The sequence below is a fragment of the Streptomyces amakusaensis genome (assembly GCF_039532665.1).
GTDB classification, from domain to species: Bacteria; Actinomycetota; Actinomycetes; order Streptomycetales; family Streptomycetaceae; genus Streptomyces; species Streptomyces amakusaensis.
Window position 1 is genome coordinate 168486 of the sequence record NZ_BAAASB010000013.1, and the last position, 54430, is coordinate 222915.

Sequence of the window (54430 nt, forward strand, 5' to 3'; positions counted from 1 at the left end):
CGCGAAGGGGGTGCCGGTGAACCGGTCGGTGTCGTACAGCGAGCCCTCGACCCGCAGAACGCCGTTCTCGCCGATCCAGGCGTCCAGCTCCATGAAGCGCTCGCCGGGCGGCTGTCTCAGGACGGCGGCCGTCTGCCGTATGGCGAGAACGGCGGCCACGAGCCACAGGGCGATCCTTGCCGCACCCATCCTCGAATCCGTCGTCGCACTCCCGCGCACGCTGTGCTCCGCGTTCGCCACGTCGCGCCGCGCCTCCCCTACGTTCCGTTGTGTCCGGTTCTGCTCTGTGTCCCGAAGCCTTGCCCCAGAGCCTTGCACTGCCCGGTCGAGGAGACTCGGGCAACCCCCTCTTTGCCTGACAGCCATCGGATCCCGATGACCGCGCGGCGGACGGCGTGACGCGGCACGACCTGCCTGAACATGCCTGAAGGAGCCGTGGGGGAACCTGGGAAAGCCGTGGCGCGCACTCGCCCGTCACGGCTGCCGGGCCCGGGCCCGGAACCCCTCACTGACATAAGTTTGACGTATGAATCAGAAGCCTCAGCAGCCCCCGGCGCGGAACCCTGATGTGTGGAGCGCGGTCGACGGCTATGTCACCGATCTGCTGGCCCCCGACGACGAGGCGCTGACCTCGGCTCTCTCGGCGAGCGACCAGGCGGGTCTGCCGCAGATCGCGGTGGCGGGCAATCAGGGCAAATTGCTGTATCTGCTGGCGAAGACGCAGGGCGCGCGCACCGTGCTGGAGATCGGCACCTTGGGTGGTTACAGCACGATCTGGCTGGCCAGGGCGCTGCCGGAGGGCGGCAGGCTGATCTCTCTGGAGTACAGCGAGGCGCATGCGGAGGTGGCGCGCGCCAATCTCTCCCAGGCGGGTCTGGACGGGATCGCGGAGGTGCGGACGGGGGCGGCGCTGGAGACGCTGCCGAAGCTGGCGGCGGAGCCGGGGGCGGGTCCGTTCGATCTGTTCTTCATCGACGCGGACAAGAAGAACAATCCTCATTACGTGGAGTGGGCGCTCAGGCTCTCCCGGCCCGGCAGCCTGATCATTGTCGACAATGTGATCCGCGGCGGCGCGGTGCTCTCCGGGGAGGGCGCGGACGAGGCGGTCACCGGCACCCGGGAGATGTTCGAGGTGGTGGCCCGGGAGCCGCGGCTGGAGGCGACGGCGGTCCAGACCGTGGGGACGAAGGGGCACGACGGGTTCCTGATCGCGCGGGTCCTGTCCTGACCCGGCCGTCTTCTGAAGGGGTGGTCCCGGCGACCGTCCGCGGCGGCGCGGCGGGTACCGTCGGGACCACCTCTATGCGAAGGATGTCCCTGTGGCCAGCGTGGTGAAGATCAATGTTCTGACCGTCCCCGCCGAGCAGCGCGAAGTGCTGGAGAAGCGCTTCGCCTCCCGTGCCGGATCCGTGGAGAGCGCCGACGGCTTCGAATGGTTCGAGCTGCTGCGCCCGCTGGAGGGCACCGACGATTACCTCGTGTACACCAGGTGGCGCAGCGAGGCTGATTTTGAGGCGTGGATGGCCGGTTCCATGCGCGGATCGCACGGCCAGGCGGCCGGCTCCGGGCAGGGCGGTCCCGGGCAGGGCGGCGAGGGCGGCGGCGAGAAGCCCAAGCCCGCCGCGACCGGTTCGACGGTGTGGTCGTTCGAGGTGGTCCAGTCGGCCGCCCCCAAGGCCTGACGACCTGCCCGACCTGCCCGACCCGTCTGACCTGTCGACCCGTAAAATCGCTGGTCAGCGGCTTGGCGGCTGAGGTAGAGAGGGTCATGTGAACCACTGGACCTTCGCCCCCGAGGCCGTCGGCACCCCCGACGCGAGCCTGCTGCGCCATGACTACTACGACGAGGTCGCGAGCCGCTACTGGAAGCGGCCCGCGACCGCCGAGGAGATAGCCGGCGGGCTCGCCGGGGACGGCGTCGAGCTGCTCACCCCGCCCACCGGCGAGTTCCTCGTCGGCCGGTACGGCGGCGAGGCGGCGGCCTGCGGCGGAGTCCTGCTGCTGGACGCCGACCGCGCCGAGCTGACCCGGGTCTATGTGCGGCCCGCGTTCCGCGGCAAGGGGGGCGCGGGGCTGCTCCTCGGCGCGCTGGAGGAGCGGGCGCGCGGGCTGGGGGCCCGGCGCATGGTGCTCAACACCCGGCTCGACCTGGTCGAGGCCCGTGCGCTGTACACCCGCCACGGCTACGCCGAGACCCCCGCGTACTGCACCGGCCCGTACATGGACGTCTGGTACGCCAAGGAGCTGTGAGCGCCGTGGGCGTCTCGGGGGCTCTCACGGCGCGCGGTGGTCCCGGGGCGGCCCCGGGCCGCCCGGCCGCTCGCCGTCCGATCCGCACAGCTCCGCGTTGAGCTCCTCCACCAGCTGTACGAGGTCGGTGGGCCGGTCCGGCCCCCACCAGTCGCCGAGCAGTTCGGCGAGTGAGTCCTCCCGGGCCTGGGCCAGCCGGACGGCGGCCTGGAGTCCGGTCTCGGAGAGCAGCAGCTGCACCCCCTCGCGCTGGACGAGCCCGCGTTCCTCCAGCTGCCGCGAGGCGTTGGTGATGGCCTCCAGCGGTACGGGGGTGGTGTCGGCGAGCAGTCCGGGCTCGACGGTCCCGTGGCGGCGGATCCGCAGCAGCACCCAGCTGGCGGCCGGGAGCAGGTCGTACCCCGCCTTGGCGGTGATCCGCTCGTACACCTCGCGGCGGCCGTCGCGCGAGCCGAGCACCGACAGCGCGCGGGCGCACTCCTCCCGGGAGGAGCGCTCGACCGGGTTGGAGGCGAGGGTCTGGCTGGGGTCGGGCGCGGTGACCGAGCCGCGCAGCGGGTCCTCCCTGAGGAACCAGGCGACGACGAAGGCGAGCACCACCACGGGCACCGCGTACAGAAAGACGTCGGTGATCGCGGAGGAGAAGGCGTGGATCACCGGCTGGCGCAGTCCCGGCGGGAGTTTGGAGATCGCCTGCGGGTCGGCGGCCAGCTCCCCGGCGTTCGCCCCCGGGGGAACGGGCCGGCCCCGGAGGGCGTCGGCGAGCTTGGTCCGCAGCCCGTTGGAGAAGATCGTGCCGAAGATGGCGACGCCGAAGGACGCCCCGATCGAGCGGAAGAAGGTCGCCCCGGAGGTGGCGACGCCCAGATCCTCGTAGCGGACCGCGTTCTGCACCACCAGCACCAGCACCTGCATGACCAGGCCCAGACCGGTGCCGAAAATGAAGAAGTAGGCGCTGATCTGCCAGTTGGAGCTGGTCTCGGTGAGCCGGTGGAGCAGCGCCAGCCCGATCGCGGTGATCCCGGTTCCGAGGATGGGGAAGATCTTCCACCGGCCGGTGCGGCTGACGAGCTGCCCGGAGACGGTGGACGCGAGCAGCAGCCCGATCACCATCGGCAGCATGTGCACGCCCGAGAGGGTGGGGCTGATGCCGTGGACGACCTGGAGGAAGGTCGGCAGGAACGTCATCGCGCCGAACATGGCGAACCCGATGATGAAGCTGATGACCGCGACCAGGGTGAAGGTGCGGATGCGGAAGAGCCGCAGCGGCAGCACCGGCTCGGCGGCCCGCCGCTCGACCCGGATGAAGACCGCCAGCAGCACCGCGCCGAGCACGGCGAGTCCGATGATCTGCGGCGAGCCCCAGGCCCAGGTGGTGCCGCCGAGCGAGGCGACGAGGACCAGACAGGTGGCGACGGAGGCGATCAGGAAGGTGCCGAGGTAGTCGATGGTGTGCGGGGTGGAGCGGACCGGGATGTGCAGCACGGCGGCGATGACGAGCAGCGCGACGACGCCGATGGGGAGGTTGATGTAGAAGACCCAGCGCCAGCTGAGATTGTCGGTGAAGAAGCCGCCGAGCAGCGGGCCCAGCACACTGCTCGCGCCGAAGACCGCGCCGAAGAGCCCCTGGTACTTGCCGCGCTCGCGCGGCGAGACGATGTCGCCGACGATCGCCATCGACAGCACCATCAGCCCGCCGCCGCCCAGGCCCTGGAGCGCGCGGAAGCCGATGAGCTGGGGCATGTTCTGGGCGATGCCGCAGAGCGCGGAGCCGATCAGGAAGATGACGATCGCGGCCTGGAAGAGCTTCTTGCGGCCGTACTGGTCGCCGAGTTTCCCCCACAGCGGGGTGGCGGCGGTGGAGGCCAGCAGATAGGCGGTGACCACCCAGGAGAGATGTTCCAGGCCGCCCAGCTCGCTGACGATGGTCGGCAGGGCGGTGGAGACGATCGTCTGGTCGAGGGCGGCGAGCAGCATCCCGAGCAGCAGGGCCCCGATCGCGACCATGACGGAGCGGGGGCTCTGGCCCTCGCCCGGGGCCGGGCCGCCGGCCGGGCTCGGGGGGCTGCCGCTCGCTTCCAGCGCCATGGGCGATCTCCTCGGGTCCGCGTCCTCTCCATCGTGTGGGGTGCGGGCGGTTATGGCCTGCGGAGAGGGGCCGGGGGTGGGGGCGGCGGGCGCGGGGGTGGCGTTGTGACGCTTTGGTTTGTATCCTGTTGAAACAAAGTGGCTTCGTCCGTACTCCCTGACCGGCGGGCGAGGCCGCTTGATTCTTTCCCTCTCTTCTCTTTCTTTCCTTCCGCGCGGTTTTCGAGGAGTGTCCGCGGTCGCCACGGAGTACGGAGCACCTCGATGCCGAAAGCCAGCCTGACCGCCCGCGCCCTCCTCCTCGACATGGACGGCACCCTCGTCAACTCGGACGCGGCGGTGGAGCGCATCTGGCGGCAGTGGGCCGAGGGGCACGGGCTGGACCCGGACGCGGCCCTCAAGGTCGTCCACGGGCGGCAGGGGTACGCCTCGATGGCCGAGCTGCTCCCGGACCGCCCGATGGAGCTGAACCACGCGGAGAACGCGGAGATGCTGGCCCGCGAGACCGCCGACGTCGAGGGCGTGGTCCCCATACCCGGCGCGGCCGTCTTCCTGGCCTCCGTCGCGGATCTCCCGCACGCCCTGGTGACCTCGGCCGACGCCGCCCTCGCCCGGGCCCGGATGACGGCCGCCGGCCTCCCGATGCCCGGCATCCGCATCACCGCCGAGTCCGTCGGCGCGAGCAAGCCCGACCCCGAGGGCTTCCTCAAGGGCGCGGCCGAGCTGGGCTTCGCCCCCGCCGACTGCGTCGCCTTCGAAGACTCCGCCGCCGGCATCACCGCCGCCCGCGCCGCCGGCACCCTCATCATCGGCGTCGGCCCCCGCGCCCTCCCCCACGCCCCCGACCTCCACGTACCGGACCTGACCCACCTGGAGATCACCACCGCCCCGGACGGCCTGATCACCTTCCGCCGGAGGGCTTCCTAGCCGATTCAGCCCCTCTGGGGGTCACCCCGGCGAAGCCAGGGGAAGTTTGAGGAGCGGGGTTCGGGGCGGCGCCCCGAGAACAGACCCGCACCCCGCCCCCGGAGCCCCCGGCCTCACCCCGTGATCGCCTCGTACAGGCTGAACCCGGCCAGCGCCAGCATCAACCCCGCCGCCACCTTCGTGATCAGCTTCAGCGGCACGTACTTCATCAGCGTCCGCCCCCCGAGGATCCCGATCCCCGCCACCGTCCACAGCGCCAGCACCGCTCCCAGCCCCACCGAGACGGGGTTGTCGTAGCGGGCCGCCAGGTTCGCCGTCATGATCTGGGTCAGATCGCCGAACTCGGCGACCAGGATGAGCATGAACCCGGCCCCGGAGACCTTCCAGAAGGACTGGTCGGCCGGGGGCTTGATGTTCTCGCCGTCGTCGTCGTGCTTCCTCAGCAGCAGCACCAGCGCCCCCGCCAGGAAGAGCGCGCCCACCACCGCCTGGACCAGCCGGTGCGGCAGCAGGGTCAGCACGCTGCCGGCCGCGATCGCCAGCGCCACATGGACCGTGAACGCGGCGGCCACACCGGCGAAGACATAGGACGCGCGATAGCGGGTGCCCAGCATCAGACCGGCGAGGGCGGTCTTGTCCGGGAGTTCGGCGAGGAAGACGACGCCGAAGGTGATCGCCATGACAGTGAAGCTGATCACGGTTGGGATTCCTCAATCGATCGGGGCTGCCGCACCGAGAGACCAAACGTGAAAGAGGGGTCGCTTCGGCACGGCAGCGTCAATAGGACACTGCGGCCGAAGGTCTCGCTGGCGGATCAGTACGATCCGCCTCCGGGCGCCGGCCGGACCCGAGGGTCCAGCAGTATGTCGACGGTCCGGCGAAGAGCTACTCCCCTTCTGCTCCGTTCAGGGTACGCCACCCCCGCGCGGCCCGCCCTCCCCGCGCCCGGCCTCATCCGTCGCGGCGGAGCTTCCCGCGCGCCACCAGCTCCAGCACCACCGCGACCGCCACCGCCTGCACCGCCATCAGTCCGACCAGCACAAACAGCTGCACGGCCCCGGCGAGCAGCGGGGACGCGCCGCCCAGCAGCATCCCGACGAACGCCCCCGGCAGAGTGACAAGCCCCACGGTCCTGGTCTGGTCGAGCCCCGGCAGCAGGGCGTCGGCCGCCGAGCCGCGCGCCACCTCCAGCCGGGCGTCGCGGTCGAGCAGGCCGAGCGCCATACCGGCCTCCACCTCCCCGTGCCGGATCTTCAGCTCGTCCAGCGCGCGCCGCCCCGCGAGCACGGTGACGGTGAGCGCGCCGCCGATGAGGATCCCGGCGACGGGGACCAGCGCGATGCCCTTGAGCGGTACGAGACCGGTGAGCAGCAGCGCCGCCAGTACCGGGAAGACGCCCGCCGCGATGGGCGCGGCGGCCCACCACCAGCTCGCGCCGCGGGTGATCCGGCGGCCCGCGGTGCGCACGGCGACGGCGTACATCAGCAGGACGAAGCCGAGCAGCAGCGGCAGGGAGCCGATCACCCAGCCGATGACGAGGGAGACGGCGGCGAGCTGGACGGCGGCCCGCGCCCCCGCGATCACGATCTCCCGGGCCCGTCCGAGGTGGGCGAGCGCGACCACCGTCGCGGCCAGGGCGAGGAGCACGGCCAGGACCGCGCCGAAGGTGGCATCGACCGTCAGCAGCACCCGGCAACCCTACGCCCACGTCCGGCCGCCGATCGGCCGGCGGATGGGTCCACCCCGTACCCGAACACGTGTCAGAACCACGCGCCTCCGAAATCCGTACACACCCCATCAGCAACCCCGGGCACTTCACCGGAATGTGTTGATCCGTCAGAACACTTGATCTGTCGTGTCCATGTCGTCACCCTGTTGTCGAGGGCCTGCCAACACCGCCGGCCCGATGGTCCAGCCCCGCCGCCCGGACGTCCGGCGGCGGTCCGGCTCCCGCCACCGACCAGGAGTTGAAGATGTTCAGCCGCTACGCGCGTCACCCCCGCAGCAGCGCCACCGTCCGCCGTGGCACCGCCCTGGCCGCCACCGCCGCGCTCGCCCTCACGGGACTGCTCGCCACCGCCCCGGCCGCCCAGGCCGCCCCGCCCACCCCGGTGGACGGGGCCACCGCGCGCTCGTACCTGGCGGAGCTGACCGTACGGACCGACGGATCCTCCAGCGGCTACAGCCGCGACAAGTTCCCCCACTGGTCGACCCAGTCCGGCACCTGCAACACCCGCGAGGTCGTCCTGAAGCGCGACGGCGTCGGCGTGGTGCAGAACTCCAGCTGCGCGGCGGTCAGCGGCAGCTGGTACTCGGAGTTCGACGGCGCGACCTGGACCGCGGCCTCCGACGTGGACATCGACCACGTCGTGCCGCTCGCCGAGGCCTGGCGCTCGGGCGCGAACAGCTGGACCACGGCGAAGCGCCAGACCTTCGCCAACGACCTCGCCCAGCCGCAGCTGATCGCCGTCACCGACAACGTCAACCAGGCCAAGGGCGACAAGGACCCGGCCAAGTGGCTGCCCCCGCGCACCTCGTACATCTGCACCTACGTCCGGATGTGGGTGCAGGTGAAGCACGCCTACGGCCTGAGCGTCGACACGGCGGAGAAGAGCGCCCTCCAGTCCGCGCTGGCCGGCTGCTGACCGGCCGACCGGCGGCCGACCGGTCAGTGGCCGACAGATGACCCTCCACTGACCGGCGGCTTACCGGCCGGCCGACGGGACGGCCGCAGAGGGACGGGCCGGAATAGGGCAGGGCCGCGTTTAATCGGATATTCGACATGAGATTCCCATGAGAAACACCCTCCGATTGAATGTTGAACTTGCAAGCAATAATCGCGTCTCCCTAGCTTTGGCTCATTGGTTCCCTGTCCCCCACACAGCAGGAGTCCCCCATGGCCAACACCTCTCTGCCCGCGAAGCTCGACCAGTCCCAGCCGTATGTCATAGGAGCGTTCCGCATCGTCATCGGCCTGCTCTTCGCATGCCACGGCGCGGCCTCGCTCTTCGGCGTCCTGGGCGGCGCGCACGGCGGCGGCACCGTCGAGACCGGCGCCTGGCCGGGCTGGTACGCGGCGGTGATCCAGCTGGTCGGAGGCGGTCTGGTGATGCTCGGCGTCGGCACCCGCAGCGCCGCCTTCATCTGCTCCGGCTCGATGGCGTACGCGTACTTCGTGGAGCACCAGTCGGCGGGCCTCTTCCCGCTGGAGAACAGCGGCGAGGCCTCGGCGCTGTTCTGCTGGGCCTTCCTGCTGCTGGTCTTCACCGGCCCGGGAGCGCTGGCGCTGGACAAGCTCTTCGGCTCTCGCGGTGCCGACCGCACCCGGGAGAAGGGGCGCGATTCGGCCACCGTCGCCGCCTGATCACCCCGGCCGAGCGCCCGGATCCTCCTCCCGGAGGGCCGGGCGCTCCGCTCTCTCCCCGGGCACTTGTTCAGGAGCCGGCCGGTGCCGCGCAGGAATTCAGGACAGAAGTGATGATCACAACATTGTTGACCCCTGGGTGATCTCTCGGCAAAGCTCCGGCGTACGCTGTACAGCTGATACTGCCGCCAAAATCGACCGCCTCCCGCGTCGCGGCACGTCCACGAAACGGAGCGAGTCAAGGTGCTAGAGAGTCTGGGGTCGCTGACCAGCAGCCCCTGGATCTACGCAGTGGTGGCCCTCTCCGTACTCCTCGACGTTTTCCTGCCGGTGCTGCCGAGCGGTGTGCTGGTGATCGCCGTGGCGACCGCCGCCGCGGCCGGCTCGGCCACCGCCACCACGGTCGCCGGCGCGGCCGAGCAGGTGCCGCGCGAGGTGCCCTCGCTGCTGATCCTGGTGTTGTGCGCGGCCACCGCCTCCGTGCTCGGCGACTTGATCGCCTATCGGCTGGCCCGGCGCGGCGGACACCGCTTCGACCGGGCGATCGCCAAGTCGCGCAGGCTGACCAGCGCACAGGCCCGGCTCGGCGCGACGCTCAGCCGCGGCGGCGGGGCGCTCGTCGTGATCGCCCGCTTCGCCCCGGCCGGCCGCTCGGTGGTCTCCCTCAGCGCGGGGGCCACCCATCGCAAGGTGAAGGACTTCCTGCCCTGGTCGGCCCTGGCCGGAGTGGCCTGGGCCGGTTACAGCGTGAGCCTCGGCTACTTCGGCGGCCAGTGGCTGGGCGCGAGCTGGGTCGGCGCGGCCGTCTCGGTGCTGGCCCTCTTCGGCGCGGGCGCGCTCGCCGCGTACGTCATGCGCAGAAGACCGACGGCCGCCTCGGCCCCGGCCGCCGCCGAGGCCTGAAGAGCCTGAACCGGCCGGGAACCGCCCGCCCTGAGAACGCTGTCTCAGGGCTTTGCCGTACCCCGGACCTCCAGCCCTTCCAGGAGCACCCGAGTCGCCTCCGTGATCTCCTCGACGGCGCGCTCGAACACCTCCTTGTTGTGCGCGGCGGGGGCCCGGAAGCCGGACACCTTCCGTACGTACTGAAGGGCTGCTGCGTGGAAATCCTCCTCGGTGGCCTGCTCGGGGAGGACCGGCGGACGGAGAGTCTTGATGCTGCGGCACATGCCTTCAGTGTGCACCCGCCCGGTGTGCTCCGGGGCTGTTCCGATGGATCGTGAGGTCAGGCGGATCGCGTGGACCGGCGGATCGCTCGGGCCCGCGGATCGCTCGGCCTACCTGCGGATCGCTCGGCCTAGTGGATCGTGAGGCCGCCTCCGGCGACCACCTCGTCCAGATCCGTCGCGTCGAGATCCACACCGTCCAGGCCCGCCAGCGCCACCGGGATCGCCCGCTCGTCGCCCGGGGCCGCCGGGTCGAACCAGATCACCGCGCGATCGCCGGGGCGCGGCGGGGCGGCCCGGTCGAAGAGCCCGGTCTTGGTCACCCAGCGGTCGGTTCCCCTGTGATCGGTGAACTTCACGACGAAGCGGACCTGCGGCCGGCCCATGACCTCGATCCCGGTCGCGGCGGCCTCGGTGACCTCGCCCCGAGTGCGCCGCCCCGTCGCGAGGATCTCCCTGGTACGCGCCTCGCGACGCCGCCGGACCCGCTCGTACAGCAGCGAGAGGACGATCCGCAGGACGGCGACGCACAGCAGCAGCGCGGGAACCCAGTACCGCGAGGTCCACGCCAGCCAGGCCGCCGCGCCCCACTCCTCGCCCGGCAGCCCGGTCGCGTCCACGAAGACGCCGGGCTCCGGGGCGGGCGTCCAGAACGAGCGCGCGCCGAAGAAGAAGCCGAGGGAGATGCCCACGGCGACGACCGCCGTCGAGAGGGCCCCCTGAAGGTTCAGCCCGATCCGGGCGGCCAGCCGTCCCCTCGGCCCCAGGCCGCTGAGCACCCCGGCGAACGCGCCGGCAAAGGTCGCCCAGAAGAACCCCGGCAGGTCGTTGGCCGGCTCCGTGTCCTCGGTGAGATAGCCGGTGCCCACCGGGTAGGCGGCCATGTCGGCGATCCCCACCCCGAACAGGCACCAGGCCCCGCCGAAGACCAGCAGCCCCAGCACCGTACCGAGGCCGAGGGCCGGGCCCCGGCCCCCGTCCCGGCCCCGGATCCGGCCCCGGCTCCGGCTCCGGCTCCGGCTCCGGGCGAGCTCTCGTCTCCGCCGCTCGGCGGCCGGATCGACCGTGCTCATATCTGCCCCCTGCGCACTCGTCCTCCCGGCGGACCGGAGCGAAGTACCGGGAATCATAGGACGGTTGACTCCTCCGCGACCCGATGCAGTCTTGCGCGCGCGGCGCACGGGCTGCTGCCATAGCGGCACGGTCGGCGCTGCTGCGGGAGGGGTCCGGGTGGAAGAGCTGAGGGTCACCTCGTGGCAGCGATTCGGACATGACCGGCTCTATGTGAATCTTCCGGACGGCACCACGGTCGCCTGGGCCGACTGCTCCAAGGGCGAGGTCACCTTTCTGCGGCCGAGCTACCGCGACGCGGTCTTCGACGCCCTCGCCCGGCACACCCCGGGCGACCCACCCGAGCACCCGGCCGCCGCCCCCCGTTCCCCGGTACCGGCACTGCCGCCGCTGACCCCGGAGGACGACCTCAGCTCCCGCCGGCCCGGCACCGCGCTGCGCGAACTGCTCGACGATTCCGGCCCCGGGCTGCTGGAGCGCCTCCTCGACCGGGTGCTCCGGCGCGGCTCGGACTGGGACTCCTGGCGTCAGGGCCTGATCGGCGAGCGCCGGGTCGGAGCCGAGCTGAACCGGCTGACCCGGCACGGCTGGCATGTGCTGCACTCGGTGCCGCTCCCGCGCGACGTCGACATCGACCATCTGCTGATCGGTCCCGGCGGGGTCTTCTGCGTCAACACCAAGCACCACGAGCGGAAGTCCGTCTGGGTCGGCGATCACACCGTGAAGGTCGACAACGGCCCGCCCCGCCCCCATCTGGTGAAGAGCCGCACCGAGGCCCGCCGGGTCCGCGCCGTCCTGGAGCGGTTCTGCCCCTTCGACGTCCCCGTCCAGCCGGTCCTCGTCTTCGTCGGCGTCACCCGGCTCGAGGTCGCCGCCCCCGATCTCGACGTCCGCGTCTACCAGGAACGCCAGGTCGCCGCCCTGGGCCCGCTGTCCGGCGCGCTCACCGCCGCCCAGGTCGAGCGGGTCTTCGACGTGGCCCGCGACCGGCGCGTCTGGCTGGACGCCTGACGCCCGCCCGCGCCGGGGCATCCTTGCCCCATGACGACTCAGGGGGACATGGTCGAGCGGTTGCGCCCGCTGGTCGAGGCCTGCCAGGACCGCGAGCAGGGAGCCGTACGGTTCCGTCCGGCCACCTGGCGACCCTGGCTGGAACCCCACGGCGCGACCCGCGTCCTCTCCGCCGGAACCCCCGCCCCCGGCTTCCCCGCCGGGGACCGCCTCATCACCCGCATGGATCTGGCCACCCTGCGCGACCGCGCCGACGACTGCCCCGACGGCCTCCGCGACCTCTTCACCGCCACCATGATCTGGGGCTCCGGCACCAGCAACGGCCGCGGCCCCCGCCACACCGCCGCCGCCCTCTCCGACCCCCGGCTCCCCCTCGCCCTCCGCACCACCCGCGACGCCGTCCGGGCCGGAGAGCTGCGCCGGGCCTACGAACGCTTCGCCGTCCGAGGCGTCGGCCGCTCCTTCTTCACCAAGTGGTTCGCCGCCGCGGACGACCGGGACGCCGCCTCCCCCCGCGCCCTCATCCTCGACGACCGCGTCCTCCGCTCCCTCAACCGCCTCGGCTGGTCCAGCGCGACAGCGGCCGGAAGCCGCCGCCGATCCCTCCGGTACGTCACCTACGTACAGTCCATGCACGCCTGGGCCGAGCCCCTGTCCCTGGACGCCTCCCGGCTCGAATGGATCATGTTCGAACTGAACGGGCAGGTGAACGCGGGGACCGGGTCACCCACCGCTCGATCCGCCGGCCATAACCCGTCAGAGTGAATTCACGCCACCACCGCGCCCAGCGCCGATACCCTGCGCGGGACATGACCGACTTTGCCGACGAAGCCCGTTCCCGAGCAGCCCACTTACTCCGCATGGCCCGCACCGACGACGCCCTCCAACGCGCCCGCATCATCGCCTACGCCGCCAGCACCCCCGACCCTCCCCTCATGGGCCCCCAAGGCATCCACACCACCGGCTGCCCGGCATGCGCGGGCACCATGTGGCTCCAGCGCGAGATCCGCGTCTGCGCCTCCTGCGGGCACATCGAAGACAAATGATCTGCCCCCGCTGCGGACTCCCCCACCCCCGCGAAGACACCACCGGCCTCCAAACCGTCCTCGCCGCCCTCGACCACGTCCTCGACACCCTCCACCCCACCCGCGCCGCCGACCGCCACATCACCCGAGCCCTGGAGGCCCAGATGGGACAGACCATCCAGACCCGCGGCTGCCCCAAATGCGGCGGCACCATGTACCGCACCATCGACACCGACCCCGACGGCAACCAGACCGGCGCCCCCCAGTACGTCTGCTCCAACCACACCTGCGGCACGGTCGAATGACCCTCTCCCCCAGCCCGTGGACACCGCCCCGGTCGATGTCGGAAACGGATGCCGAGGGCCCTCCGTGATGATCACGTGGGGATGTGGACTCCCTGTGGATTCCGGGCATGGGAAAGGCCCCCCGATCGTGATCGATCGAGAGGCCGAAACAGGCTCTCACCTGAGATTTCTCCATGGTGGGCGCGGACGGTTTCGAACCGCCGACATCTGCTTTGTAAGTTCGCCCGGAAGCCGTCCCCCAGCGTCCGGGCGCAGGTCGGGGTTCCACTGCCGACCGCTCCCCACCGCCCGGATCCGCTGCCGTTGATGTCAACCGTGGATGTCAGATTCGCCCTCCGACCAGGCCGCCGCTACCGGCTGATGGGAATCTCGTAAACGATCTCGCACAGTGAGGCGGGCACGACGATGTCCGCCGTCTCCACGGGCCGGCCCTGGTCGCTGTAGTACGTCCGCCGGATGTGCGTGACGAGCGAGCCCTTCTGGATCCCGAGCAGCGACGCCTCCTCGGCGGTCGCCCGCCTCGGCTCCGGCTGCTCGACGGCATGGCTGACCGTAATGCCGATCTCGGCCATCCGGTTCACCACTCCCGCCCCGGCGTGCGGCCCGCCCTCGGGGAGTACGACAACGGTGCCGGCGGTGAGTTCGTACGGCTCCCAGCTCGTCGACAGCTGCACGGGCCTGCCGTCGGCGAGGAACTCGTACACGGTCCGGACGGCCAGGTCGCCGTCGGCGACGCCGAGACGCGCCGCGATTTCCGCCGGAGCCGGGACCTTGGCCTCGGTCCGGCTCTCCCAGTCCCCCTGCTTCCCCAGGGTCCTCATGTCGGCCCGGAACGGGGATCCCTCGCCGTGTTCGCGCGCCGATGAACGAACCACTCGTACGCGCTGCCCCGGCTCGGCGACATACGTGCCGGAGCCCGCGCGGCCCTCCAGTAGTCCCTGGGAGATCAGCAGCTCCTGAGCCCTGCGGACCACGTTCTCGCCGACGCCGCACTCCTGGGCGATCTGGGCGCGGGAGGGCAGCCGATCGCCCGGTGTCCACTCCTGCTCCGCGATCCGCTGTCGAAGGACATCCGCGATGCGGAGATAAGGCGGCTGCTCAGGCATGTAGAAAATCTAGTCCACTAGCTCTAATCTAGTTAACTAGCTTCACGCAATGTGATCACCTGGCAACGGAGGCTCCCCTGTGCCCGCTTCGGCACCCAGCGCGGAGGACATCGCCGCCCGGCTGTCCGCCCTCGGACTGACCACACGCGTGGAGGAACACACCCGCCGCACCACGATCGAAGCGGAGGTACCGGAATCCCTCCCGGCCGAGACATGGCGGGAGGCCCTGGAAGTGGTGGCGGAGGCCGACCGATTCGGCCTTCTCGCCAGCGACGTGCACGGCCGCACCTTATGGGCCGCCGTACACAAAGCGGTCCCCGCGACGGGCGACGTCCGGGGACCTGGCCGTCAGCGATAGGAGCTGATCAGCATGCTCAACCGTATCCGCCGCGCCATCTCACGCACCAGAGAACGACACCTCCCGAAAGGCCGGCACCGCCGCTCCGCAACACCCGTCCGGCCCGCGTTCCCTCGCCTCGACCTCCGCGACCGGCCGACGCCGCCCACGGGGTGGTACCGGGACCGCACGGATGTCCTCATCGGCGAAGAGGTCGAACTCATCCGCCCGTACGTCCTCACGAGCGAAGAGCGCGCCCGCACCCGGCAACGCTCGGCCCCGCACACCTGGCTCGCCCCTGCGGAGGCCCTCTGATGCCGCTGCCCCGCGTGACCCACGCCGCCGTCTCCTACCAGTCGAGCGCCTGCCTCATCGGCACTCATGAGGGCTGCACTCACTCCGCCCCCGTCGCGTCGCCGGCCGACATCCCCGTGGTCTACGAGTCCTGCGCCTGCCCCTGCCACCCGGCCGACGCCCCTCGCCCCACGCACGCCGAGAAGCGGTGACCCACCCCGTGCCCTCTCACCGCCACACCATCGCCGACGACCTCCGCACCCAGATCACCACCGGCCGCCTCAAGCCCGGCGAACGCCTCCCGGCGGAGACCCAACTCGCCACCCACTACTCGGTGAGCACCCCGACCCTGCGCAACGCCCTCGCCCTCCTCCAGGCCGAAGGACTCGTGAACAAGATCCACGGCAAGGGCAACTTCGTCCGCCACTCCCTCCGCCACATCACCTACCTCGGCGGCAGCCGCACAACCCTCGCCCAGTTCCCCAGCGATCCGGCCCTCCGCGTCAGCGTCCACACCATCAACCGCCTGGCGCAGGGGCACCTGGCCACCCTGCTGAAGGTCTCGGCCCGCAGCCCCCTGACCGAATTCCGCCGTATCGCCTACGAGGGCCAGTCGCCGCGCAGCCTGACCCGCATCTACGTCCCACGCGACCTTCCGCCGCCCAAGTACGAGGAGCTGGCCGAGATCCAGGAAACGGTCACCGCCCGTGTCCCCACGCCAGAAGAAGCCTCAACCCTTCGCATCAGCCCGGTCCTGCCGGTCCTCTCCATCACCCGAGTAACCACCGCCCCCACCGGCCGCGTGACCGAAGCCGCCCTCCTGACCCTCCCCGGCAACCGCGCCCACGCCATCTTCACCACCCACCCCACCACCACAGAAAGCAGGCCCGCAGGATGACCGCCCACCACGAACTCCGCCTCCTCCCCTGGTCGGGCCCCGACGGTCAGCCCTGCTACCTGAGCGCCGACGACACCGACAGCTACCTGTCCCGCCTCGCCGACAACACCGAAGCGGTCCAGCTCGGCCTGGCGGCCGAACTCCTTGAGCACGCGTCAATCGTGCTCCGAGACAAGGACGCGGAGCCGGACGAACTCCGGGCGCTGGTAACGGACCTGACCGGGGCGCTGCGGGACGGGCTCCGGGTGGCGAAGAGTCGGGGACATCGCTTGCCGACACCGGATCTCGCCGGCCCTGACCAGGACGACGAGGGGCCGCAGCTACCGGTTGCGATCTTCGACTAGCAGCACCACAAAACCAGCGAAAGAGGAGCCCCAGACTGGGTCTGGGGCTCCTCTGCTGGCGCTCGGCAGCGAGAACACGACCGCTTGGATCTGCGGCTAACTCGCTTGTGATTGCCGTCCATACCCCTTCGACCGCTTCGTCCCGAAGCAACTCGGGCACCGGTGCCGCCTTGAGCCGGTCCGGCTCTGAACAGCGCTGATGGTCCGCTGGAGTTCGCGCTCGTCCGCCGTTGTTCGTCGGCGTTGTCACGCAGTTAGACGCTCATCGCCGCCCTCAACGCCGGTACAGGCCGCAGCGGTCCGGACGACGCCGCTGCAGCAGTGAGGATCAGCGAACGAGTGCGCTTGCGGTGCGGCCGTGGGGGCCATGAGCACAAACCCCTTCTGATCCGTAGTTCTAGCCGGTTCGGTCAGTGATGGCCTCGGCGACCAGGTCCGTGATGGCTTGCTGGTCTTCCGCGTAGACCTACCGCGCCCTCGTCCAGCAGTACGGACATGTGTTGCACCCGGATCTGAGCCAACCGACCAATGGCTTCACGGCTGACGTTTGGTACGACGATTGCGGTATCAGCTAGATGAGCATTTTGGACTGCCTGTCTGATCGCCGTAACCGCAGATCACGCAACCGCACGCGATCGAGCCGTCGCCGAGCGTACAAGTGGCCTACCCAGGCTGGAGGTTTCCTGGGGAGATGTGGTGTTCGTGTGGGTGCTGGATTGGGAGATGCAGACCGCCAAGAAGGGACTGAAGTGAACACGAATGGTCACGGCGGCGGGCAGCCCGCGCCTAACGGGGCGTGAGCAACTGTCAGTGCTGAGGGCTAGCTTGTTGCGTGCCGTGTCCTGAGCCTCCAGGCCCGAGACACGGCCGCAGCGCACGAACGTAAGAAGGGGGAGTTGCTATGACAGCACTGGAAAACAAGCTGGGACGCTACGCGGCGCCGTCCAGTGATACCGAACAAGAGAAGCAAGAACGAGCTGAGCGCATGGTGCGCAAGGCCGTCGAAGGGTGGAGTGGATTTGACGGTGTCGGCATCAGATTCTTGCCGAAGGGATCGTACAAGAACAACACCAATGTCCGCGCCGACAGTGACGTCGATATTGCTGTGATCCATAAGGGATTCCATTATCTAAACGATGACGCGTTGCGTCCTTCGGACAAGATCGTGCGGCATCCCCTCACCAGCAAGCGCTACGAGGGAGCTGATTTCCGTGCGGAGCTTGAGGCGGCAATGCGCAACGCATATGGCAGTGACTGTGATACGTCAGGCTCTACGGCCATCGAGATTGCCGAAAACGGCGGTCGCGTGAAAGCTGACGTCGTGCCGTCCTTCGAGCATCGGAAGTACTACTACGATGCACAGGGAAGAGTTCGATACTTCGAGGGCACCACAACTCGGCGCACGAACGGCGAGTGGGTAATCAACTATCCCGAACAACAGTATGGCAACGGGGTGGAGAAGAACGAGCGAGGCACGGGCCGCCGTTACAAGCGCATGACGCGCATCCTAAAGCGCGTAGAAAATGACCTAGTTGCTGCGGGCAAAATTGAAGCTTTGCCGAGCTACTTCATGGAGTGCCTCGTCTACTGCGTACCTAATGACCGTTTCAATCACGGCGGACTTACACCGTTGACAGACGACATTACAGCGGTGATCGCGCATATATGGAGCCAGACGAAACCTCACGGCCTCGCCAAGGATTGGTACGAGCCGAATGGTATCAAGCCTCTGTTCGGCCCGGGACAGAAGTGGTCCATGGACGACGCTCACACCCTCGCGTTGGAGACCTGGCAGAATCTGGGGCTCAAGTAATGGAGAACATTAAGGCTCGCATTGGTATCGGTATCGCAGCACTAGTATGGCTAGTGCTCGCGCTGCTTGCCGGCCAGGGTTTCTCGCAAGTACCACTGCGCATTTACGCCATTGCCGGAACGACCGCCGCCCTAGCGTTTGCCTTGTGGGAGCGATACATCTGGAAGTGGAAAATTGTGCGATACTTTACGGGGGTGCCATTGATTTCCGGAACATGGCGTGGCGAGCTGGTTTCTTCTTACGTGCATCCGGATGGTTCGAACGTGCCACCGATTCCTACGGCTATTTATGTCTCACAGTCGGCGTCCAAGTGGACGGTAACACTCTTCACCGGAGAGTCGAAGTCGATTTCTGAGCACGCCAATCTCATTCATGATCCCGACGGCCGTTGGCGGTTGAGTTGGCAGTACGTCAATACCCCTCGGCCTGGCGTGCGTGACCGCAGCGAGCGCCACAAGGGGGCTGCTGAAGTTTATATCGGTGCGCAGCTCGGGGAGGGGCTGGAAGGTGCATACTTCACTGACCGTCGCACGGATGGCGAGTTGCGGTTTGCTGAATGGTCTCCAGTCCGCTATAGCAGTGCCGACTCAGCCTTTTCGGCTGATGGCTTCAACCACACGAGCCCTTTTGTGGGTGACAAATAAGGGTCGCCATGAGTGAGCGCGTCATCGAACAATTCATGTGGGGCTTCCAGGATATCTTTCGATCTTCGGTCGAACTCGAGGCGGAGCGCGCATTCGAGGAGATCGGGTTTAAGGCGTATGGTCGCTGCATCCTCGTTGGATTTGAGGTGACTGACGGACACAGGTTTCCGATCTGCGTAGAGCAGGGAGATGGTCTCTACAAGGCAGAGGATTTCTCTGACGTGCAGCGGCTCGCGGTTGAGAAGTACAGAAATAATCCCGAGAGCAGCGTTCTACATAGCCATCCGAGGGTGCGCAAGCTCCGCCAGGAGTCTCTGATGAACCGGATGCGGGCAGAGGTTCTCGAAGAAACCCTAGGGTCATTGGAAGGGCAATCTGAGCGAGTCTTTTTCGCTAGTAACTCTGTGCAAGTCGGTGACTATGATGTGCACGTAATTATTGGAACCGAAAAGCAGGCGATTGCTCGCGTGCCGCAGATTTCCACTACCATGAGTGATCGAATGCCAGTGCTTCAATCACTCGTCCACGCAGTTATCTGGGAGATTCTCGGGCGAGCGGCGAAAGCCTTGTATTTGCCGGAGGCCGGTGCCGGTCTGAGTGTCTTGGGTGCGAGTACAGGTGAGATCGTGCGAACAGCCACAGAACACATGTTGCGCACTATCATGTATTGCATACACTATTGGTTTGCGAGTGACTTTCACTTGCTCATGAATCAGCTTTCGGCGCTGCCGTATGAAGGTCGTGAAGGTGCCGGACGCTTGGTGCTGGCTAAAGCGGATAATCCAGCCATTGATGTAAGTGTGAAGTTGGCCAGTCCAGTCAACAGTCGCAATACACTCGCTATCCGCAAACTACTGGAAGGGGGTGGGCCAACCGCTGACGTACTTTCGGATGGAGAGAGAATTTACGGGCTCGGAACAGTGCGCGCTGACTATGACCCCACTACCGAGTCAGTCTTCAGCGTTAGGTTCTTGAGGCGGGGTTACTGGGAGTTTTTGCATGCCGGCACAGCTTTGCTCGCTGTCCGTGACGGAATTCCAAGTTTGCCGCAGTATGTACTCGATGAGAGATATTTCCTTGACCTATGCGATCGGCTCTTTGCTGACTCAGATGGCGACGTTTTGGTGCAGGCAGCTCGTGCCATTGGTAAACACCGCCATGGCGCGATGCTTGTAATCTCTGCAGACGCAGAAGAGGAAGCAGAGCGACTGTCTCCCCAGTCATGGGCGGTCGAGCCGTCTCTGCTCTCACCGAGCTTGCTTACACAGCTCACAGACATGGATGGCGCTGTACTGCTTGACCCTCAGGGAAATTGTCATGCGATCGGTGTGATCCTTGACGGTGCAGCCAAGGGTGAAGGCGATCCTGCTCGGGGAAGTCGACTTAATAACGCAGTGCGCTATCTTGGTAGCGGCCGAGCGGCAACTATCGTGGTGGTATACAGCGCCGATGGCGGGATTGATGTTTTGCCGCATCTTCACCGTCGCGTTCTGAAAAGCGAAGTTAATGGGGCTGTAGCCGCTTACCTTGCTCTGGCGCTACGGTCCCCTCCCGAGCTGGAGCGGATTAACCGACTCTGGGACACCGTGAAAGCTTTCCGGTTTTATCTCTCTGCTGAGCAGTGCAACGCTCTTAATGATGCTCGCGAAGCGATTGAGGAATGGCGCATGAAGGCCATGCGGATGAGGATCGAAGAAACTCTACTAATCCCCGATCCTAAGATGGACGCAAGCTATTGGCTCAAGGAGAACGAGTAGGTCCCGGACTTCGCCCCGGCCAGACTTATGTTCGCGAGCGTGGTAAATAGGTCGGCGTAGCGGCTTTGGGGTGGCGCTGCTTTGGCGCGAGTGATCATGGCCCCGTAAGCTTCCGGCGCGTCGGGCAGTCTGTGGACCTGCCCGGTAAAGCACGACGTTGGGGCCATGATCTTCGAGGCTCGCGCCAAAGTGGCTCCGTAAAGCCGTGGAGCCGACCAACCCGGCCACAGAGGGTTTCTCCCCCGTTCATGCGTTCCGTCGCCCTGCGCGGCTGGCGTAGCCGGGCCCGGAGCGGGTCGGAGACAGGAGCGTCGGGCCCGGCGGGGAGCCGGGGCCGCGTGCGGGGAGCGGAGCGAGCCGCCTTGATGGAGTAGGGAAAGTCTTACCGCGCTGGCCTCTTGGGGTGGGGGCTCACCTCACTGCTGTGCGATCAGCCGTCGCCCGTCGTGGCTGCGGACATGGGGCCCGTTCCCGTCGAGTGCGTCCAGCATCCTGATCGCGTAGACCTCGGCCATGCGCTCCTCGACCTCCGCCGGGGTGAGCCAGTCGACCGCGGTGGACTCGTCCGAGGTCCGCTCGGTTCCGCCGGAGGGCTTGCAGCGGAAGACCAGGGCGACGATGCCGCGCGTGGTGTTCTTGTAGACGCCGGTCAGTTCGTCGACCTCGACGTGGATGCCGGTCTCTTCCAGGACTTCGCGGGCGACGCCGGCTTCGGGGGCTTCGGTGAGTTCGAGGATGCCGCCCGGGAGTTCCCAGGTTCCGTTGTCGGCTCGGCGGATGGCGAGGAGGCAGCCGTCGTCGCGGACCACTGCTCCGGCCACGGACACGGAGTGCAGTGGCGTTGACTGGGGTTCGCGGACGCTGTTACTCATGTAGAGGAGCATAGGAGAGTGGGAAAGACTGTGGGGACTCCGGTGGGAGGCGGTAGGGCGGTACCTCGGTACGTTCAGATCGCGGACGAGATTGTTCAGCAGATCAGGGCGGGGGTGCTCAAGGCCGGGGACATGGTGCCCAGTGAGTCGGAGCTGGTCGAGCGGTACGGCGTCGCGGGTGGCACGATCCGGAAGGCCATGGTCGAGGTACGGGCGAGTGGGCTCGTGGAGACTCGGCACGGCAAGGGGTCGATCGTGAAGGATCGGCCGCCGGTGCGGCTGCGGGCCTCGGATCGGTTTCGGGCGTCGCACAGGCGGGGTGGCAAGGCGGCGTACCTGGCGGAGTCAGAGCAGTCGGGTGCCACGGCCAAGGTGAGCGTGCTGTACATCGGGCCGGTCGAAGCGCCGGCGGCCATCGCGGAGCGGCTCGACGTCGAGGTGGGTACGCAGGTGCTCGCGCGGCGGCGGCTGTACTTCCGGAACGGGACTCCGGTGGAGACGGCGTCTTCGTATCTGCCGTGGGACGTGGTCAAGGACATCCCCGAGCTGTTCGCGGAGAACCCGGGGCCCGGTGGCATCTATGCCCGGCTCGAAGGGCACGGTCACACCTTCGCGGAGTTCGTGGAGACGCTCCAGGCACGGTCGGCCACGAAGGCGGAGGCGTCGGAGCTGGCGCTGAGCCCGGGTGCGCCGGTGATTCATCTGCTGCGGAACGCGGTGACGGAGGAGGGGAGGGTCGTGGAGGTCTGCGACACCCTCATGGCCGCTGACCAGTTCGTTTTCCAGTACAGGATCCCCGCGACCGACTGACGCTCGCTCAACTCCCCACAGCCCGCCGCAGGTTCTTCTTCGCGGCGGGTTGACTCATGCACAGGAGTCAGGCACTCTTCTTCATGTCACTCATGTACATGAGTGGCGGAGTTCAACCTCTATAGAGGAGTGATTCACTGTGCGTCAGATCCCTGTCGACACGTCCGCCGCGATGGTGATGGTCGCCCAGCCTCCGGCCCCGAAGATCGCGAACCGGCAGACCGGTGAGATCGCCACGGACCGCGAGACCGGCGTGACGCTGATGACGGTCGACGTCATGTTCGTGATGGACGGCAACGCCGAGATCCTGAACCTGACCGTGCCCCAGACCGGTGTCTCCGAGGAGCTGGCGATGGGGACCCCGGTCGCGCTGACCGGTGTGGTCGCCCGGCCGTGGGAGAACGAGTTCAACGGTCAGAAGCGCCACGGCATCAGCTTCCGCGCTGTCGCCGTCACCTCCCTCACCGCCGCGAAAGCGGCCTGACGATGACCGCCTTAATGGTCTCCCTCGCCCTGGTCGCCTCGGTCGCGCTGCTGCTTCGATGGCAGCGTCCGGCCTGGTACTGGATGACCTTCGGCATCCTCTTCGCGCTGGTGCGGGTCCTCGTCCGGTACGTCTCCGTGATGGACGCGTGCGGGCTGACCGTCCCGCCTTCGGGCTGGCGGCTGACGCTGGCACGGATGACCGGCCGACCGGTTCCTGAGTCGCGGGCTCCTCGGATTCTGCGGTTGCGGCCGACGCGCACAGGATTGGTGCTGCGGATCAAACTCCGGCCCGGTCAGGACGCGTTCGACTTCTCGGCGGCGTCGGACCGGCTGCGGCACTCGTTCGTCATGCGGAACGTCATCGCCCGGGAGATCCGCTCAGGGGTGGTCGAGCTCCGGATGACCGGGTACGACGTCCTCAAGCGAGTGCGGATGCCCACCGCGCCCGACAGCGGGGTGATGCGGGTTCCGGTCGCCATGCGGGAGGACGGGGAGATCTACTACCGCGACTACCGGCAGAGCCCGCACGCGCTGAACGTCGGTGCCACCCAATCGGGCAAGTCCGTCTATCAGCGCAACCTGGTCGCGGCCCTCGCCGCTCTCGATGTCGCCCTGGTCGGGATCGACTGCAAGCAGGGGGTCGAACTGGCCCCGCTGGCTCGCCGGTTCACCGCACTGGCCGACACCCCCGGCACCGCCGCCGAACTCCTCGACGCGCTTGTCGGGCACATGGAGGAGGTGTACCAGCTCATCCGGCGTGAACAGCGGCTGAGTGCGGACGTCCCGGACGCGGAGATCACCGCCGACATCTGGGACCTGCCTGATCACCTCCGCCCGACCCCGATCGTGCTGCTGGTCGATGAGGTCGCCGAACTCGCCCTGTTCGCCACGAAGGAGGAGGAGAAGCGCCGGGACCGGATCATCACCGCCCTGGTCCGCCTCTCCCAGCTCGGCCGGGCCGCCGGCGTCTATCTGGAGATCTGCGGGCAGCGCTTCGGCTCCGAACTCGGCAAGGGCATCACCATGCTCCGCGCCCAGCTCACCGGCCGTACCGCTCACCGCGTCAATGACGAGACCTCCGCCAACATGGCCTTCGGGGACATCGCCCCGGACGCCGTGCTCGCCACCATCCAGATCCCCACCGACCGGCCCGGGACCGCCGTCGTCGGCGACTCCTCCGGCGGCTGGGTCCGCGTCCGTACGCCGCACCTGACCCTGCGGCGGGCCGTGAACATCTGCAACGCCCACGCCCATCGCACCCCGGGGATTCCCGTGCTGGACGCCTTCCGGCCCGTCCTGCCGCCCCTGGCCAAGAGCCCGGCACCGGCCGGCGAAACGGCTCCGGCGATCGCCTGACATCCCCCGCTCCACGGTCGGCGCGACCGCCTCACGCCACGTCCCGGCCCCTCCCATGCCCAAAACCGGAAGGAGGCCCCTCGATGCGCTCGACACCGCGACCGGACGCCGTTCTCGTACAGGCCGTGATCGCGGGTGCGCTGTCCTTCGCCCACCTTCACGACCTCGCCGAAGCCGCCGGGCAGACCGGCTGGAAGGCGTGGGCCTACCCGGTCTCCGTAGACCTTCTCCTGGTCGCAGCCTGGCACCGCCTCCGGAGCCTGCGGGCGGAAGGCGAATCCGCCCGCTCAGCCTGGGTCTGGTTCATCATCGCCCTGGCCGCGTCGCTCGGCGCGAACATCGCCACCGCCGGGCTCCTCGACCTCAACGACGTGCCGGACTGGCTGCGCGTCCTCGTCGCCGGATGGCCCGCCCTCGCCTTTCTCGGCGGCACCCTCCTCGTCCACACACCAACGGCACCACAGGACACGGAGCCCGCAGCCGTCGAGCCGGAGCCGGAGCCGGAATCCGAGCCCGTACCCACCGCCGTCACCGTCCCTCCCGCGCTGATCGCTCACGCCCGCAAGGTCGCCGACGACCACCGCGCCCGCACCGGGACGCCGATCGACGCGGACACTCTGCGCGCCCGCCTCGGTGTCCCGCCCCCGATGGCCGATGCCATCGCCGCCCAACTCACCTGAAGGAGAAACGCCTCATGCCCGCACGTGCTCACTTCCACTCCGTGATGCGGATCGGACCGGTACAGATCGGCACCCACCGCGACCGCCACGGCCGCGCCAAGCACGCCGCCGTGTGCACCGCCGATCGCTGCGGCTGGTCCGCCGACTACTCCAGCTCCTCGGCCGCCCAGCTCGCCGCCCGCACCCACCGCTGCACGCCTCGCTGACTCGCCGATCCGAAGGAGAACAAGGAGAACAGCGTCATGGACGTCCCGCTCTGGCTCGCCCTGATCGTCGTCGCCGTCCTCGGCATCAAGCTGATCCGCCCGCCCTGGTGGCTCGTCGCCGTGATCCTCCTCGGCGGCTATCTCCTCGCCGGGAGCGTCTTCGCCCCGTTCATCGACCCGATCACCAAGTAGGGAGAACCGTCATGCTCCGACCGCGTGTCCCGGTCAATCCGCTCCCGACCAGCCACTTCACCCGTACCGACATCGAGCCCTCGGCCCGCGACCACACCCCGCCCGCCCGCCTCACCCCTGCCGGCCTCGTCACCCTCGCCGCCGGGGGCACCGGACTCGTGCTGATCGTCGGCACGGTCCTGGTCTCCATGCTTCTCGCCGTCGCGATCAGCGCGACCTCGGTCGCCGTCTGCGCCGTCGTCCTGCGTTCGCTCCTCAACGGGCAGCGCAGGCACCGCTAGTCAGGCTCCCGGGCGGCTCAACCGCCAAGTCTCCGCCGCCCGGGAGCCCCGCACCCGCCCAGTCCAGAGAACCGGAAGGCACTCGCACATCATGACCGACCACCACCACAGAACAGGCACCACGACCATAACCAGCCTGGACCCGGCCACCCTGAACGAGATGCTCCAGGTCGCCGCGTCCCCCGGCTTCGACCGCTGGCGCGAGCAGATCCACCGCACCGGCGGCTGCTCCCACCCCATCCATCTGACCGGCTGGACCCTCGCCCAACACAAGACCACCGGCGAGACCCTCCACCGCTACTCCACCGGCACCGAGCCCGGCGGACGGCTCCGCATCGCGTGCGGCAACCGCCGCGCCTCCCGCTGCCCGGCCTGCGCCTGGACGTACGCGGGCGACACCTACCACCTCATCCGCGCCGGCCTCGCCGGTGACGACCGCCGTGACATCCCGACCGCCGTCCGCGACCGCCCCCGCGTCTTCCTCACCCTCACCGCGCCCTCGTTCGGACCGGTCCACAACCGCCCCGGCGCTCGCCCCTGCCGCTGCGGTGTCCGGCACGCCGAGGACGCGCCCGAGCTGGGGACTCCGCTCGACCCCGCGTCGTACGACTACGCGGGCACCGTGCTCTTCAACAACCACGTCGGTCAGCTCTGGCAGCGCCTCACCACCCGTCTCCGCCGGGAGATCGCCGCCACGGCAGGTCTGTCACAGGCGGCGCTGAAGGAAGCCGTACGGCTCTCGTACGGGAAGGTCGCCGAGTTCCAGAAGCGCGGAGCCGTCCACCTCCACGCCGTGATCCGCCTCGACGGGCCCGGCGGCCCCGCCACCCCGCCTCCGTCCTGGGCCACCGCCGAACTCCTCACCCGCGCCATCCGGGCGGCGGCTGCCCACGCGTACACGACCGTCGCCGTCCCCGCTGCCGGTGATCAGCCGTTACGCCGACTGCGCTGGGGCACCCAGCTCGACACCCGGCCCATCGCGACCCTCGGCGACGGCTCCGACACCACCGAACAGGCCGTCGCCTCCTACATCGCCAAGTACGCCACCAAAGCCGCCGAGACCACCGGCAGTGTCGACCGGCGCATCGGCAACCGCGAAGCCCTGCTCCTCCTCGGCGTCCCCGACCACACCCGCCGCCTCGTCGAAGCCTGCTTCGACCTCGACCCGCTCCACCCCGATCGCCGGCTTCTCGCCTGGGCGCACATGCTCGGCTTCCGCGGCCATTTCTCCACCAAGTCCCGCCGGTACTCCACCACCCTGACCGAACTCCGCCGGGCCCGCGCCGACTACCGCGCCGCCCAGGAAGCCGAAGCCCAGGGGCGCGACGGGACCGAACCGGACACCGTGCTCGTACTCGCCTCCTGGCAGTACGCCGGACAGGGCCACACCGCCGGAGAGGCAGCCCTCGCCGCCTCCATCGCCCGGGGCATCCGGCTCAACCGCGAGACCGCCCGCGAGGCGCTGCGCGACCGACTCCCCCTGGAAGGGGTCGCGGCATGACCCCCGTCGCCACCGCCGAGCTGCTGACCGTGCCGGAGGTCATGGCACGACTCAGGATCGGACGCTCCACCGTCTACGACCTCATCCGCTCGCGCCGACTGACCTCGATCACCATCGGGCGGTCGCGCCGCGTGCCCGTCGAAGCCGTCCGGAACTTCATCAACCACGAGATGGAGGAGGCCGCGTGATGGCCACCTCGCGCAAGCGCAATCCCAACGGCGCGGGCACCATCACCGTGCGCAAGGACGGCCGCTACCAGGCCGCCGTCTACGTCCTCCAGCCGGACGGGACTCGCGCCCGGAAGTTCGCCTACGGCAAGACCTGGACCGAGTGCGACGCCAAGCGCCGCGCGCTGCTCGACAAGGTCGACAACGGCATCCCCGTACCGACCCGTTCGATGAAGCTCAGCGAGTGGCTGCCGTACTGGCTCAACCACATCGTCAGGCCGCACCGGAAGAGGACCACGGTCGCCAAGTACGAGGTGCACGTCCGGCTGTACCTCGTACCGATGATCGGCACCAAGAGGCTGGAGTCCCTCAGCGTCGCCGACGTGCGGCGGTTGCTCGCCCTGGTGGCGATGAAGAGCAGCGCCGCCACGGCCAAGGAGTCGCACCGCGTGCTGCGCACCGCGCTCACCGCCGCCGTCCGCGAGGAACTCGTGTCCCGGAACGTCGCGAGGCTCGTCGAGCCGCCGGCCGTCGCCACGCACGAGATCTCTCCCTGGTCGTTGGACGAGACGCTCGACTTCCTCGCCGCCGCCCGCGAGGACCCTCTCTATGCCGCGTTCGTGCTCGCCGTCGCGCTCGGCTTCCGCCGGGGTGAGGTCGTCGGTCTTCGCTGGGAGAACGTCGACCTCGACAGACGGGAGATCCGGGTCAGGACGCAGCGTCAGCGGGTCGCCGGGGAGGCGTACGAGGACGATCCCAAGGGGCGGCGGCGGAAGCAGACGCTTCCCCTTCCCGCCATCTGTGTGGCTCCCCTGCGCTGGCAGCGCATGAGACAGGCGGCCATGCGGGAGCGGGCCGGAGAGACGTGGGAGGAGAGTGGATACGTCTTCACCACGCGCAGCGGGAAGCCGGTCGAGCCGCGCAATCTGTACCGCTCGTTCACCCGGGTCGCGAAGAACGCGGGCCTGCGGGTCATCCGGCTGCACGACGCCCGGCACGGTACGGCGACGCTGCTCACCGCCGCCGGGGTCGCGCCCCGGGTGGTGATGGAGATCCTCGGGCACAGTCAGATCGCGGTGACGATGAATGTGTACGCGCATGTGGTCCAGGAGACGCAGCGGGAGGCCGTCAGTCATATGGACCGGCTGCTCAGGAGGCGTCCCCGGTCGTGAGTGATCGCCCCGGTTGATGTCAAAAGTGGATGTCAAAGGCCCCCCGCCATGATCGGCGGGGGGCCTTTGCACTGGTGGGCGCGGACGGTTTCGAACCGCCGACATCTGCTTTGTAAGAGCAGCGCTCTACCCCTGAGCTACGCACCCGTGGATGAGAGAACAGCGTACATGGCGGAGGGCCCTGCCTCGCAAACCCGTTCTCGCGGGTCAGGGGCGGGAGGGGGCAGGGGGCGGAGGTGAGGTGGGGATAGCCCCACCACGGGGAGGGTGGGCGGCAGGATCGTGGTGGGGGTGGGGGGCTCGTAGCGTGGGGGGACATTGGTTGGGGAACTGCTGGGGGAATGATCTTGATGGCCGCGAACACCGTCCGCACCGCCGTTGACCGTGACCGTGCTGCCGCTCGGCGCGGGTGGCTCGTCCGGGTCGCCGTGGGGGTCGGGGGTGGGGGGATGTTGGTCGGGGCGCTGGTGGGGTGTGGGAGTGCGGAGGCGGAGGAGGCGCCGGTGGAGCGGAAGGCGTTCGCGTTGGAGGGGGAGCGGCTGACGGTGGACAGTGACCATTCGGCGGTGGAGGTGGTGGCGGCCGATGTGGAGAAGGTGGAGGTGAGCCGGCAGATCGACGGGTGGGTGTTCGTCGGGAGCGGGCCGGAGGCCTCGTGGCGGATGGACGGGGAGCGGCTGGTGCTGCGGATGAGCTGCAAGGCGATCGCCAGTGACTGTGCGGGGCGGCAGACGGTGAAGGTGCCGCGGGGGGTCGCGGTGACGGTGGTGGATGAGAACGGGGGCGTGACGGCGTCCGGGTTCAGTACGCCGTTGAAGATCAATTCGGGGAACGGCGATGTGACGGTGCGGGACACGAGCGGGGCGCTCGACCTGACGAGTGACAACGGGACGATCACCACGGAGCGGGTCACGGCGAAGACCGTGCGGGCGGTGTCCGACAACGGGGAGGTCAGGATCGGGCTGAAGGCGGGGGCGGTGCCGGAGCGGGTGGAGACGGTGAGTGACAACGGGGGGATCAGGATCGATCTGCCGCGCGCGGGGGCTCCGTACGCGGTCACGGCGAAGAGCGACAACGGGACGGTCGACGTCGACCCGGCGGTCGGCTCGGGTGGGACGCGGGTGGTGAGCGCCCGGAGTGACAACGGGTGGGTGAAGGTGCGCGCCGCCGACTAGGGGGACGGCGGCCGGGGGATCTCGGCCCGTGTGTTCGCAGGTGCCAGGTGCGAGAATGTACCGGGTACGGCGACGCAGCACGGGAGAGGGATGTGACGGCGACACACACGCGGCCGCGGGCGGGAGCGACAGCGAGTGCCGTCGGGGATGTGCTGGCGCTGGTGTTGCTGCCGGTGCCGCTGGTGGCGGCCGTGGTGGCGGGGGCGTTCACCGGGGGTGGGTCGCGGCGGTGGTTCGGGGGGCGTGGGGAGAGTCGGCGGGCGGAGGCGCAGGCGGCGAAGGACGCGGCGGCGGCGGCCTTCTACGAGCTGGACTCCGCGCAGCGGGATCTGCGGATCTCGATCGAAACGATCACGGCGGTGGACAGCTCGGCGGGGGCGCGCCGGGCGGTGGAGGGTTTTGAGGCGCTGGGGCGGCGGATCGACGAGGTCAGTCACCGGTACATCGCGGCGGTCGACGCGCATGATCTCGACCGGGACGACCTTGAGCCGGCGGTCGCGTCGCGGGCGCGGGACGAGCTGAATCGGGCCGAGGGGGAGCTGGCCGGGGTCAAGGCGGAGCTGGACCGGTTCGGTGAGGGGCTGAGGCCGCTGCTGGACACGGCGGAGTCGCAGCTGGCCCGGCTCGCGCCGGCCGTGGAGCGGGCGAGAGCGGCGCTCCTCGCCGCGAGCAATGCTCTCGATTCGGTGCGGAGCTCCGGAATGCGGGCGGACTCGCTCGCCGCCCGGCTCGCCGCGCTCGCCCCGGAGCTGACGATGCTCAACCAGGGCGCGGGCCGGCACGGCGTCCCCGAGACGCTGCACCGCGCCGACCGGGTGCTGCGCGACGCCGAGGCGGTACGGACGGAGGCGGAGCGGCTGCCCGAGCGCGCGGCCGAGATCGACCGGCGGCTGGTGTCCCTGCGTACCCGCGCCGAGGCGCTCACCACGCGCGCCGGTTCCGTCGAACCGGTGCTCAGCGAGCTGCGCCGCCGTTTCAGCGCGGCCTGCTGGCAGGATCTTCAGCCGGTGCCCGAGCAGGCGTCGCTCGGTGTCCGGCAGGCCGTGGAGAAGCTCCGGGAGGCGGCCGAGGCGCGCGAGGAGCAGCGGTGGCCGGACGCGACCGCGCTGCTCGGCACCGTACGGGCGCTGCTGAACAGCACCGACGAGGCCGTGTCGGCGGCCGGGGACCGGCTTCAGCGGCTCAACGCCGTCGCGAAGGATCCGCAGCGGGAGATCGACCGCACGCGGTTCGCCCTGCGTGACGCGCAGCGGCTCGCCATGGCGGGACGGCACACCCCGGACCCCCGGCACGCCGGGCCGCTGGACGACGCGGTCGCCCGGCTGGACCGGGCCGTGGCCGCCCTGGAGGGCCGCCACCCCGACTACTGGCAGTTCCTCACCGAGAACGAGGCCGTCCGCGCCGACGCCGCCCGGGTGGTGGAGCGGATCAGGGAGGAGCGGGGCGCGGCCGGGGTGTAGGCAGTCCCGCCGGAGGCCGTGAGCAAGCCTCCGCGACCCAGGGAGAGTTCGGCGCGGAGCGCGTAGCCTGAGGGCATGCCCCGATACGATTTCCGCTGCCGCAGCTGCGGCGACACCTTCGAAGTGAACCGGCCGATGGCCCAGTCCTCCGACCCCGCCGTCTGTCCCTCGGGCCATGACGACACCGTCAAGCTGCTGTCCGCCGTGGCCGTCGGCGGGTCCGCGTCCGCGTCCGGCCCCTCCCCCGCTCCGGGCGGTGGCGGGGGCGGTGGCTGCTGCGGGGGTGGCTGCTGCGGCTGAGCCGAGCTGAGCCGAGCCGAGACGGCATGACGGCTCCGTGGGAACGGAGCCGTCAGCCGCCCAGATAACGGAGGACCGCCAGCACCCTGCGCGAATACCCCGTCGTCCCGCCCCCGGTCAGCCCCAGCTTGTCGAAGATCGCGTTGATGTGTTTCTCCACCGCGCTCCGCGACACCGACAGCCGCAGCGCTATCGCCCCGTTGGCGTGCCCCTGCGCCATCTCCTCCAGTACGTCCCGCTCCCGCGCCGTCAGCCGGGAGAGCGGGTCCGTTCGGCTGCCCCGGGTCAGCAACTGGCGTACGACGTCGGGGTCGAAGGCGGTCCGGCCCCGGCCCACCCGGTCCAGGGCGTCGAGGAACTCGTCGATCTGGACCACCCGGTCCTTCAGGAGATAGCCGACGCCGCCCGTGCCGGGGCCGCCCGCGTCGGAGGTCAGCAGCTCGGTGGCGTACCGCTTCTCCACGTACTGGGAGAGCACCAGCACCCCGACCCCGGGCCGCCGGCGGCGGATCTCCAGGGCCGCGCGGAGGCCCTCGTCGGTGTGGGTGGGGGGCATGCGGACGTCGGCGACGACGACGTCGGGGGTGTGGGCCTCGACCGCTTCGAGGAGTTGTTCGGCGTCGCCGACCGCCGCCAGGACCTCATGGCCCTCCTCGGCGAGGAGCCGCACCAGGCCCTCGCGCAGCAGGGTCGAGTCCTCGGCCAGTATTACGCGCACGGCAGCTCCGCGGTGATCGTGGTGGGTCCGCCGGGCGGGCTGTGCACCCCGAACCGGCCGTCGAGTGCGGCGACCCGGCTCGCCAGTCCGGTGAGGCCGCCGCCGGCGGGGTCCGCGCCGCCCGAGCCGTCGTCCTCGACGCTCAGCCGCAGGGTCGCGCCCTCGCGCCGCAGGCTCACTCCTATCCGGGTGGCTCCGGAGTGCTTGACCACATTGGTGACCGCCTCGGAGACCACGAAGTACGCGACGGTCTCCACCTGCCGGGCGGCCGGGGGCGTCACCTCGTACTCCACCCCGACGGGCAGCGGGGTCCGCTCGGCGACCGTCTCCAGGGCGGCGCGCAGCCCGGCCTCGTCCAGCACGGTGGGGTAGACCCGCCAGGCGACCTCGCGCAGTTCGGCGAGGGCGCGGCGGCTCTCCTCGTGGGCCTGGAGGAGGAGGGCGTCGGCGCGTTCGGGGTCGCGGCCCCGGCGGGCGCGGCCGAGGAGCATCCCGAGGACCACCAGCCGCTGCTGGACCCCGTCGTGGAGGTCGCGTTCGATGCGGCGTCGTTCGTCGTTGACCGCGTCCATGACCTCGGACCGGCTGGCGGCGAGCTGGGCGATCCGGCGTTCGAGCAGGTCCTGTCGGCTGGGGCCGAGGAAGCGGCGGGCCAGCGCGCTCTCCAGGAGGACGGTCCCGTAGACGCCCTGCGCGGAGAGGATCATGACGAAGAGGCCGAGGAAACCGGCTCCGACGACCGCCAGGGGGTGGTCGATCGTGGTGACGAACCAGCCGAAGAGGGCGAGCAGCACCCAGGAGAGCCCGGTGAGCGCGCAGCCGAGGATGAGGCCGCCGAGCAGGCCGAGCGGGATGCGGGCGGCGGCGTAGCGGGCGGCGCGGGCGGGATCGTGGGGCGCGGCGGGCGGCAGTTCGCGGAGGCGGTCCCCGTAGAACTTCTCCAGTCTGCGCAGCTCGATTCCGGTCACCCGGGTCGCGAGCGCGGCGAGGACGCGGGAGGCCGCCGGGCGTCCGCGCGGCAGGGCCAGGGCCGGGAGCAGGGCCACCCCCGCGAAGAGTGCGAGAATCAGATCAAGCACGGCGGTGGCGGCCCCGACGGTCAGCCCTGCCGCGTAGCGCGCACTCCGTGCCGCGACCGCTCGGCCGGCCACCCGGTCCACTGCTTTGTCCATGACCGGTCACGCTAGCCGGTCGCCCCGGTCCGCACACTGGGGTGCACCGCAGGGAAGCCTGTGGCGTACTTCAGTCTTTCTTCAGCTGCGGTCTTCTACCGTGAGAGGCATGCATTCCATGATCATGAGCAGCGCTGCGGCTAACGAGAGCAGTGCTCCGGGTTTCGTCACCAACCTGATGGACACCCTGGGAGCGCCGGGGGCGGGTATCGCCATCGCGCTGGAGAATCTCTTCCCCCCGCTGCCGAGCGAGGTGATCCTGCCGCTGGCGGGGTTCGCGGCGAGCACCGGGCAGATGAATCTGTACGCGGCTCTGCTGTGGACGACGGCGGGCTCGGTGGTCGGCGCGCTGGCGCTGTACGGCATCGGGGCGCTGCTGGGGCGCGACCGTACGATCGCGCTCGCCTCGAAGCTGCCGCTGGTCAAGGTCTCGGACATCGAGAAGACGGAGGCGTGGTTCGCCAAGCACGGCACGAAGGCGGTGTTCTTCGGGCGAATGATCCCGATCTTCCGATCGATGATATCCGTGCCGGCCGGCGTCGAGCGGATGCCGATCCCGATCTTCCTCGCGCTGACGACGCTGGGCAGCGCGATCTGGAACACGATCTTCGTGATGGCCGGATATCTCCTCGGGGAGAACTGGACCGAGGTCACCGAGTACGTCTCCACCTACTCCAAGGTGGTGCTGGTGGTGGCGGTCCTCGGCGTGCTGGCCTTCATCGGGCTGCGGGTCTTCAAGCCGGGCGCGGGCAGCCGGCGCAGGTGATCCCCGGCTGAGGGACAGACCCCGAGGCCCGCCCTCCGGCTTTCCGGAAGGCGGGCCTCAGCCGTACCCCGGAGGTCAGGCGGCCAGGAAGCGGCGGAGGATCTCCTCGCCCGCCGCGACGCCCTTCTCCGCCAGGAGTTCCACATGGGGTGCGCTCCAGGCGGTCTCGGCGAGTTCGCCGTGGGCGGGACGCCAGGCGCGGTCGGCGGCGAGGAGGAGATCGGCGTCGAGGAGGGAGTCCCCGGCGGCCAGCACCCGGTCCGCGCCGACGCGGTGGGCGATCTCGCGGACGGCGGCGCTCTTGGTGAGCGGCCGGGGCACCGCGTAGACCTTGCGGCCCTGGAGCGAGACCGACCAGCCCCGGCCGTCGGCCCACTCGGCCAGCTCTTCGAGCCACTCCTCGGGCATCCGCGCGCGTTCGACGACGAGATAGGCGAAGAGATCCTCGGCGGTGCGCTCCTTGAGCAGCCAGGCCGGGTCGGCGACGGCTCTCAGATGAGCGCGGATCTCGGCGAGCGGCGCGCACTCGCCGGCGAGCCGGCGGGCGATCCGGCGCTGCCAGTCCTCGTCGGAGACGCCGTCGACGAGGAGGTGCCCGCCGTTGGCGCAGACCGCGTACGCGGGCGGGGGGCCGGGGAGGCGGATGCGGCCGTACTGCTCGCGGGTGCGGGTGGTGGCGGGCACGAAGACGGTCTCGGCTGCGAGCCGGGGCAGCAGCCCGGCCGCGGTCTCGGTGACGTACGAGAGCGGTCGGGACTCGTACACCTCGACGCAGAGCAGCCGGGGGGCCAGCGCGTCGGGGCCGGTGAGGTGGAGGGCTCCGGCGGAGTAGATGAGCGTACGGTCCAGATCGCTGGCGACGAGGGTGCCGGAAGTGCCGAGGGTGGCGGGGGTGCTCACAGGGCCGTCACCGCCGTGCCGTCCGCGCCGGTCGCGCCCCGGGTGTAGCGGGGGTGGATGAGTCCGACACAGCTGTACGGGAGTTCCCCGACCTCCTCGACGGGGACGCCCCGCTGGGCGGCCAGCAGCCGTACGTGGTCGAGGTCGGCCCCCGCCCCGGCGCGGGCGAGGATCTTCCAGGGGACGCGCCGCAGCAGTACCCGGGTGGTCTCGCCGACGCCCGGCTTCACCAGGTTCATGTCGTGGATGCCGTACTCCTCGCTGATGCGCTCGACGGCGGCCCACCCCTCCCAGGTGGGGGTGCGGTCCGCCGACAGCCGCTCGGCGGTGTCGGCGGCCACGGCGTCGGCGACCTCGGCGAAGCGGGCGGCGACGGTGTCCAGGAAGTGGCCGGAGAGGTCGGTGTCCGCCAGCTCGCGGTAGAACTTCGCGCCGTGGAAGTCGTCCGGGCCGACGAGGTCGGAGCGGAGGACCGTACGGGAGATCAGCCCGGAGACGGTGGAGTTGAGGCAGGCGGAGGGGATGAGGAAGTCCTCGCGGGTGCCGTAGGTGCGGACGCAGCCGCCGGGGTCGGCGAGAACGGCGATCTCCGGGCTGAAGCCCTTGAACTCGGCGGACTCCGCGAGCGCGGCGGTCAGTTCGCGGGTGATGGCCCCCTTGCCGGTCCAGCCGTCCACGAAGACGACGTCGGCCGGGTCGTGGTGGTCCCGGAGCCAGCGCAGGGCGTTGGCGTCGATGCCGCGGCCACGGACGATGGAGACGGCGTAGTGCGGGAGGTCCAGGCCGTGACGCCACTGGGCCCAGCGGCGCATCAGGATGCCGACGGGGGTGCCGGCGCGGGCCAGTGAGACCAGGACGGGCCGGGCGGAGGCGGTCTCGGCGAGGACGGTCTCGGTGACGGCCCCGACGGCCCTGGCGATCCGGGCGGCGGAGCCGTCCAGCGCGGTGTGGAACAGCTTCTGGTACTCGGCGCTGGGCTGGTACTCGACGGGGAGCGATTCGGCGTAGTGCGCGCCACCGCTCTGTATCGCCTCCTCGCGCTCCTCGGTGGGGGCCTCCAGCTCGGCGTCCGAGAGGTCCTGGAGCAGCCAGCCGACCTCGGCGGGGGCGTAGGAGGAGAAGCCGGGGCCCCGGAGCGGGGCGGGGAGGCGCGCGGCGGACGTGGACCTCGAAGGTGTCGGGGCCGGGGTCGGCTCGGGCTTCATGGCGGGCCCTTCGGGTACGTGGCTGGGCACGACGGCGAGCAGCACCCGCGGCACATGGGCGGCGAGCCGGGAGATCAGACCGCCGGGGGCGTGGAGCGCGGGGGTGTCGGCGGCCGAGTCGACGACGGCGACGACGGCGTCGAATCCGCCGCCCGCGACGTTGTAGGCGTAGCGCTCGCCGGGGCCGTCGGCGGGGTCGTCGTGGGCCGGGAAGGCCAGCCGGGTGCGGATGGCGTAGCCGGGGTCGTCCACGGTGAGGACGGGTGAGCGGGTGGTGGTGGAGTAGCGGACCTCGGCGTCGGTGAGCCGCTCCAGGGCGGTGCCGAGGCGGAGGGGGGCGTACATCAGCTCCTCGAAGCCGAGGACGAGGACGCGGCGCGGCGGGGGTGTGCCGGGGCTCCCGCCGGGGACCCGGCCGCCCTGGCCCTGGCCCTGGCCCTGGCGAGGTCCCGGGCTCAGGCTCAGGGCTTCGGCGAGGCGGGCGGCCATCGCGGGGAGGGCCTCCTCCAGCCGGTCGCGGTGGGCGGGGAGGAAGCCGTGCCGTCCGCCGTCGGGGAGGCCTGCGGGCCAGCCCAGGTCGACCCGCCGCACGGGTGACGCGCCGGCGGAGGAGGCGGGGGCGGGCTCGGGAGCGGGCTCGTACCGGGCCACCAGGTCCTGGCCCCGGGCCAGCACGTCGCCGGGGAGGCTGACGGTGCCCGAGGCCAGGGCTATCAGATCGACCCTCGCGCCGATCTCCTCGGCGAAGGACTCCAGCCGCCGGCGGTCCGCCGCCGAGCGCATGTCGACCAGCGCCACGATCACATAGCGCTCGCGCGGGAAGACGCGGTGCAGCTCCCGGACGGTCCCGAGGACCGTGCTCCCGGTGGAGAACTCGTCGTCCACGAGGACCAGCGGTCCCGGGCGGGTCAGCAGGCCCGGGTCGGCCGGGAGGAGGAGGTGCGAGGTGGCGTGGGAGTGGGCCTCCTCGAAGCCGCCTGCGGCCGTCGTGCCCGGGACCGGGCGGCGGGTGGAGTGCAGGTAGGGGGCGAGCCCGACGCCGTCCGCGACCGAGTGGCCGAGCGCGGTCGCGGTCTCCGCGTAGCCGACGACGACCGCGCGGGCGGCGTCCCCGTCGCCCAGCAGGGCGCGCACCCGCAGGCCGAGGCCGTGGCCGGCCGCGTGCACGACGGCGGGCGACGTGGGCACATGCTTGCCCAGCACCTGGGAGACCAGCAGATGCGCCCGCTTGGGGTTGCGGCGCAGGGCGAGCCCCAGCAGCTCGGGGAGCCGCTCGTCGCCCTCCAGGCCGATCCCCAGCCGCTCCGCGACCCATGTACCCGACCAGACCACCGTGGCGCTCTCTTCTCTCTTCGTCGGCCGGGGGTCCGTCCGCCCGGCCGTCGTCCTCGCCGGCGGCCCGCTCGCGGGTCCGCCGGTCACTGCCATTCTCCGGCCGCCGTCATCGGCCGGTCACCGCCGTCCGCCCGGCACCATGGTCATTCGCCGGTGATACCGGCCGTGAGCAGCTCCACGAAGCCGATCTCCTCCCTGGCCACGCCGAAGGCCTCGGCGCGCAGCAGGGTGCGCTCGGCCCAGGCCCGGTGCGGCTTCACCTCGTTCATCTTGTTGGTGTACGAGGAGCGCAGCACCCCGCCGCCGCCCTGTTCGGGGCGGAGGATGTCCTGGGCGTCGCTGTACTCCTCGTGACTGACGACCGACAGCGCGTGCACGGGCAGGACGTGCGAGGGGTGGATGCAGGTCTTGCCGGTGAGCCCGTTGGCCCGGTCCAGCTCTATCTCGCGGAGCAGACCGTCCAGGTCGTGTTCGATGAGGGTGTTGCGCACGGCTTCGGCGCTCACCTCCAGGAAGGGGCTGCGCCGCAGCTGGGGCTTGAACATGCGCTCCTGGCGGCGGAAGTACTCCCAGACCGGTCCGGTGACGGTGTAGCCGGTGCCGTCCGCCCGGCCCAGCACATTGACCACGTCGCCGATGACGGAGGCGACGATCTGGACGTCGTACGCGGTCATGTCGGGCGAGCGGCGCAGCCCGTAGGCGGAGCAGAAGTCGGTGACGCCGAGCCGCAGGGCCAGTACCCGGTCGCGGTACTTGTCCACGGTGCGGGCGATCCCGGCGAGGGTCTCGGCGCGGGACTCCAGGTGGAGCAGTTCGGGGGATTCCAGGACCGGCATCGCGAAGAGCCGGTGGCCGGCGGTGGCCTCGGCGGCGGTAAGCGCCTCCAGGAAGGGGACGCCCCGCTCTTCGGTGAATTTGGGAAGGACGAAACCGGACAGTCTTCGGATGGTGTGGCCGAGTCTCCGTGTGAGATCGGGGATCTGGGCGGGCTCGCGGACGCGGATGAAGAGCAGCGGCAGCTCCCCGCCGCGCTCGTCGAGGTCGGCGAAGTGGTGTACGAGGTTCTCCTCGGCGTCGGCCACCTCGGCGTCGGCGATGGAGTCCTCCAGGCAGAGGACCATGGAGACCACTCCGCTGCCGATCTGTTTGCGGATGTCGTCGGCGAGCCTCGGGCGGGTGGCGGGGCTGTAGAGCGTGGCTCCGAGGGCCGCCGCGAGTATCCGGGGCGAGGAGGCGGCGGTGAACTCGCCGGGCTGGCGATGGAACAGCCGTTCGCGAACGGTGGGCGAGATTTGCCCGAAATGATGCATATGACTCCCCCGTGCTGCCGGGCGGCCCGCCCTACTGACGTGGCCGGTAATAGTACGTACAGATGTGTGTCATCAGTTCCCGGAGTCCGTGAACTCCAGGTAACACCTGAATGCTCTCCATATGTACCCCACGGGAGCCGGGGACCGCTCACCCCGCCCGCCGGGGAGCGGCGGCCCCCGGCACGTGCGCCGCATTGTCCGGGCCACCCCCGAGAAGGCAGGATGACGGGCATGACGCACGCGATGATGAAGGGCTCGAACGTTCCGCTCCACGCCACCGCGGTACGCGCCGTACTGCGCTGGACCCCGGGCCCCGGCCTCCCCGATGTGGACGCCTCGGCCCTGCTCCTCGGCCCCGACGCACGCGTGCGATCCGACGAGGACTTCGTCTTCTACAACCAGCCGCGCCACCCCTCGGGGCTGGTACGACGGCTGTCGAAGAAGCGGGTCGGCGACCAGCTGACGGACACCGTCGAGGCGGATCTCGCCTCGCTCGACCCTTCCGTGGACCAGGTGGTGCTGGCCGCCTCCTCGGACGGCGACACCTTCCGGCAGGTGCACGACCTGCGGATACTGCTGTACGACGCGGCCCTGGCCGAGGGCGAGCCACTGGCCGTCTTCGATGTGCGGGCGGAGACCGGCCAGGAGACCGCGATCATCTGCGGCGAGCTGTACCGCCGCGGGGACAGCTGGAAGTTCCGCGCGGTGGGGCAGGGGTATCCGACCGGTCTGGTCGGCCTCGCCACCGAGTTCGGCATCTCGGTGGACGAGAACGCGGGGGCCGCGGAGGAGCCGGGCCCGATGCCCGCGCCCCCGGCACGGCCGCCGGCCGCGCCCGCCCCGGCGTACGGCCATCCGCCCGCCGTGCCCGAGCGGCCCGCCGCCGATCCGGCGCGGCCCGCCTACGGATATCCCCAGCCGGACCCGGGCCGGGGCCGGACCGGCTACGGCTATCCGCAGCCGGCCGCCGCCTTCGTCCCCGATCCGGATTTCCGGCTGCCGCCGATGGGGCCTCAGTTCATCCGGCCCTGAGCCGTCCGGCCACGAGCCGTCCGGCCGCGAGCCGTCCGGCCGCGAGCCGTCCGGCCGCGATCGGCCCGGAGCCCCGGCGGGCGGGATCACACGGGCGCGTCCTACGCCCGGGTCTTGTAACCGCGGCCCCACTGGAGGCCCCAGCCGTAGAGTCGGTCCAGCTCCGCCTGGAAGCCGTAGACGAATTTGACCTCGCGGCGGACGACCAGCTCCCCCTTGATGTTCTCCAGGGAGAACACCGCGCACGAACGGGCCTGCGGGGCCTGTTCGTCCAGCTCTATCTCCACCCGGGGGCCGCTGCTGGGGTAGAGGGTCACCAGGGCGTGGGTGCGGTCGAAGGCCGGCGTCTGGTCGTAGATGTAGACGAAGAACAGCAGCCGCTTGATCTCGGCGTGGTGATCGAGATTGACGTAGATCGTCTCGCCGGTGCCCGAGCCGAACCGGTCGTCGCCGCTGAGCCGGACGTACGGCGGCTCATTGGCCGAGCCGAGGAAGTCCCCGAGCGGCTGGACCACGCCCTTGCTGCCGTCGGCCAGCTCGTAGAGACAGCCGAGGTCGAGGTCGACATTGACCATGCCCTGGGTGTGCGCCTGGACCACTTCCGGCTTGAACAGCTTGAAGGGGTGCCGCAGCAGCTGTCCGCCCTGCCGTGATTTGCCCCCGAAGTCGGAGGCGCGCATCCGCCAGGAGAGATTGACGCGCAGATGGCCGGTGGCCGCCCCCTGCTTGGTGAGCGACACCGAGGGCCGCCGCCGCGTCAGGGCGATGGAGTTGGCCCCGACACCCATGTCGAACTGCGCCGATCTGCTCTGCCACAGGCTGTCCCAGAAGGCCATGCCCCGCCCCCAGTCCTCTCGTCGAACCCCACCCGAACGCTTGCGCGCCGCGCGGGGCGGCCCGAGGACGCCGCCTCGAACCCGCCCCGCTCAGAGCGTTCCTCATTCCACGGCCGGTCACACCCCGGCGACGGAGTGTGGCTCAGGCTTTTTCCTCCAGCACCTTCTGCCGGGCCGCGATCGCCCGGTTCCGCCGGACCGAGGACCAGAAGGACCAGCCGATCAGGGCGACCCCGACGAGACCGGTGATCACCTCGGGGATCTCGTACTGGATGGACACCAGCAGGATGACAGCCAGCGCGCCGATCGCGTAGTGCGCGCCGTGCTCCAGATAGACATAGTCGTCGAGGGTGCCCTCGCGGACCAGATAGACGGTGAGCGAACGGACGTACATCGCGCCGATGCCGAGGCCGAGCGCCATCAGGACGATGTCGTTGGTGATGGCGAACGCGCTGATGACCCCGTCGAAGGAGAAGGAGGCGTCGAGGACTTCGAGATAGAGGAACATGAAGAAGGCCGCCTTGCCGCCGATGGCGACGGCCGTGACCTTCTTGCCGCTGCGCCGGGCCTTCTCCTCCTCCTCGTGCTCGCGCTCCTCCTCGTCCTCCAGTTTCTTCTCGAAGTATCCGGAGAGTCCGCCGACGACGAGATAGGTGATCAGGCCGGCCACGCCGGAGAGCAGTACCGTCTCCACCTTGTCGGCGTGTCCGCCGCCGTGCTGATGGGCGCTCTTGGCGAAGGTGGTGGCGCTGATCAGCAGCACGATCAGGGCGATGCAGGCCGAGAGCATGTCGACCTTGCCCAGCTTCGCGAGGGGCCGCTCCAGCCAGGCGAGCCACTTGATCTCCCGGTCCTCGAAGACGAAGTCAAGGAAGATCATCAGAAGGAACATGCCACCGAAGGCGGCGATCGACGGATGGGCGTCGGTCACCAGTTCCTGGTATTTGTCCTTGTCGTTCAGCGCCAGTTCAACAGCCTCGATGGGGCCGAGCTGGGCGCTGACGGCGACGATGAGGACGGGGAAGACGAGCCGCATGCCGAATACGGCGATGAGAATGCCGATGGTGAGGAAGATTTTCTGCCAGAAGGCATTCATCTTCTTCAGGATTCCGGCGTTGACGACCGCGTTGTCGAAGGAGAGTGAGATTTCGAGGATGGACAGGATCGCGACGATCCAGAACCCCGCCCATCCGCCGTAGAGCACCGCTGCGACCAAACCCAGCGCGGTGACCGCGAAGGACCAGCCGAAGGTTTTCAGAACCACTGGCACCCAATCGTTTCCGTGGGGGCCCTCCCTGACGGATCCTCAAGGGAGGGACTCCCCCGCGCCGAGTGCGGGTTTCCCGCTCCGTGCGCGGATTTATGAAACATTGACCCCGAAGTCTAGAGCGATGCCCTGCAGGCCCGACGCGTACCCCTGGCCCACCGCGCGGAATTTCCACTCGGAGCCGTACCGATACAGCTCACCGAAGATCATCGCGGTCTCGGTGGAAGCGTCCTCGCTCAGGTCATAACGCGCCAGCTCCTGGCCGTCCGCCTGATTGACCACCCGGATGAAAGCATTGCTGACCTGGCCGAATGCCTGGCCTCTTCGGTCGGCGTCATGAATGGAAACCGGAAAAATGATCTTGTCCACCCCGGCCGGCACCTCGGTGAGGTTCACCAGCAGCGACTCGTCGTCGCCGTCGCCCAGACCGGTGAGATTGTCGCCGGTGTGCTCGACGGAGCCCTCGGGGCTCTTGAGATTGTTGTAGAAGACGAAGTACTCGTCGCCCAGGACCCGGCCGCCGCCGCAGAGCAGCGCGCTCGCGTCGAGGTCGAAGTCGGCCCCGGTGGTGGTGCGGACGTCCCAGCCGAGCCCGATCAGCACCTGTGTGAGGTTCGGTGCGGCCTTGGAGAGGGAGACATTGCCTCCCTTGGCGAGCGTGACGCCCATGATCTGGATCCTCCTCGACGACAGATGTGACGACAGATGCGCCGGATGCCCGCCGCCGCGCCCGGTGAGGGACGCGGCGGCGGGCGGTGCCGGACCCCGCGACGGGGACCGTCCGGTCAGACGTTGACCCCGAAGTCCTGCGCGATGCCGCGCAGGCCCGAGGCGTACCCCTGGCCGATGGCGCGGAACTTCCACTCCGCGCCGTTGCGGTACAGCTCGCCGAAGACCATCGCGGTCTCGGTCGAGGCGTCCTCGCTCAGGTCGTAGCGGGCCAGCTCGACATTGTCGGCCTGGTTGACCACGCGGATGAACGCGTTGCGGACCTGGCCGAAGGACTGGCTGCGGCTCTCGGCCTCGTAGATCGAGACCGGGAAGACGATCTTGTCGACATCGGCGGGGACACCCGCCAGATTGACCTTGATCTGCTCGTCGTCGCCCTCGCCGGCGCCGGTGAGGTTGTCACCGGTGTGCTCGACCGAGCCGTCGGGGCTCTTGAGATTGTTGAAGAAGACGAAGTTTCCGTCGTTGGCGACCTTGCCCTCGGCGTTGGTCAGCAGAGCGCTGGCATCCAGGTCGAAGTCCGTGCCGGTGGTGGTACGGACGTCCCAGCCCAGGCCCACGAGAACGGCCGTCAAACCGGGCGCGGCCTTGGTCAGCGAGACGTTGCCGCCCTTGCTGAGGCTGACTCCCACGAGTCCCTCCATTGGTGTTCAGGGGCAGCGCCCCCATGGTGCGTCGGTGTTCGGATCAACGAGTGGATCCTAGTGACCGGTTCCCGCGCGAGACAGGCTTTGGCGCGGGCGGTCGTGGCGGCCCCGGGCCGGCCGAAGGATCCGGGGGCGGTCAGAGCGCCTTGAGCGCGGCGATGTACTCGTTCAGGTCACGGGCGTCGGGGAGGCCGTTGACGACGCTCCAGCGGACGACGCCCTCCTTGTCGATGACGAAGGTGCCGCGGACCGCGCACCCCTTCTCCTCGTCGAAGACGCCGTACGCCCGCGAGACCTCGCCGTGCGGCCAGAAGTCCGAGAGCAGCGGGTACTCCAGACCCTCCTGCTCGGCGAAGACGCGCAGGGTGTGGATGGAGTCGTTGGAGACGGCGAGGAGCTGGGCGTCCTCGCCGACGAACTTCGGCAGCTCGTCGCGGAGCTCGCACAGCTCGCCCGTGCAGACGCCGGTGAAGGCGAAGGGGTAGAAGAGGAGGACCACATTCTTCTCGCCGCGGAACTCGGCGAGGCTCACCGTGCGCCCGTGGTTGTCCTTGAGCGTGAATTCGGGGGCCTTGGTGCCGACCTCGATCGCCATGGCGGGTGGATCCCTTCGATGAGTCCGTTCGGGTGATGGGTCCACCCTAGGGGACCCACAGGGCACTCCGGGGTGTGCCGAGGCCCCCTCCGGGCGATGCCCGGAGGGGGCCTGGAACTCATGTCCCGGTTCAGGATCCAGGACTCACTCTCTGTGACTGCTCAGCGCTTGGGGGCCACCAGCCTGCTGCCGGCCCAGTCCTTGGCCACGCTGATGCTCTTGGTCTGAGAGAGCCCGGCGGTCTGGGCGGCCTCGCTGATGTCGCTTGGCTCGACGTACCCGTCCCGGCCGGTCTTCGGAGTCAGCAGCCAGATGAGACCGCCGTCCTCCAGAAGACCGATGGAGTCCACCAGTGCGTCCGTCAGATCTCCGTCCTCGTCGCGGAACCAGAGGACGACCACGTCGGCGACGTCGTCATATTCCTCGTCCACGAGATCCTGGCCGGTCACGGACTCGATGCCTTCGCGGAGATCCTGGTCGGCGTCGTCGTCGTAGCCGATCTCCTGGACCACCTGTCCGGGCTCGAACCCCAGCCTCGCTGCTGGGTTGGTCCGCTCCTCCGCGTGGTCCGCGGTCGCGCTCACGGCTTGCCTCCTGATCATGTTCGGTAGATGCTGCGGCCCCGCGCGTACGCGTGGCGTTGGCCGTAGTCCACACGGGCGGGGCGGATCGCGCAAGTACCCGGCCGTCCAGACCGCCGAAACGGTGATGTTTGCGCCCGTCTCGACGCAACTCCAGACACGTTCGGCCACGACCCGTGCAATGTGCCACACCATTCGGACTTGTTTGCCACTTTACGTCCACAGAGCGGCGCGATCGGAACCGAACACCCAAACGGAACGCTTTACGGGCATGGGCGTAACATTACGCTTTGCCCCGGGCGCGCGAGCCCCGGAAGGGCCTCGGACGGACCTCCGACGGACCCCGGAGGAACCCCGGACGCGATCGCCCGCGTCAACACGGAGCCGGTCCGGATGCCGGAGAGATCACGGGTTACCCCTCGGTAGAGATGAAGTTTGCCTCCCCGGGGTACACGATGGAGGCGGTGCCGCACCGCCCGACCCTCTCCGCTTCCGCGGGGTCCCTACGGGACGCTCCCGCGCGGAACCGCGGAACCTCCGAGCAGCGAAGGAACAGCGTGGCTTCCGGATCAGATCGCAACCCGATCATCATTGGCGGCCTGCCCAGCCAGGTCCCGGACTTCGATCCCGAAGAGACCCAGGAGTGGCTGGACTCCCTCGACGCCGCCGTCGACGAACGCGGGCGGGAGCGGGCCCGGTATCTGATGCTCCGGCTCATCGAGCGGGCCCGGGAGAAGCGCGTCGCCGTGCCGGAGATGCGCAGCACGGACTACGTCAACACCATCGCCACCAAGGACGAGCCCTTCTTCCCCGGCAATGAGGAGATCGAGCGCAAGGTCCTCAACGCCACCCGGTGGAACGCGGCCGTGATGGTCTCGCGCGCGCAGCGCCCCGGCATCGGGGTCGGCGGGCACATCGCCACCTTCGCCTCCTCCGCCTCCCTCTACGACGTGGGCTTCAACCACTTCTTCCGGGGCAAGGACGGCGGTGACGGCGGCGACCAGATCTTCTTCCAGGGCCATGCCTCCCCCGGCATCTACGCCCGCGCCTTCCTTCTCGACCGGCTCAGCGAGGCGCAGCTCGACGCCTTCCGCCAGGAGAAGTCCAAGGCCCCCGACGGCCTCTCCAGCTATCCGCACCCCCGGCTGATGCCGGACTTCTGGGAGTTCCCGACCGTCTCGATGGGCCTCGGCCCCCTCGGGGCCATCTACCAGGCCCGGATGAACCGCTACCTCCAGGCGCGGGGCATCGCCGACACCTCCGCCTCGCACGTCTGGGCGTTCCTCGGCGACGGCGAGATGGACGAGCCGGAGTCGCTCGGTCAGCTGTCGATCGCCGCCAGGGAGAATCTGGACAATCTCACCTTTGTCGTCAACTGCAATCTCCAGCGTCTGGACGGTCCGGTACGCGGCAACGGGAAGATCATCCAGGAGCTGGAGTCGCAGTTCCGGGGCGCGGGCTGGAATGTGATCAAGCTGGTCTGGGACCGTTCCTGGGACCCGCTGCTGGCGCAGGACCGCGACGGCCTGCTGGTCAACAAGTTGAACACCACGCCCGACGGCCAGTTCCAGACGTACGCCACCGAGACCGGCGGATACATCCGCGAGCACTTCTTCGGCGGGGACCAGCGGCTGCGCGCCATGGTCGCGAACATGACCGACGAGCAGATCCTGCATCTGGGGCGCGGCGGCCACGACCACCGCAAGGTGTACGCGGCGTTCGCGGCGGCCAAGGAGCACAAGGGCCAGCCGACCGTGATCCTGGCCCAGACCGTCAAGGGCTGGACGCTGGGGCCGAACTTCGAGGGCCGCAACGCGACCCACCAGATGAAGAAGCTGACGGTCGACGACCTCAAGGGCTTCCGCGACCGGCTGCACATCCCCGTCACCGACGCCGTGCTGGAGAGCGGTCTGCCGCCGTACTACCACCCGGGCCCGGAGTCGGAGGAGATCCAGTACATGCACGACCGCCGGCGCGCGCTGGGCGGCTATGTGCCGACCCGGGTGGTGCGGGCGAAGCCACTGGCGCTGCCGGACGACAAGACGTACGCCTCCGTGCGGAAGGGCTCCGGCCAGCAGTCGATCGCCACCACGATGGCGTTCGTCCGGCTGCTGAAGGATCTGATGCGGGACAAGGAGATCGGCAGGCGGTTCGTGCTGATCGCGCCGGACGAGTACCGCACCTTCGGCATGGACTCGTTCTTCCCGAGCGCGAAAATCTACAATCCGCTCGGCCAGCAGTACGAGTCGGTCGACCGTGAACTGCTGCTCGCCTACAAGGAGTCGCCGACCGGGCAGATGCTGCACGACGGCATCTCCGAGGCCGGCTGTACGGCTTCGCTGATCGCGGCGGGCTCCGCGTACGCCACCCACGGCGAGCCGCTGATCCCGGTCTACGTCTTCTACTCGATGTTCGGCTTCCAGCGGACCGGGGACCAGTTCTGGCAGATGGCGGACCAGCTCTCGCGCGGCTTCGTGCTGGGCGCGACCGCCGGGCGCACGACGCTGACGGGCGAGGGGCTCCAGCACGCGGACGGCCACTCCCAGCTGCTGGCCTCCACCAACCCGGGGTGTGTGGCGTACGACCCGGCCTACGGCTTCGAGATCGCGCACATCGTCAAGGACGGTCTGCGCAGGATGTACGGCGAGAGCCCCGAGGATGTCTTCTACTATCTGACCGTCTACAACGAGCCGATCCAGCACCCGGCCGAGCCCGCCGACGTCGATGTGGACGGCATCCTCAAGGGGATCCACCGCTTCAGCGCCGGTACGGCGGGCTCGGTCCCGGCGCAGATCCTGGCCTCCGGGGTGGCGGTGCCGTGGGCCCTGAACGCCCAGCGGATCCTGGCCGAGGAGTGGGACGTACGCGCCGACGTGTGGTCGGCGACGTCCTGGAACGAGCTGCGCCGGGAGGCCGTCGAGGTGGAGCGGTTCAATCTGCTGCACCCCGAGGAGGAGCAGCGGGTGCCGTTCGTGACCCGGAAGCTGGCCGGGTCGGAGGGTCCTTTCGTCGCGGTCTCGGACTGGATGCGCTCGGTGCCCGACCAGATCTCGCGCTGGGTGCCCGGCCGCTACGGGTCGCTCGGCGCGGACGGCTTCGGTTTCGCGGACACCCGCGGCGCGGCCCGGCGCTACTTCCACATCGACGCGGAGTCGATCGTCCTGGGCGTCCTGACGGAGCTGGCCCGGGACGGCAAGGTCGACCGCTCGGCGCTGAAGCAGGCGGTGGACCGCTACCAGCTGCTGGACGTCCGTGCGGCCGACCCCGGCCCGGCGGGCGGCGACGCGTAGGGGCCGGGGTCAGCCACCCCGGGGTTCGCGAGGTGCTCGATCAGGCGGGTGAAGCCGTCGTCCGCGTGGCCCGCCGCGATGCCCCGTTCGAAGACCGCCAGCACGGCGGCGGGGAGCGAGTCGTCCACCCCGGCGTCCCTCGCCGTCCGTGCCACATGATCGACACTGGCGGCGCCCATCGAGAGCCTGTCGGCGTCCCCCGTGTGCTGTCCGGCGTCGACGCGCGAGGCGTAGAAGCCGAAGATGCCGGTCATTCCGGCGACCGTGCCGGAGAGATCGGGCAGTATCTCCCCGGCGCTGATCCCGCTCTTCTCCGCGACCGCGAGGGCGTGCAGAAAGGCCAGTGAGGTGGTCCAGAAGAGGCCCAGCTGAAGCTGGTAGTAGAGCGCGGCGAGGCCCGGGTCCTCGCCCCGGTAGTCGGCCCTGGTGAGTACTTCCAGTACGGCCCGGTTGGCCTCGAAGACGTCCTTCGGGCCGCTGTAGTAGGTGAACGACTCCGGCCGGCCGATGCCCTCGGGGGACGCCTGCACCCCTCCGGTGAGGTGGTGCGCGCCGTGGCCGGCCGCCCAGGCCGCCGCCGCGCGCGCCTTGTCCGGGGTGTCCGAGCCGAGGTTGACGAGGGTCTTCCCCGGCAGCGCGGCGGCGGCGGGTTCGAGGATCGCGTACATGGCGTCGTAGTCGGTGAGGCTGAGGATGGCGAGTTCGCCCGCGGACAGGGCCCCGGCGGGGGTGGCGGCCAGGACCGCGCCCCGGGCGACCAGGTCGTCCGCCCTGCTCGCGGTTCGGTTCCACACGGTCACCGGGTGGCCTTTCGCGAGGAACGCGCCGGCCATGGCGCGTCCCATCGGGCCCAGTCCGATGATGGTGATCGGTTGCTCGCTCATTCCGGCTCCTGCCGCCCCGAGGGACTAGATTGATCGTTCTATCTAGTTATCGGGGTCAGGCTAACACCCTTTCCCCCGGGCCCGGTCGACGCCGCTCAGCTCTCCCGGACCATGAACGCCCTTACCTGGAACGGGGTGTTCGGCGTCCAGACGCCCGAGCCCGGGTAGGTGTCGAACTCGCCGGCCTCCTCGCACTCCGGGGACTGGTAGACGGTGACGGGCCGGCCGGTGCGGTTGGCGAGGGAGAGGGCGGTGTCGCCCGGCGGGAGGGGGACGCAGCCGTCGGTGCCGGTCTCGTACAGCTCATGGGTCCGGCGGGGGCCGGTGAACGACTCCCCGGCCCAGAGGCAGAGCGCACCGGGAGGGCACTCGCCGAGCCGGGCGGCAACAGCCGCGGCGGCCGGGGCGGCGGGGGTGGCGTGGGCGGCGTGGGCGGCTGTCGGCAGAAGCGCCGAGAGGGCCAGGACGGCGGCAGCGGCGGCGGCCGTGGTGGTGGCAGTGCGCATGGCGGTCGGCTCCGGTATGTCGTACGGATGATGTGACCGCACTCTGGCGGGCGCGGCCCGGCGGCCGGAAGGGCTCCGGAGGGAGATCACCCGCATAGGGGACAGCCCCGCCGGGCAGGCCCGGCGGGGCTGTGGTTCGGGCGCGGTGTGCCCGGTGGTGGAGCGGGTCAGATGTGGGCCGCGCCCGCGCCCGCCTGGGCGTTGGCGCCGCGCTTGGTCAGCAGGGCGATGAAGACCGCCGCCGCCGCGACTCCGGCGGCGACCAGGCTGGCCAGCCCCATGCCCGACATGAAGGTCTCGTGCGCGACATCGCCGATCTTGGCCGCGATCTCGGGCGGGGTGCCCTGGGCGACCGGGGGCACGCCCATCTCGACGGCCTTGGACGCCTCGTCGAGCTGCGCCTCGGTGAGCGGCGGGAGCTCGGCGTCGGCCCAGTTGCCCGGGAGGTCGGTGTCGACCCGGGAGGCCATGACCGCGCCGAGCACCGCCGTGCCGAGGCTGCCGCCGATCTGCATGGCGGCCTGCTGGAGCCCGCCGGCGACACCCGACAGCTCCATGGGCGCGTTGCCGACGATGACCTCGGTCGCGCCGACCATGACCGGCGCGAGGCCGAGGCCGAGCGTGGCGAACCAGAGGGACATGGTGAGGCTGCCGGTGTCCGTGGAGAGGGTCGACATGCCGAACATGGCGACCGCGGTGAGCGTCATACCGCCGGCCAGCGGGATGCGCGGACCGACCTTGGTGATCAGCACACCGGCCAGCGGGGAGCCGACGATCATCATTCCGGTGAGCGGGAGCAGATGGAGTCCGGCGTCGACCGGGCTGAGGCCGTGCACGTTCTGGAGGTAGAAGGTGACGAAGAAGAGCCCGCCCATGAAGGCGATGGCCATCAGCACCATCAGCACCACACCGGCCGACAGCGGCACCGAGCGGAACAGCTTCAGCGGGATGAGCGGCTCCTTGACCCGGCTCTCCCAGAAGGCGAAGAGCGCGAAGCAGACGACGGACGCGAGGATGAAGCCCCAGGTCTTGCCGCCGCCCCAGCCCCAGCTCGGCTCGGGGGCCTTGATGAGCGCCCAGACCAGGCAGAACATCGCGCCGGAGAGCAGCAGGATGCCGGGGATGTCGAAGGATCGCGGCGCGTTCTCCGCGCGGTGGTCCTTGAGGATCACCAGGCCGAGGACGAGCGCGAGGACGCCGACCGGGACGTTGATGAAGAAGACCGACTGCCAGCTGACGTGCTCGACCAGCAGACCGCCGACGATCGGACCGCCGGCCGTGGACGCGCCGATGACCATGCCCCAGATGCCGATCGCCATGTTCAGCTTCTCGGCGGGGAAGGTGGCGCGCAGCAGGCCGAGCGCGGCGGGCATCAGCAGCGCGCCGAAGAGGCCCTGGGCCACCCGGAAGACGACCACCATCGGAATGGTCTCGGAGAAGCCGATGGCGGCGGAGGCGATGGCGAAGCCGACCACGCCTATGAGGAAGGTCTGGCGGTGGCCGAAGCGGTCACCGAGCTTGCCCGCGGTGATCAGGCTGACGGCGAGCGCGAGGAAGTATCCGTTGGTGATCCACTGGACGTCGGCGAACGTGGCGTCGAGGTCGTCCGCGATGGCGGGGTTGGCGATCGCGACGATCGTGCCGTCCAGCGCGACCATCATCACGCCGACGGCCACGACGACGAGGGTGACCCACGGGTGGCCCCTGAGCCCCTTCAGCGGTGCGGGGGACGGGGACTTGGGGTCTTTCGGCGGTGGGGCGACGGCGGTCTGACTAGTCATGCCGTCAGGCTAATGTCAGCCACTGACAGTTGACAAACTGTTTCAGTAGTCGGTAACTGTCACATATGCGCCCGGTTCGGACCGGGCGTGCGGAGAGGCATTCGTGCCGAGACGAGAAGTGGGGACCGTGTGACGGTCGGGTCGGCGCCGGAGGCGACAGTGCCGCGCGAAGGAGTGCGCGAGGGGCTGCGCGAGCGGAAGAAGCAGCTCACCCGTGAGGCGCTGGTGCGGGCCTCGCTGGAGCTGTTCATCGCCCAGGGGTACGAGCGGACGACCGTGGACGAGATCGCCGAAGCGGTCGAGGTCTCCCAGCGCACCTTCTTCCGGTACTTCGCCGGGAAGGAGGAGGTCGCCCTCGCCTCCCAGAACCGGATCGAGACCCACGTCAAGACTCTGATGCGGGCGAGGCCGCCGGAGGAGAGGCCGTTCGAGGCGATGCGCAACGCGGTGCTGGCCGGCTGGGACACCCTCGGCGAGGCGATCGGGGAGTCCTTTCCGGTCTCGCTCCACATGCGCAGCTATCTGCTGATCGAGTCGACGCCGGCGCTGATCGCCGCCCATCTGCGCCGCTCCATGGAGCTGGAGGAGGAGATGGCCGCGCTGATCGCCGAGCGGGAGGGGCTGGACCCCTCGGACCCCCGGCCGCGGCTCGCGGTGGCCGCCTTCAGCGGAGTGATGAAGGTGGCCGGGCGGCTGTGGAGCCAGGGCGACGATCCGAGTGTGCAGGCGCTGCGGGATCTGATGGTGGCGTCCCTGGACAGCTTCGGCCCGGCGATGGCCCCGGACTGGCGGAGCCCGGCCCCCTGACGCGACGAGCCCGGCGGCGGGGCGGCAAGGGCTCGCCCCTTCCCCTCCCTTCACCCTTGAACACGTGATCTGCCTCACGGTCCGGGCGAGCCCGCGCGCGCTTCTCCTAGGGTGTCCCGCAGTGACTTCCTTCGACTCCTCCCCCACCCTCGCCTTCTGGCGCATGCTGCTCGCGCTGGCCGTGGTGTTCCTGATGCTGGCGACCACGGGCTGGACCGCCGTACGTCATCCGAGCACCCCGCCCCAGCTGCTCAAGGCGGAACTGAGCGACTGGCGCGAGGTCCGGATCGGCGGCCGGCCCCTCCCCGGGACCACCGAGCCGCCGGGCCGCCTCGCCGCCTTCTTCGCCTCGCTCGGCACTGTCCAGCGCACCCGGCTCGCCACCCGCTTCCCGCTGGTCGTCGGGAATCTCAACGGCGCTCCGATCGCCCTCCGTTACCGCGCCAACCGGCTGGCGATCGCCCGCTCGCTGCGGCTGGAGCGCGGCCGGGCCCTCACCGCGAGACTGAGCGCCGACGGCCGCCACCAGGCCGGGCTGCTGATACACCGCTACGAGACGCTGATGAGACCCGAGCGCCAGATCCTCGCCTTCGACCCGGCGGGCGGCGGCCGGGCCGCCGAGGTCTTCGGCGACCTCGAACGCGCCGAGCGCGTCTCGGTGATCGTCCCGGGGGTCGACACCCGTCTGCTCACCTTCGAGCGGACCAGCGGGAAATACTCGGCCCCCGCCGGCATGGCGGAGTCGCTGTACGCCGCGCAGCGGGCCGCCTCCCCCCGTACCCGTACCGCCGTCATCGCCTGGGCCGACTACACCGCGCCCGCCGGAGTGGGGATGGACTCCGCCACCGGACGGCTCGCCCACAAGGGCGCGGTACGGCTGACCTCGCTCACCGAAGCACTGCCCGGCACGTCCGAAGTCGCCCTGTTCTGCCACAGTTACGGCTCGGTGGTGTGCGGGGTCGCCGCGCGGCGGCTGCCGGCCCGGGTCACCGATATCGCGGTCGCGGGCAGCCCCGGGATGCGCGCCGAGAACGTGGCCGGGCTGCGGGCCCGCGCCCGGGTCTGGGCGATGCGCGACGGGGACGACTGGATCGAGGTCGTACCGCATCTGGAGGTCGGCGGGCTGGGCCACGGCGAGGACCCGGTGGCCCCCGAGTTCGGGGCCCGGGTGATGTCGGCGGCGGGCGCCGTCGGCCACAGCGGATATTTCGAGCCGGGTACCGAGAGCGTGGTCAACTTCGCCGAAATAGGGGTGGGCGCGTACGGCGGTGTGAGCTGCGCGAGCGAGGACGACTCGTGCCACCGTGATATTTACGGAGATGCGGCGGCCTGACGCGCGTAGAACCTCATGAACAACAGTTGAAACTGAGGGGCGACGCGCGGGCGCGTGACGCCTACGATGATGCGTATGGGTGATGTACTGGCGGGAATTCAAGCCACATGGGAGTTCGAGTCAGACTCCGTGCTCATCCGCTTTGAACGGGGACACCGCACGCCGAAGCTGTTTCAGGCGCTCCGCGAACGCCGCATCCCCCACGAGGCGTTGGCATCGGTGACACTCTCCCCGGGCAAGCGGGGAACGACGGTGCTGCGCGTGGCACCCCGAGCCGGGGCGGATCCGCTGATGGAGGCCGCCGCCGGACAGCTGAGAGAAGAGTCCGATCCGTACCGGCTGGTGATCCCCGCCGACCGGGCGGCGCTCGCGCTGCGCTGGGCCGACGAGCTGCGCGCGGTGCTCCCGCGCGACGCGGACCAGCCCGCCGACCGCTACGCGGTGGCCGCGCCGTACGCCGTGCCCGACGCGCCGCTGCAGTTCAAGGCGTACGACGGCCGGGCGTCCTTCGACGGCCGGCACGTCGGCTTCCGCTGGTCGCGCACGGGCGCTTCGTCGGCGAAGTGGAAGGTGGGTGACCAGAACTTCCCGGTCCAGGAGCTGACCGGGGTCGAGTGGCGCACCCCGGAGGCCGCCGACGGCCATCTGCGGCTGCTGCTGCGCTCCGAGCCCAGCCGGCCCGCGCAGCCGGAGAAGGACCCGGCGGCGGTGGTGTTCGGGCCGCGCGGCGGGCCGCTGCACGAGTCGCTGCCGTTCGCCGCCGCCGTGCTGGAGTCCGTCCAGAAATCGGCCAGGACCCCGGCGATGGCCCTGCGGTCGGGCGGGCGGCGCGATCCGGCGGACATCGCGGAGCGGATACGCCACCTCGGGGAGCTGCACCAGGCCGGGCTGGTCACGGACGACGAGTTCAGCTCGAAGAAGGCGGAGCTGCTCGCGGAGCTGTGAGCCGCCGCCCCGGCAGGGTGCGTGTGTCATACCCGGGTACGACAGCGGGGCGGCTCCGGGGTATGACGCCCGGAGACGGTCCCGCTGCCTACCCTGATCGGGCCATGACCAAGACATCACCCTCCTCACCTGCGCGAACGCCACAGGTTCCCCTGTCACGCGCCGCCCGGCGGAATCTGCTGCTCCTCGCGGACGGTCTCCGCGCCCCCGCCGAGTACACCGGACCGCTCCTCGGCTCGTCCCCGAGGCGCTGGCTGTGGCGGGTCCCCCATGCCCTGGCCTTCGCGGCGGTCTCCGCCCTGCTGCCGATCACCATCCAGGTGCTCACCAACACCTACGGGATGGCCGGCGGGGCCGCGACCCTGCTGGCCGTCGGGCAGACCGCGCCGCTGCTGCTCGCGGTGACCAGGCCGCTGGAGGCCTGGTGGATCGTGTTCGCCGCCGCCGTGATCGGCGCCGTCGCCCTGATGCGCGCGCCGGGGACACCGGGCGACAGCTGGCCGTGGACCCCGCCGCTGATCGTCGGATATCTGCTGCTGATGGTCGCCCTGGGGGTGCGGGAGCGGCATCGCACCCTGCTGGCCGTCTGGCTGATGACGGGCCTGGCCGGGCTGGTCTTCGAGCTGCTCTCCTCGGAGCGCACCAACTCCTCCGATGTGCTGCTGTTCGTGCTGAGCGGTGTGGTGCTGCTGGTGACGGGCGCGCTGCGGGAGCAGCGGGAGGCCCAGCGGCG

Annotated in this window: 61 protein-coding genes and 1 tRNA gene (2 of these 62 only partly in view); 39 read left to right on the top strand and 23 right to left on the bottom strand. The window is 69.9% G+C overall.

The window, feature by feature from the left end:
* Positions 1-189 carry the 5' portion of a bifunctional glycosyltransferase 87/phosphatase PAP2 family protein gene (locus tag ABD371_RS23535; protein ID WP_344479871.1) on the bottom strand. 1905 nt of this gene lie to the left of the window's left edge, so only the first 189 of its 2094 coding nucleotides appear in the window; the start codon lies at positions 187-189; its stop codon lies off the left edge, out of view.
* A gap of 337 nt (positions 190-526) precedes the next feature.
* On the opposite strand from ABD371_RS23535, the gene ABD371_RS23540 reads away from it, so the two are divergent.
* From ABD371_RS23540 to ABD371_RS23550, 3 genes are all read left to right on the top strand, one after another.
* Positions 527-1228, top strand: a complete 702-nt coding sequence (locus ABD371_RS23540) for an O-methyltransferase (RefSeq protein ID WP_344479873.1) — start codon at positions 527-529, stop codon at positions 1226-1228.
* A gap of 91 nt (positions 1229-1319) precedes the next feature.
* Complete coding sequence (locus ABD371_RS23545) at positions 1320-1682, top strand: antibiotic biosynthesis monooxygenase family protein (RefSeq protein ID WP_344479874.1); 363 nt, start codon at positions 1320-1322, stop codon at positions 1680-1682.
* 88 nt (positions 1683-1770) lie between these two features.
* Positions 1771-2250, top strand: a complete 480-nt coding sequence (locus tag ABD371_RS23550) for a GNAT family N-acetyltransferase (RefSeq protein WP_344479876.1) — start codon at positions 1771-1773, stop codon at positions 2248-2250.
* A 24-nt stretch (positions 2251-2274) separates the two neighbouring features.
* On the opposite strand, the gene ABD371_RS23555 is transcribed toward ABD371_RS23550, so the two are convergent.
* Entirely contained in the window at positions 2275-4338 is a 2064-nt protein-coding gene (locus ABD371_RS23555; protein ID WP_344479877.1) for an MFS transporter, read from the bottom strand.
* A gap of 264 nt (positions 4339-4602) precedes the next feature.
* Between ABD371_RS23555 and ABD371_RS23560 the strand changes: the two genes are divergently transcribed.
* Entirely contained in the window at positions 4603-5265 is a 663-nt protein-coding gene (locus ABD371_RS23560; RefSeq protein WP_344479879.1) for an HAD-IA family hydrolase, read from the top strand.
* 113 nt (positions 5266-5378) lie between these two features.
* Here ABD371_RS23560 and ABD371_RS23565 read toward each other — a convergent pair whose 3' ends face one another.
* Both ABD371_RS23565 and ABD371_RS23570 read right to left on the bottom strand, forming a co-directional pair.
* Positions 5379-5963 (bottom strand): TMEM165/GDT1 family protein, encoded by a 585-nt coding sequence (locus ABD371_RS23565; RefSeq protein ID WP_190121989.1) that lies wholly within the window; start codon positions 5961-5963, stop codon positions 5379-5381.
* A gap of 253 nt (positions 5964-6216) precedes the next feature.
* Entirely contained in the window at positions 6217-6954 is a 738-nt protein-coding gene (locus ABD371_RS23570) for an ABC transporter permease (protein WP_344479881.1), read from the bottom strand.
* A gap of 284 nt (positions 6955-7238) precedes the next feature.
* Here ABD371_RS23570 and ABD371_RS23575 point away from each other — a divergent pair, with 284 nt between their 5' ends.
* The 3 genes from ABD371_RS23575 to ABD371_RS23585 all read left to right on the top strand — a co-directional run bounded on the left by ABD371_RS23575 (position 7239) and on the right by ABD371_RS23585 (position 9532).
* The gene (locus tag ABD371_RS23575) at positions 7239-7910 is read left to right on the top strand and encodes an HNH endonuclease family protein (RefSeq protein WP_344479883.1); all 672 of its coding nucleotides are present in this window, start codon (positions 7239-7241) and stop codon (positions 7908-7910) included.
* A gap of 251 nt (positions 7911-8161) precedes the next feature.
* Entirely contained in the window at positions 8162-8629 is a 468-nt protein-coding gene (locus tag ABD371_RS23580; protein ID WP_344479884.1) for a DoxX family protein, read from the top strand.
* Positions 8630-8872: 243 nt separating this feature from the next.
* Entirely contained in the window at positions 8873-9532 is a 660-nt protein-coding gene (locus tag ABD371_RS23585; RefSeq protein WP_344479886.1) for a DedA family protein, read from the top strand.
* 44 nt (positions 9533-9576) lie between these two features.
* On the opposite strand, the gene ABD371_RS23590 is transcribed toward ABD371_RS23585, so the two are convergent.
* Complete coding sequence (locus ABD371_RS23590) at positions 9577-9798, bottom strand: DUF2277 domain-containing protein (protein WP_344479888.1); 222 nt, start codon at positions 9796-9798, stop codon at positions 9577-9579.
* Between the two features lie 128 nt (positions 9799-9926).
* Entirely contained in the window at positions 9927-10868 is a 942-nt protein-coding gene (locus tag ABD371_RS23595) for a DUF3592 domain-containing protein (RefSeq protein ID WP_344479890.1), read from the bottom strand.
* Positions 10869-11025: 157 nt separating this feature from the next.
* On the opposite strand from ABD371_RS23595, the gene ABD371_RS23600 reads away from it, so the two are divergent.
* The 4 genes from ABD371_RS23600 (at position 11026) to ABD371_RS23615 (ending at position 13207) form a co-directional block, all read left to right on the top strand.
* On the top strand, positions 11026-11877 hold the full coding sequence (locus tag ABD371_RS23600) for a nuclease-related domain-containing protein (RefSeq protein WP_344479892.1): 852 nt from the start codon (positions 11026-11028) through the stop codon (positions 11875-11877).
* A 30-nt stretch (positions 11878-11907) separates the two neighbouring features.
* Positions 11908-12642 carry an 8-oxoguanine DNA glycosylase OGG fold protein gene (locus tag ABD371_RS23605; RefSeq protein WP_344479894.1) on the top strand — a complete coding sequence of 245 codons (735 nt, stop codon included), beginning with the start codon at positions 11908-11910 and terminating at the stop codon, positions 12640-12642.
* Positions 12643-12737: 95 nt separating this feature from the next.
* The gene (locus tag ABD371_RS23610; RefSeq protein ID WP_344479896.1) at positions 12738-12923 is read left to right on the top strand and encodes a hypothetical protein; all 186 of its coding nucleotides are present in this window, start codon (positions 12738-12740) and stop codon (positions 12921-12923) included.
* A complete protein-coding gene (locus tag ABD371_RS23615; protein ID WP_344479898.1) occupies positions 12920-13207 on the top strand; it encodes a hypothetical protein in 288 nt (95 codons plus the stop codon). Before ABD371_RS23610 ends, ABD371_RS23615 begins: the two co-directional genes overlap by 4 nt.
* A gap of 350 nt (positions 13208-13557) precedes the next feature.
* On the opposite strand, the gene ABD371_RS23620 is transcribed toward ABD371_RS23615, so the two are convergent.
* The gene (locus tag ABD371_RS23620; protein WP_344479900.1) at positions 13558-14313 is read right to left on the bottom strand and encodes a GntR family transcriptional regulator; all 756 of its coding nucleotides are present in this window, start codon (positions 14311-14313) and stop codon (positions 13558-13560) included.
* A gap of 79 nt (positions 14314-14392) precedes the next feature.
* On the opposite strand from ABD371_RS23620, the gene ABD371_RS23625 reads away from it, so the two are divergent.
* The 8 genes from ABD371_RS23625 (at position 14393) to ABD371_RS23660 (ending at position 20400) form a co-directional block, all read left to right on the top strand.
* Positions 14393-14671: a hypothetical protein gene (locus ABD371_RS23625; RefSeq protein ID WP_344479901.1), complete on the top strand. Its 279-nt coding sequence runs from the start codon at positions 14393-14395 to the stop codon at positions 14669-14671.
* A gap of 12 nt (positions 14672-14683) precedes the next feature.
* Positions 14684-14965, top strand: a complete 282-nt coding sequence (locus tag ABD371_RS23630; RefSeq protein WP_344479903.1) for a hypothetical protein — start codon at positions 14684-14686, stop codon at positions 14963-14965.
* Positions 14965-15156: a hypothetical protein gene (locus ABD371_RS23635; protein ID WP_344479905.1), complete on the top strand. Its 192-nt coding sequence runs from the start codon at positions 14965-14967 to the stop codon at positions 15154-15156. The genes ABD371_RS23630 and ABD371_RS23635 overlap by 1 nt, the downstream gene beginning before the upstream one ends.
* An 8-nt stretch (positions 15157-15164) precedes the next feature.
* Positions 15165-15842 (top strand): GntR family transcriptional regulator, encoded by a 678-nt coding sequence (locus ABD371_RS23640; protein WP_344479907.1) that lies wholly within the window; start codon positions 15165-15167, stop codon positions 15840-15842.
* A complete protein-coding gene (locus ABD371_RS23645; RefSeq protein WP_344479908.1) occupies positions 15839-16186 on the top strand; it encodes a hypothetical protein in 348 nt (115 codons plus the stop codon). Before ABD371_RS23640 ends, ABD371_RS23645 begins: the two co-directional genes overlap by 4 nt.
* Positions 16187-17087: 901 nt before the next feature.
* Positions 17088-17999, top strand: a complete 912-nt coding sequence (locus ABD371_RS23650; protein WP_344479910.1) for a nucleotidyltransferase domain-containing protein — start codon at positions 17088-17090, stop codon at positions 17997-17999.
* Positions 17999-18643, top strand: coding sequence for a Cap15 family cyclic dinucleotide receptor domain-containing protein (locus tag ABD371_RS23655; protein WP_344479912.1), 645 nt, complete (start codon positions 17999-18001; stop codon positions 18641-18643). The genes ABD371_RS23650 and ABD371_RS23655 overlap by 1 nt, the downstream gene beginning before the upstream one ends.
* A gap of 8 nt (positions 18644-18651) precedes the next feature.
* Positions 18652-20400 carry an anti-phage protein gene (locus ABD371_RS23660; protein ID WP_344479914.1) on the top strand — a complete coding sequence of 583 codons (1749 nt, stop codon included), beginning with the start codon at positions 18652-18654 and terminating at the stop codon, positions 20398-20400.
* 416 nt (positions 20401-20816) lie between these two features.
* On the opposite strand, the gene ABD371_RS23665 is transcribed toward ABD371_RS23660, so the two are convergent.
* Positions 20817-21284: an NUDIX hydrolase gene (locus tag ABD371_RS23665; protein ID WP_344479916.1), complete on the bottom strand. Its 468-nt coding sequence runs from the start codon at positions 21282-21284 to the stop codon at positions 20817-20819.
* Positions 21285-21302: 18 nt separating this feature from the next.
* Between ABD371_RS23665 and ABD371_RS23670 the strand changes: the two genes are divergently transcribed.
* The 10 genes from ABD371_RS23670 (at position 21303) to ABD371_RS23715 (ending at position 28123) form a co-directional block, all read left to right on the top strand.
* Positions 21303-22082 (top strand): GntR family transcriptional regulator, encoded by a 780-nt coding sequence (locus tag ABD371_RS23670; protein ID WP_344480031.1) that lies wholly within the window; start codon positions 21303-21305, stop codon positions 22080-22082.
* Between the two features lie 139 nt (positions 22083-22221).
* Entirely contained in the window at positions 22222-22566 is a 345-nt protein-coding gene (locus ABD371_RS23675; protein ID WP_344479918.1) for an SCO3933 family regulatory protein, read from the top strand.
* A gap of 2 nt (positions 22567-22568) precedes the next feature.
* Positions 22569-23924, top strand: coding sequence for an FtsK/SpoIIIE domain-containing protein (locus tag ABD371_RS23680; protein ID WP_344479920.1), 1356 nt, complete (start codon positions 22569-22571; stop codon positions 23922-23924).
* 83 nt (positions 23925-24007) lie between these two features.
* Positions 24008-24604: a DUF2637 domain-containing protein gene (locus ABD371_RS23685; protein WP_344479921.1), complete on the top strand. Its 597-nt coding sequence runs from the start codon at positions 24008-24010 to the stop codon at positions 24602-24604.
* Between the two features lie 14 nt (positions 24605-24618).
* On the top strand, positions 24619-24810 hold the full coding sequence (locus ABD371_RS23690; protein WP_344479923.1) for a mobile element transfer protein: 192 nt from the start codon (positions 24619-24621) through the stop codon (positions 24808-24810).
* Positions 24811-24846: 36 nt separating this feature from the next.
* Positions 24847-25002, top strand: a complete 156-nt coding sequence (locus ABD371_RS23695; RefSeq protein WP_344479924.1) for a hypothetical protein — start codon at positions 24847-24849, stop codon at positions 25000-25002.
* 11 nt (positions 25003-25013) lie between these two features.
* A complete protein-coding gene (locus tag ABD371_RS23700; RefSeq protein ID WP_344479926.1) occupies positions 25014-25283 on the top strand; it encodes a hypothetical protein in 270 nt (89 codons plus the stop codon).
* A gap of 91 nt (positions 25284-25374) precedes the next feature.
* Positions 25375-26784: a replication initiator protein RepSA gene (gene repSA / locus ABD371_RS23705; RefSeq protein WP_344479927.1), complete on the top strand. Its 1410-nt coding sequence runs from the start codon at positions 25375-25377 to the stop codon at positions 26782-26784.
* Positions 26781-26972, top strand: coding sequence for a helix-turn-helix domain-containing protein (locus ABD371_RS23710; protein ID WP_344479929.1), 192 nt, complete (start codon positions 26781-26783; stop codon positions 26970-26972). The genes repSA and ABD371_RS23710 overlap by 4 nt, the downstream gene beginning before the upstream one ends.
* Positions 26972-28123: a tyrosine-type recombinase/integrase gene (locus ABD371_RS23715; protein ID WP_344479930.1), complete on the top strand. Its 1152-nt coding sequence runs from the start codon at positions 26972-26974 to the stop codon at positions 28121-28123. Before ABD371_RS23710 ends, ABD371_RS23715 begins: the two co-directional genes overlap by 1 nt.
* A 72-nt stretch (positions 28124-28195) precedes the next feature.
* Here the strand turns inward: ABD371_RS23715 and ABD371_RS23720 are convergent.
* Positions 28196-28270 (bottom strand) — tRNA-Val (locus ABD371_RS23720).
* Positions 28271-28572: 302 nt separating this feature from the next.
* Between ABD371_RS23720 and ABD371_RS23725 the strand changes: the two genes are divergently transcribed.
* The 3 genes from ABD371_RS23725 to ABD371_RS23735 all read left to right on the top strand — a co-directional run bounded on the left by ABD371_RS23725 (position 28573) and on the right by ABD371_RS23735 (position 31058).
* Positions 28573-29298, top strand: coding sequence for a DUF4097 family beta strand repeat-containing protein (locus ABD371_RS23725; protein WP_381734202.1), 726 nt, complete (start codon positions 28573-28575; stop codon positions 29296-29298).
* 92 nt (positions 29299-29390) lie between these two features.
* Entirely contained in the window at positions 29391-30758 is a 1368-nt protein-coding gene (locus tag ABD371_RS23730; RefSeq protein WP_344479934.1) for a hypothetical protein, read from the top strand.
* 75 nt (positions 30759-30833) lie between these two features.
* Positions 30834-31058 (top strand): FmdB family zinc ribbon protein, encoded by a 225-nt coding sequence (locus tag ABD371_RS23735; protein WP_344479935.1) that lies wholly within the window; start codon positions 30834-30836, stop codon positions 31056-31058.
* Positions 31059-31110: 52 nt separating this feature from the next.
* On the opposite strand, the gene ABD371_RS23740 is transcribed toward ABD371_RS23735, so the two are convergent.
* Positions 31111-31776 carry a response regulator gene (locus ABD371_RS23740; RefSeq protein WP_344479937.1) on the bottom strand — a complete coding sequence of 222 codons (666 nt, stop codon included), beginning with the start codon at positions 31774-31776 and terminating at the stop codon, positions 31111-31113.
* Entirely contained in the window at positions 31767-32948 is a 1182-nt protein-coding gene (locus tag ABD371_RS23745; protein ID WP_344479938.1) for a sensor histidine kinase, read from the bottom strand. Before ABD371_RS23745 ends, ABD371_RS23740 begins: the two co-directional genes overlap by 10 nt.
* A 118-nt stretch (positions 32949-33066) precedes the next feature.
* On the opposite strand from ABD371_RS23745, the gene ABD371_RS23750 reads away from it, so the two are divergent.
* Positions 33067-33714 carry a DedA family protein gene (locus ABD371_RS23750; RefSeq protein WP_344480033.1) on the top strand — a complete coding sequence of 216 codons (648 nt, stop codon included), beginning with the start codon at positions 33067-33069 and terminating at the stop codon, positions 33712-33714.
* Positions 33715-33789: 75 nt separating this feature from the next.
* On the opposite strand, the gene ABD371_RS23755 is transcribed toward ABD371_RS23750, so the two are convergent.
* From ABD371_RS23755 to ABD371_RS23765, 3 genes are all read right to left on the bottom strand, one after another.
* Positions 33790-34614 carry an HAD family hydrolase gene (locus tag ABD371_RS23755; RefSeq protein WP_344479940.1) on the bottom strand — a complete coding sequence of 275 codons (825 nt, stop codon included), beginning with the start codon at positions 34612-34614 and terminating at the stop codon, positions 33790-33792.
* The gene (locus ABD371_RS23760) at positions 34611-37151 is read right to left on the bottom strand and encodes a phosphoribosyltransferase (protein ID WP_344480035.1); all 2541 of its coding nucleotides are present in this window, start codon (positions 37149-37151) and stop codon (positions 34611-34613) included. The genes ABD371_RS23755 and ABD371_RS23760 overlap by 4 nt, the downstream gene beginning before the upstream one ends.
* A 146-nt stretch (positions 37152-37297) precedes the next feature.
* The gene (locus ABD371_RS23765) at positions 37298-38464 is read right to left on the bottom strand and encodes an HpcH/HpaI aldolase/citrate lyase family protein (protein WP_344479942.1); all 1167 of its coding nucleotides are present in this window, start codon (positions 38462-38464) and stop codon (positions 37298-37300) included.
* A 222-nt stretch (positions 38465-38686) separates the two neighbouring features.
* Between ABD371_RS23765 and ABD371_RS23770 the strand changes: the two genes are divergently transcribed.
* Positions 38687-39496 carry a TerD family protein gene (locus tag ABD371_RS23770; protein WP_344479943.1) on the top strand — a complete coding sequence of 270 codons (810 nt, stop codon included), beginning with the start codon at positions 38687-38689 and terminating at the stop codon, positions 39494-39496.
* A 101-nt stretch (positions 39497-39597) separates the two neighbouring features.
* On the opposite strand, the gene ABD371_RS23775 is transcribed toward ABD371_RS23770, so the two are convergent.
* From ABD371_RS23775 to ABD371_RS23800, 6 genes are all read right to left on the bottom strand, one after another.
* Positions 39598-40332: a TerD family protein gene (locus tag ABD371_RS23775; protein WP_344479944.1), complete on the bottom strand. Its 735-nt coding sequence runs from the start codon at positions 40330-40332 to the stop codon at positions 39598-39600.
* Positions 40333-40474: 142 nt separating this feature from the next.
* Positions 40475-41596: a DUF475 domain-containing protein gene (locus ABD371_RS23780; RefSeq protein WP_344480037.1), complete on the bottom strand. Its 1122-nt coding sequence runs from the start codon at positions 41594-41596 to the stop codon at positions 40475-40477.
* A gap of 96 nt (positions 41597-41692) precedes the next feature.
* Positions 41693-42268 carry a TerD family protein gene (locus tag ABD371_RS23785; RefSeq protein ID WP_344479945.1) on the bottom strand — a complete coding sequence of 192 codons (576 nt, stop codon included), beginning with the start codon at positions 42266-42268 and terminating at the stop codon, positions 41693-41695.
* 116 nt (positions 42269-42384) lie between these two features.
* Positions 42385-42960, bottom strand: a complete 576-nt coding sequence (locus ABD371_RS23790) for a TerD family protein (RefSeq protein ID WP_190122009.1) — start codon at positions 42958-42960, stop codon at positions 42385-42387.
* A gap of 151 nt (positions 42961-43111) precedes the next feature.
* Entirely contained in the window at positions 43112-43570 is a 459-nt protein-coding gene (locus ABD371_RS23795) for a peroxiredoxin (RefSeq protein WP_344479947.1), read from the bottom strand.
* Positions 43571-43731: 161 nt separating this feature from the next.
* Positions 43732-44154, bottom strand: coding sequence for a DUF3052 domain-containing protein (locus tag ABD371_RS23800; protein WP_190122011.1), 423 nt, complete (start codon positions 44152-44154; stop codon positions 43732-43734).
* Between the two features lie 554 nt (positions 44155-44708).
* Here ABD371_RS23800 and aceE point away from each other — a divergent pair.
* Positions 44709-47441, top strand: a complete 2733-nt coding sequence (gene aceE, locus ABD371_RS23805; RefSeq protein WP_344479948.1) for a pyruvate dehydrogenase (acetyl-transferring), homodimeric type — start codon at positions 44709-44711, stop codon at positions 47439-47441.
* On the opposite strand, the gene ABD371_RS23810 is transcribed toward aceE, so the two are convergent.
* The 3 genes from ABD371_RS23810 to ABD371_RS23820 form a co-directional block, all read right to left on the bottom strand.
* Positions 47384-48325 (bottom strand): NAD(P)-dependent oxidoreductase, encoded by a 942-nt coding sequence (locus tag ABD371_RS23810; protein WP_344479950.1) that lies wholly within the window; start codon positions 48323-48325, stop codon positions 47384-47386. The genes aceE and ABD371_RS23810 overlap by 58 nt on opposite strands.
* Positions 48326-48420: 95 nt before the next feature.
* Positions 48421-48831: a peptidase inhibitor family I36 protein gene (locus ABD371_RS23815; RefSeq protein WP_344479951.1), complete on the bottom strand. Its 411-nt coding sequence runs from the start codon at positions 48829-48831 to the stop codon at positions 48421-48423.
* Between the two features lie 167 nt (positions 48832-48998).
* The gene (locus ABD371_RS23820; protein WP_344479953.1) at positions 48999-50612 is read right to left on the bottom strand and encodes an MFS transporter; all 1614 of its coding nucleotides are present in this window, start codon (positions 50610-50612) and stop codon (positions 48999-49001) included.
* Between the two features lie 159 nt (positions 50613-50771).
* Here ABD371_RS23820 and ABD371_RS23825 point away from each other — a divergent pair, with 159 nt between their 5' ends.
* The 4 genes from ABD371_RS23825 to ABD371_RS23840 form a co-directional block, all read left to right on the top strand.
* Complete coding sequence (locus ABD371_RS23825) at positions 50772-51419, top strand: TetR family transcriptional regulator (RefSeq protein ID WP_344479955.1); 648 nt, start codon at positions 50772-50774, stop codon at positions 51417-51419.
* Between the two features lie 121 nt (positions 51420-51540).
* Complete coding sequence (locus tag ABD371_RS23830) at positions 51541-52752, top strand: alpha/beta hydrolase (protein ID WP_344479956.1); 1212 nt, start codon at positions 51541-51543, stop codon at positions 52750-52752.
* Between the two features lie 75 nt (positions 52753-52827).
* The gene (locus ABD371_RS23835; RefSeq protein ID WP_344479958.1) at positions 52828-53697 is read left to right on the top strand and encodes a DUF4429 domain-containing protein; all 870 of its coding nucleotides are present in this window, start codon (positions 52828-52830) and stop codon (positions 53695-53697) included.
* 104 nt (positions 53698-53801) lie between these two features.
* Positions 53802-54430, top strand: partial view of a sensor histidine kinase gene (locus ABD371_RS23840; RefSeq protein WP_344479960.1) — the start only. 697 nt of this gene lie beyond the right edge of the window; only the first 629 of its 1326 coding nucleotides appear in the window; its start codon is at positions 53802-53804; its stop codon lies off the right edge, out of view.

Bases quoted from the DNA above. Each gene is read 5' to 3' on its own strand.
- ABD371_RS23540 (WP_344479873.1), top strand. From the start codon at position 527: ATGAATCAGAAGCCTCAGCAGCCCCCGGCGCGGAACCCTGATGTGTGG.
- ABD371_RS23555 (WP_344479877.1), bottom strand. From the start codon at position 4,338: ATGGCGCTGGAAGCGAGCGGCAGCCCCCCGAGCCCGGCCGGCGGCCCG.
- ABD371_RS23560 (WP_344479879.1), top strand. From the start codon at position 4,603: ATGCCGAAAGCCAGCCTGACCGCCCGCGCCCTCCTCCTCGACATGGAC.
- ABD371_RS23575 (WP_344479883.1), top strand. From the start codon at position 7,239: ATGTTCAGCCGCTACGCGCGTCACCCCCGCAGCAGCGCCACCGTCCGC.
- ABD371_RS23580 (WP_344479884.1), top strand. From the start codon at position 8,162: ATGGCCAACACCTCTCTGCCCGCGAAGCTCGACCAGTCCCAGCCGTAT.
- ABD371_RS23590 (WP_344479888.1), bottom strand. From the start codon at position 9,798: ATGTGCCGCAGCATCAAGACTCTCCGTCCGCCGGTCCTCCCCGAGCAG.
- ABD371_RS23595 (WP_344479890.1), bottom strand. From the start codon at position 10,868: ATGAGCACGGTCGATCCGGCCGCCGAGCGGCGGAGACGAGAGCTCGCC.
- ABD371_RS23605 (WP_344479894.1), top strand. From the start codon at position 11,908: ATGACGACTCAGGGGGACATGGTCGAGCGGTTGCGCCCGCTGGTCGAG.
- ABD371_RS23610 (WP_344479896.1), top strand. From the start codon at position 12,738: ATGGCCCGCACCGACGACGCCCTCCAACGCGCCCGCATCATCGCCTAC.
- ABD371_RS23615 (WP_344479898.1), top strand. From the start codon at position 12,920: ATGATCTGCCCCCGCTGCGGACTCCCCCACCCCCGCGAAGACACCACC.
- ABD371_RS23620 (WP_344479900.1), bottom strand. From the start codon at position 14,313: ATGCCTGAGCAGCCGCCTTATCTCCGCATCGCGGATGTCCTTCGACAG.
- ABD371_RS23630 (WP_344479903.1), top strand. From the start codon at position 14,684: ATGCTCAACCGTATCCGCCGCGCCATCTCACGCACCAGAGAACGACAC.
- ABD371_RS23635 (WP_344479905.1), top strand. From the start codon at position 14,965: ATGCCGCTGCCCCGCGTGACCCACGCCGCCGTCTCCTACCAGTCGAGC.
- ABD371_RS23645 (WP_344479908.1), top strand. From the start codon at position 15,839: ATGACCGCCCACCACGAACTCCGCCTCCTCCCCTGGTCGGGCCCCGAC.
- ABD371_RS23650 (WP_344479910.1), top strand. From the start codon at position 17,088: ATGACAGCACTGGAAAACAAGCTGGGACGCTACGCGGCGCCGTCCAGT.
- ABD371_RS23655 (WP_344479912.1), top strand. From the start codon at position 17,999: ATGGAGAACATTAAGGCTCGCATTGGTATCGGTATCGCAGCACTAGTA.
- ABD371_RS23660 (WP_344479914.1), top strand. From the start codon at position 18,652: ATGAGTGAGCGCGTCATCGAACAATTCATGTGGGGCTTCCAGGATATC.
- ABD371_RS23665 (WP_344479916.1), bottom strand. From the start codon at position 21,284: ATGCTCCTCTACATGAGTAACAGCGTCCGCGAACCCCAGTCAACGCCA.
- ABD371_RS23680 (WP_344479920.1), top strand. From the start codon at position 22,569: ATGACCGCCTTAATGGTCTCCCTCGCCCTGGTCGCCTCGGTCGCGCTG.
- ABD371_RS23685 (WP_344479921.1), top strand. From the start codon at position 24,008: ATGCGCTCGACACCGCGACCGGACGCCGTTCTCGTACAGGCCGTGATC.
- ABD371_RS23690 (WP_344479923.1), top strand. From the start codon at position 24,619: ATGCCCGCACGTGCTCACTTCCACTCCGTGATGCGGATCGGACCGGTA.
- ABD371_RS23695 (WP_344479924.1), top strand. From the start codon at position 24,847: ATGGACGTCCCGCTCTGGCTCGCCCTGATCGTCGTCGCCGTCCTCGGC.
- ABD371_RS23700 (WP_344479926.1), top strand. From the start codon at position 25,014: ATGCTCCGACCGCGTGTCCCGGTCAATCCGCTCCCGACCAGCCACTTC.
- repSA (WP_344479927.1), top strand. From the start codon at position 25,375: ATGACCGACCACCACCACAGAACAGGCACCACGACCATAACCAGCCTG.
- ABD371_RS23710 (WP_344479929.1), top strand. From the start codon at position 26,781: ATGACCCCCGTCGCCACCGCCGAGCTGCTGACCGTGCCGGAGGTCATG.
- ABD371_RS23715 (WP_344479930.1), top strand. From the start codon at position 26,972: ATGGCCACCTCGCGCAAGCGCAATCCCAACGGCGCGGGCACCATCACC.
- ABD371_RS23725 (WP_381734202.1), top strand. From the start codon at position 28,573: ATGTTGGTCGGGGCGCTGGTGGGGTGTGGGAGTGCGGAGGCGGAGGAG.
- ABD371_RS23735 (WP_344479935.1), top strand. From the start codon at position 30,834: ATGCCCCGATACGATTTCCGCTGCCGCAGCTGCGGCGACACCTTCGAA.
- ABD371_RS23745 (WP_344479938.1), bottom strand. From the start codon at position 32,948: ATGGACAAAGCAGTGGACCGGGTGGCCGGCCGAGCGGTCGCGGCACGG.
- ABD371_RS23750 (WP_344480033.1), top strand. From the start codon at position 33,067: ATGATCATGAGCAGCGCTGCGGCTAACGAGAGCAGTGCTCCGGGTTTC.
- ABD371_RS23765 (WP_344479942.1), bottom strand. From the start codon at position 38,464: ATGCATCATTTCGGGCAAATCTCGCCCACCGTTCGCGAACGGCTGTTC.
- ABD371_RS23770 (WP_344479943.1), top strand. From the start codon at position 38,687: ATGACGGGCATGACGCACGCGATGATGAAGGGCTCGAACGTTCCGCTC.
- ABD371_RS23775 (WP_344479944.1), bottom strand. From the start codon at position 40,332: ATGGCCTTCTGGGACAGCCTGTGGCAGAGCAGATCGGCGCAGTTCGAC.
- ABD371_RS23785 (WP_344479945.1), bottom strand. From the start codon at position 42,268: ATGGGCGTCACGCTCGCCAAGGGAGGCAATGTCTCCCTCTCCAAGGCC.
- ABD371_RS23795 (WP_344479947.1), bottom strand. From the start codon at position 43,570: ATGGCGATCGAGGTCGGCACCAAGGCCCCCGAATTCACGCTCAAGGAC.
- ABD371_RS23810 (WP_344479950.1), bottom strand. From the start codon at position 48,325: ATGAGCGAGCAACCGATCACCATCATCGGACTGGGCCCGATGGGACGC.
- ABD371_RS23815 (WP_344479951.1), bottom strand. From the start codon at position 48,831: ATGCGCACTGCCACCACCACGGCCGCCGCCGCTGCCGCCGTCCTGGCC.
- ABD371_RS23820 (WP_344479953.1), bottom strand. From the start codon at position 50,612: ATGACTAGTCAGACCGCCGTCGCCCCACCGCCGAAAGACCCCAAGTCC.
- ABD371_RS23835 (WP_344479958.1), top strand. From the start codon at position 52,828: ATGGGTGATGTACTGGCGGGAATTCAAGCCACATGGGAGTTCGAGTCA.